The organism is Brevibacillus porteri, from assembly GCF_003013475.1.
In the GTDB taxonomy this organism is placed as follows: domain Bacteria; phylum Bacillota; class Bacilli; order Brevibacillales; family Brevibacillaceae; genus Brevibacillus; species Brevibacillus porteri.
In genome coordinates this window covers 403701-461371 of the sequence record NZ_PXZO01000001.1, presented here as the reverse complement: position 1 = coordinate 461371, position 57671 = coordinate 403701, and the positions used below count along the sequence as shown (strand labels likewise).

The window sequence follows — 57671 nt, the reverse complement described above, 5'->3', positions numbered from 1 at the left end:
GTATTCAAGCATCGGCCCCCACAACTCTCATTCTATTAAACCTCAACCATTTCACGCTCGGACGGATAATACATGCCTGCTGCACCGAGCACACCTGCTTCCGCTCCAATTGTAGTCAACTGGATGTTCGCTTGGTTTGCCATCCGGGAGATAGAGCGCTCGCGAATGACGTTCTTCGCTTCCGCAAGCAGTAGCTGTCCGTTCTTCATCACACCACCACCAATGACAATCACCTGCGGATTGAACAGATGGATCAGATTGGTCAGCCCGACTCCGAGATAATAACCAGCTTCCTTCATCAAGGTCATGCTGAGTAAATCTCCCCGAACCGCTGCCTCTCCAACCTCTCTAGCCGTTATCCTGCTCAGGTCATTCCCATTTTCAACGAGCAACGAGCTGGTAACACCCTGTAGAAGCTGATCCCTGGCTCTACTTGCCAAAGCCAGCCCAGACGTGTAATTTTCCAGGCATCCTCTATTCCCGCACACGCACAACGGTCCTTCGGGATCAAGCGAAATATGCCCGAACTCCCCGGCACTATCGCCAACACCTGTAATCAGCCGTCCTCCACTAATAATGCCAGCACCAACACCCGTACTGACCGTTACATAGATCAAGTCTTTCGTGCCTCTTGCACCTCCAAACGCCCATTCTGCTACCGCTGCTGCATTGGCATCATTGATCAATTGCACAGCTACGCCAAACCGCTCCTGAAGCATCGCGCCGATCGGCACATCGCTCCAGTTTAGATTGCTCGCAAAAATGACCATTTGGCGCTGTGTATCAATAATTCCCGCAGTTGCAATCCCGATCCCGCGAATGCGAGAGAGATGGATGCCGCTATCGTCTAAGACAGTCTGCACCAAATCACCGATACGACCGATGACTGTCTGCGCTGCCTCTTCTGTTTGAGTCGCTGCGTTCGCCTGACTGAGGATGTTGCCATGCTGGTCGACAATCGCTACTATGATCTTGGTACCACCCAGATCAATCCCTATGGCATATGGTTTGTCTTGATTCATCTTACGCTTCACATCCTTGCTGTCCATTCACGATTGAAAAATGGCGTCCAACGCTTGGGACGTATGCGCGATCAATTGCTCAGGCAACTGGCTGTAAGGCGAGATTTCCGGGATGATGTAGCCGTCGTACCCGATCTCACGCAATGCTTCCACCACACGGTTCCATGGAATATCGCCAGCAAGCAGCGGCACGAAACCTGTGATGTTGCCTGTCGACGTCTTGAAATCTTTGACGTGAATAGCTCGGATTCTCTTGCCCAAAATGCGAATCCATTGCTCAGGAAAACCGAATTGCAGCACGTTGCCTACATCAAAATACGCTCCTACCCAAGGGCTGTCTACTTCATCGATCAAGCGGGCCATCTCCAGTGGACTGAGCAAAAACTTGTTCCACACGTTTTCTACCCCGATGTATACCTGATGCTGCTCCGCCTTCTTTGCCAAGCGTTGCAATGCTTCACGCGCCCGCTCGTAGGCCGTTTCGTACGACACCTCAGCTGTCACGAGACCTGGGACGACGAGAACGGTCCGTGAGCCAAAAATGCTTGCCGCCTCTATCATTTTCTCGACAACACAAATGCCTTGCTCGCGGATCGCTTCCTCATTGTGTGTCAACGGATATTTCCATAAAAGGGCCGTAGAGACGCTTGGCAGCTCCAATCCTAGTTCACGAGCCTCGTCCGCCAAGCCCTTTAATTCCTGCTCTGTCATTTCTAGATGAAAGGGAGCATCTCCCTCGTCCAAATTTAGTTCTACCCCTTGATAACCATTCGCCTTCGCCTGGCGAAACATTTCTTGCACGCTTGTTTCCTTTGGGAAGCACCACGCATTAATTCCCTTTTGAAAAGCCATGTTGCTCACTCCCCTTTTCTCAAAATAGCGACAAGCTTTCCTTCTTGTGCCGATTGATTCGCTGCCAACGTTACTTCTAGCGTCTTTCTTGCTGATTCATACGGCGACAGAATCAAGCTGCGATCCCCTGTCAAAATCGCTGTGATAAATGCCCGATCTTGCTCCACGTACATATCCACCGTGCTCTCTTTCGTACGTGTTCCCTCATCATCCATGATCACTACTTTCTTTCCGTCAATCATGACGCGGAAATCTTTGCCCAAGATTTCTACATTCGTACGGTGATCCTGCTGGATGAAACACGTATCCAGATGTCCTAGCGCCCCTGACTGAAACACCATACTGATGGAAGTCACGTCTGGAATATCGATGTTTGGAATGTCACGCGAGACGAGTAAGGCCATCTGCGCATAGACCTTCTCGATATCTCCTGCCAAATACCGCATCATGTCCAGCGTATGTGTCGCCTGCTCGACAAGCTGTCCACCTGACTTGCCCATTTCCCTCCACCAAGGCGTCGTGACGAACTTGGTCAAATAATGGCCGCGGACGAGTGCAATCGACTTGCCCTCCAAGTACGCTTTCGCTTCCTGCACGGTATCGAGATAGCGCAGGCAATAGCCAGTTGCAGTCATAATCCCTGCCTTTTCAATCGCCGCTTGCTTTTCGTTCACTTTCTGTATGTCCAGCCCAATTGGCTTTTCCACAAACAGATGAATGCCTTTCGCCGCCGCCGTTTCCTCAATCTCTTCATGTGCAAAAGGAGGGACGCACACAAACAAAGCATCCAGCTTTTCTACCTCCAATAGCTCACGCCAAGAGGTGTAGCCATGCGCACCAATGCGCTCAGCAGTCTCTGCAGCCGCCTCATGGTTCACGTCGCACACTGCAACGACCTTTACCCTTTCGTCCGTCAACAAGCCTTTCAAATGATGCTGCCCGATTCCACCTACGCCGATCATGCCTACACGTACACTCATGCTTTATTCACCGTCCTAGCGTAATACGACTGGTTGCTTCTGTTCAGCAGATTGATAAGCTGCGAGTGCTACTTCCACCGCTCGCAAGCCGTCTTCACCAGTAATCGACGGTGCTTTCTTTTCACGCACGCTGGTGACGAAATCTTTGACCAATTGACTGTCCATGTCATCGCCCCAGTTGACCCACTTCAAGCCTTTTTCATTGGAATAGACATCCAGCTTTTGAGAAAAAGCGTCGAGCGAGATCGTGCCTTCTGTCCCGATAATTTCCATCGTCACGTCACCCCATGTCGGGAAGGCCTTGTTGCGAGACCAGCTGCAATCGAGTGTGGCAAAAACTCCGTTCTCAAATTCCATGGTCAAAATGCCGCAATCATCAATCGGTGTATCAGAAAACTTGCTGTCTACCTCCGCATAAACCTCACGCACTTCAGAGTCCATGAACCAGCGCATCAAATCAACAACATGAACCGTGTGATCGATCACTGCACCTCCGCCGGATTTTTCCGGATCGACGAACCAGCCACCAGGATTTTGTCCACGGTTCGTACCGCGGATCGCCATGATACGTCCGACTTTGCCTTGCTCCACCAATTGCTTTGCTCGCACGACAGCCGGATGGAATCGCACTGGGAATGCCGTCTGCAAAATGACGCCCTGTTCGCGGCAAAAGTCGATCATCTCTTGAGCAGCCTCTGCTGTTGTCGCCAGCGGTTTTTCGCACAAGATGTGCTTGCCAGCCTTCGCTGAAGCTAACGTATGCTCTTGGTGCTTGGCATTTTCCGAGGTGACGATGACCGCATCGATATCCGTTGCGAGCAGCTCATGATAATCGGAGAAGAACGGAACGCCAAACGTTTCAGCCGCCGCCTTTCCGCGCACTTCATCCTCGTCTGCTACCCCGACCAATTGAACCCCATCTAATTTCGCAACCGCATTTGCGTAGCTGTATGCATGCATATGTGCAACACTGATGATTCCGAGTTTCATGTCCAGTCCCCTCCTACACCAAAGTTACGGGTTTACCCGTTTCGATTGACACAAGCGCAGCACGAGCGATTTCTACCGCTTTCACGGCGTCTTCTGCCGTCACGAGTGGTTCCAGATCACGGTCGATGCATTCGATGAAATGCTTCAGTTCTCTGAAATACGGGTTTTCACGCAACGGACTCTCCGGAACTGCGACTCCGCTCATGCCCGCTTGCTTCGAGCGATTAACCGCCACTAACGGTTTTTCCTTCGAGCTGTCGTAGGCAATGATGCCTTCCTTTCCTGCCAGCTCCATTTTCATCGCGAAGCCTTCATGTGCCCACGAGCCTTCCACATGTGCAATCATGCCGTTCTTGAAGCGAAGTGTAACCAGTGCGTAATCCATCCGGGCAAAACCTCGGCCAAGCAAGCCTTTCGCGTACACACGCTCCACATCCCCGAAGCACCAACGCAAAAAGTCAAAATCGTGAATGATCATATCTAAAACAAGGCTGCCACTGTTTTTGTAGTCGGCGTACCAGTCGTTCCACGCTGTCGGGAAGATACCACCGCGGAACGTACGTGCCACACCAACGTTGCCAATCGCGCCGTCATTAACCAGCTGACGGGACTTCTCGTACTCTGGGAAAAAGCGCAGGACGTGTCCGACGAACAGCTTGACGTTCTGCTCCCGGCAATAATCAACGATAAAACGAGCTTCTTCCTTATCACGAGCTAACGGCTTTTCGCAAATGACATGCTTGCCTGCATCCGCTGCCCTTTTTACATAAGTTTTATGCAGGTACGTAGGCAAACACACATCTATGATGTCGACCTGCGCCAGTTTTTCCATAGCTTCTTCATAGCTCTCAAACCATTCCGTTTTTGTCTCGGCTGCCAGCTCTTTTCCTCTCTCGCTGCGGATATCGACGATCCCGACCAGCTTGACGTTTTCCATGGCAGCATACGATTTTGCGTGAACAGTCCCCATGGTGCCTGCTCCGATTACCAGAACATGATGCATAATGGTTTCACTCCTTTTTTCGAAAATGACTATTTGGACCCAGTTAGGGTAATTCCCTCGACAAAATGCTTCTGCAAGAAAATAAAGACGATAATCATCGGCCAAATGGCAAGAACGGAGCCCGCCATCAATATCGGGTAGTTCGTCAAATTGGTGTGCTCGCCTGTCAAGTACGCCAAGCCAGCAGAGAGCGGCATTTTATCAGGCGTGCTGTTGACGATCAGCGGCCACATCAGGTCGTTCCAAGACCACAGCGCTACGAAAATGGCGAGTGCGATCAAGCCAGGCTTCGCCAGCGGTAGCATAATTCTCCAGTAAATCTGAAAATGGTTGCAGCCATCGAGCTTCGCCGCTTCTTCCAGTTCTTTTGGCAGCGACATGAAAAACTGACGCAGTAGAAACGTGCCGAATGCACTGAACAAGCCCGGTACAATCAATGCTGTCAACGTATTCAGCCAGCCGAGCTCTTTCATAATCATAAATTGAGGGAGCAGAAACACCTGACCTGGCACCATCAAAACGGTCAAGAACAGGATGAACAAGGCGTTTCGCCCTGGAAATTCAATTCGCGCGAATGCGTACGCTGCAAGTGAGCAAAGGAATACTTGCCCGACTACCTTCGCCAAGGTTGTGATCACGGTATTCCAATAAAAATCCAAGAACGGCAGCATCTCAAAAATATGGGTGTAGTTCTCCCATTGATACTTGGTCGGCAAAATGACCGGAGGCACCTGTGTTGATTCGCCCAGTGACTTGAGCGAAGTGAGAACCATCCAGATGAATGGCGCAACCATCACGAGAGCACCTGCAATCAACAGCAGATGAATGAACAACTTCTTGCCCATTTTGTTCCGACTCGTATAAACACTCATTCCATATCCCTCCCGTCTGTTCAGCTTTGATTAATCATAGTGAACCCATTTTTTCTGCAATTTCATTTGAATAGCCGTGACTATCAGGATCATCACCAGAAGCACGACGGCAACCGCGGCCGCATAGCCACCGTTCCCTGATTCAAATCCATTGGTAAAGAACAAGTACGCCATCGTTTGCGTTTGCTCAGTCGCAGGATTGCCCATTTTGCTTCCAAGCATCAGATAAATCAGGTCAAATACCTGAAAAGCCCCAATCAAGGAAGTGATACTGACGAAAAAGATGGAAGGAGTCAACAGCGGCAACGTAATCTTGAAAAACATGTGAACCGGTCCTGCGCCGTCAATTTCTGCTGCTTCGTAATAACTTCTCGGGATGCCTTGCAGGCCGGCCAGAAAAATCACCATGTTGTATCCGATGGAGCTCCAAACGGCAACGATAATCACCGCATACAAAGCAATAGCGGGATCAGATATCCAGCGTGGGCCCTCAATGCCTACCAAGCCCAGCAAATAATTGATGAGACCGTAATCAGCGTTGTACAACCATCTCCACACCATCGCCACCGCTGCCGCCATCGTCACAACGGGCAGGAAGTACAGGGTGCGATAAATCGTAATCCCCTTAATTTTCTGATTAAGCAGCACAGCGATAAAAATGGAGATAGCGATACCGACAGGAACTGCGATCACTGTATAAATCAGCGTGTTTTTCAGCGCGATCCACAAGTAAGGGTCCTTGAACAACAACTCGTAATTATGTAAGCCAGCCCACTTGTACTTGCCGAATCCTCCCCATTTGGTAAAGCTCAAATAAATGGTTTGTACAATCGGCCATAAGTAGAAGACACTCAACCCGATCAATGTCGGAGCAATCATGAGATACGCCCAGAACCAATCACTTCTCTTCATGCGATTCAACGATCTTTTCGTTTTTTGCTGGACGGCGGCGTGCATTTCAGGCTGCAACTGGCTGCTCATCGCATTCATTCCCTCCTTACATAAGCTTTTCAAAAAAGGATGGCCTCGTCCATGATACGAAGCCATCCATCATGGACCTTTTATTCTTGGCTAAGCATTTCGTTCATTTTTTGCGCGAGCTCTTTGGATGCATCCTCTACGCTCATTTGTCCAGCCCAAGCCTTGGTCATGAGTTCTGTTTCCAGCTTGGCCCATTTTGCCGTGTCCTTCGAGATCGGATACGGTTTCGCTACAGCTGCCTGATCAATAAAAATTTTCAGATTAAAGTTCGGCATGGATTGTATCCATGTATCCTGTGTTCCGTTAAATGCCGGAATCGCAGCACCCGATTTTGCCAGGATTTCTGCCCCTTCTTTCGAACCCAAGAATTTCACGAATTCCCATGCTTCCTTCGGATGTTTGGTATTAGCCGAAATCACGTTGCCCAGGCCGTGAATGACGCTTGTGTTCTCTTTCCCTTTTGGAAGATACGTCACGTCCACTTTGTCTTTTGTATACTCATTCTTATTAAAAGCGGATGCCATCCATGATCCGTTGTACATCATCGCGATCTTGCCTGATTCAAACAGCTGTGTTGCCTCTGTTTCCGACAATTGCGCTGCTGTTGGCGATGCTTTTTCGTTGATCAGGTCTGTCCAAAACTTGAGGCCATCGATCGTTTCCGGTTTGTCATAGCCGGACGTTTTCTTGTCTTCCGAAATGATGTAGCCACCGTTTTGATAAATCGTGTTATAGAAGCCGTCCTGTCCATAAGGAGGTGCTGCAATTCCCCAAACGCCTTTTTTCTCATCAGTCAGTTGCTTTGCTACTTCCTTCAGCTTGTTCCAATCCCAAGTTTCGTCTGGATACGGTACTTTTGCGTCGTCAAACAGCTTCTTGTTGTACCAAAGGCCAATGGTGTCGAAATCTTTCGGTAGCGCGTAGTTTTGTCCATCGTAGGTGTAAAGATCAACGAGAGCTTTCGGATAATTGTTCAGATCGATGCCATCTGCCTTTATTTGATCTGTAAGCGGCAAGAGCATGTCATTCGCTGCGTATTTTATGATACGTGGACCATTAATCCAAAAAATGTCCGGCAAGGTGCCACCCGTTGCGGCTGCCTCCATCTTTGTCCAGTATTGCTTGTTAGGCGTTAGCTCTATTTTGATGTCCACGTTCGGGTTCTTTTCGTTAAACTTTTTCGCCATTTCCTCCATCGCAGGCAATTGGTTTTTGTCCCACAGCGCATATGTGAGCGTTACCTTTTCACCTGAAGCAGCACTGCCAGTCGTTCCAGCTGGTGCGGAGCTCTGTCCGCCGCCCGAACATCCTGCCACTGCTACCAAGAGAGCAGCCATTGCAATCGAAACCAACTTCTTCATCAGAAATCCCTCCTCGATTTACGTTCTCCTCTTTATACCCCCAAAATATTGCCAAGCACGACACGCTCCCTTTTCGACTCGCCCCCTTTCAACGATTTTTGATGGGTTGACTTTCTTTTTCCAATGACCAAATAAAGTTTGCAAAAAAGATGTTACAAGCTGAAGTGAAAAACATCTTGTAACAAAACAGCAGCAGCAGCCTTGACCTCGAAATCAGCTCCCAGTACCGTTGGACGGAATTCCAGCCCTTCGACCATCGTCCCCATTGCTTGAGCCATTACTTGTTTTTGGATGCGCTCAAACAACACTTGATTGTCCCGAATCATTTCTCCACCCAGTATGATCAGACTCGGGTTGAACAAATTCACCAGATTCACAATACCGATCGACATGTACGAAGCGATTTCGTCGACGATGTCTTGGCATACTTGATCCCCCTGATGCAGTGCTTGGCGAAAAACATCAAATGTGATTTTTGTCATATCTCCGTCTGCCAAATCCATGACGAGCGTTTCTTTTCCGCGTGTAACGGCGGACAGTATACCTGAGTAAATGGCTGGCCACGCCACGTAGTTTTCCAAACAGCCAACGTTGCCGCAGTCACAGCGCATCCCGCTTCGATCGACTGTCGTATGTCCGAATTCACCTGCTCCACCACGACTTCCACGGAAGATGGAACCGTTTACAACGAGACCCGAACCAACCCCTTCTCCTACGGTGACAAACAGGAGATTATTAGCATTCAGTCCACCACCGAAGTTTTTTTCTGCCAGGGCGATTGCATTGGCATCATTGTCGAGCCAAGTTTTTAGCCCAAAACGCTTTTCTGCCATGTCTATTAACGGAACATCATGCAAGCGCAGCTTGGAGTTGAATCGGATGACCCCACTCGCTGCATCGACAATCCCTGGTGCGATGATGGAAATGCCAAGACAACGGCTGACATCATCCACCGACTGGAGAAAGTCCTCGATCGAATCCAGCACATACTGGATGATCAGGTCACTCACTAGACCAGCTTTTACCGGATAGATTTTCTTTTGCTTTGTAGCCGCTTCCAAATTCATTTCGGCAATCGTAATCGCTGTATTCGTAATAGAGACGCCAATCAAAAACTTCCCGTCTGGACAGAAGCGAACCATAATCGGCTTACGGCCACCCTTTGACTCACCTGTTCCATCTTCTGCAACCATTCCGTCACGGATCAGCTCATTGACTGCCGAGGTGACTGTAGTTGGACTGATGCCCTGCTTTTTGGCGATATCACTTCGCGAGATGGGCCCAAACTGGCGAATGGTGTCGAGTATAATAAAGCGATTGAGCTCTTGGATTAGTTTCAGATCTCCAGTTCTGCGCATCGTATTCGTTCATCCTTTATTTTTCCAATGACTTTATAAAGTGATCATACTGAAATTTGTATTTTGTGTCAATTTCGTTTTTTCTTATATTTCGATCAATTTTTTCTGATTGAATGTTTCATATACCTTTCGCCAACACTCAAACTGATATACTTAATTTGCCAATACTTATAACGAAAAGAACCTCCCTTACCGTTAGAAAAGGAGGTTCTTCTTTCTTTGTTCTTATTCTGTGGACTCGTAGGTATAAAACTCACCCGTCAACGCATCTATTTTTGCATCGAATAAACTCGGCAGGGTATAAACGAGTGACGCTTTGCCTTCCTCTTGCAAGATATACTGTAACTGCAATGGATATTTCTTGAGTAAAGCGGCCGCTGCTTCTTCCTGGGAGATTGCCTTCTTCGGATCAGACATCATTCCATCGACCTTTTCATTGAGATCGATCCCCATGACTTTCCCATTGCTTCCGCTGATGAAGATACGCGTCCGCCAATCCTCTACAGGAATCCCTTGCTCTTGCTTCACAAAATGGAAGGAGTATTGATTTGTACTTTCATGATACTCTCCAGGCTCAAGTAATAGCAGCTCGCCTGTATCAGCAGGAACGTTCTCTGCTAATTCATTCATGGCTAATTGCAAAGCCTGCTCTTGCGTCAATTTTTTGGCAGATGCCTTTGACACACTTGTATCTACGACACGATCGTACACGATTGAACCTGTTTTCGGCTCGATTAACATGCTCCCAATCCATCCGTCTTCAGTCCTCCACGAATAATTCGTACGCCCCTCCCATTTGTCTGTTTTCCAGAAATCATCGATAATCACAGGTTTTTCACCAGTTACATCTTCAAAAAAGACATTTCCTTTCGAAAAATCATAACCGGTACGCTGAGTCAGATACGCTTGTGCTTCTTCACGGGATTTTGCTACGGGCTGGCTGGCACCCTTTGGTTTCACATTCACTTTACTATGATAAGGCATATTCACGCTGTCTTTGCCGGACACAGCATCCAACTTACCAGAAAAAGCTGGGACGTAGAGGAGCTTGTATATTTTTCCGTCTTGATCGAGGAAATACCGTAATTTCATATAGGTGGATAGCTGTTTCTCGGCTTTTTCTTTGGATAGGATCTGATCCAAGTTGGCGAAGGAGATTTTTTCGATTGGTTTGCCAAGGGATTTTCCTGTGATTTGCCCTTCGTGATCAACTTGTATCTGAACGATGTCGTCTGTGAAAGGAACCCCATTGACCATACGTACAAACTGAATTCTATTTGTTTGGCCATCGAAAACTTTCGCAACCCCGTCCCCATCCAGTTGGTATCCTGCCATGTCTTCTCCGTACCACTTTTTCATAAAGGAAACAGCTGCTTCTTTCGATTTGTCGATCGGGTAAAGCGTTCGGCTCTTTTGGCTATTTAGCTCGTGTTTGCCAAACTCAAGCAGGTCGCCCGTATTTTTGTCGAGCACCAAGGCAACGAATTCGGCATTATTTTCTTTAGACTTATAGTTATTCACTAGTAGATAAGGAGTGTCTTTCAATACCACTTCCGTAACAGGATAATCTTTCAAATAAGGGATGAAGCTAGCTGCTTTCTTCACCCCTTTTTCGACCAGCTTGTTTATTTCGGGTGTCATTTGCTCTCCTTTTATTTTTTCCGCAGTAGAAGCTAGCCTGTTCTCCCCTGCCAATGCACCACTAGTAGATGACATCACAATACTTGCAGCCATCAGGAGGAACACAGCGTGCGTAACTTTTTTCATCATTTCTCTTCCTCTCGTCAGTTCCTATTTGCTTTCGCGCATTCATTATTCGAACCTCAATCTGTTTTGTTTCAATTTTTCTAAAAAATTCACACAAAAAAACATTCCTTCGATGAATCGAAGAAACGATGGACGTATTCGCTGCTACTTCCGATTCTGGTAAGCTTGGCTTTTTTCTTGTGTATGTTAAAATTTACAAAAAAGGGAAATGGGGCGTTAGTATGAGTGAGCAGCCCTTTTGGTTTAAAGCGACTGCAACTGTTGTTATTGTCATTGGAATTTTAGCACTACTGACAAGTGTCGCTTTCTTTCAGCTATTAGCATTGGTAGGCCTTGTCGTTATCTGTGCCTCGAAAGGTGTATTGGAATGGAAAAAGAACAGAGACTGGGCTGTTATTATTTTTGGTCTAGTTGCACTACAAATCGCTATTTTTATCAAGGCATTCTATCGCTTTTTTACATAAGCCACTTAGTTAATTCAACATGAGTGGAAAATATTTCTTGATTACTATTATGAACATTAATATAATAATAGTGAATTTGGAATTTTAAGGAGGGGCTTCTATGAATACTGCAATTGCGATTCTTACTTTTATTGGAGATCTTATTCCATTAGTCCTCCAACTGTTAAAAGCCTTTGCTTAATTTCCAAACGAACAAATAGGGGCTGTTCTTCCGTCATTTTCATGACTGGAAGGACAGCCCCTTCCCTACTTATTGGGTATCTACATTTCCTTCTGTTTCTGGTGTTTGTTCTGTTTGTTCTGTTTCTTCAGTACCTTCTGTTCCTTCAGTACCGTCTGTTTCCTCCACAATTGGCTCATCTACATAACCCTCGACGCCTTCAACTGCCGCTTGTTGTTGAACTTGCCAGAGAGCTGCTACATTTGGTGGCTCCCATCCCACGAGTGAAGTGTGTGGTTGCAAACATTTGTATACCTTGCCTTGATAGCTGACCAGATCACCAGGCACGTAGCTTACATTTGGTGCCCAAGCTGGGGTTCCCGGATTTGCAGCATCTGTTACACCTACTACCTCGACGCTCTTCTGTGAAGAATTACCTGCTGCATCCTTCGCTACCACAGAGAAGGTATAAGAAGTGTTAGGTGTGAGTCCTGTGACAGTTGCAGTCGTACTTGTTACATCCGCTGCTAATGCTGTTCCGTTGTAAACCTCGTAATTCGTCACCGCGATATTGTCCGTAGAAGCAGCCCAGCTCAGACTGATACTCGTGCCTGTTTTCCCTGTAATAACCAGATTGCTTGGTGTGCTGGGAGGTTGATTATCTGGCTGAATTGTATCCGTCGTAACCGTTACCTCATTGCTTGCTACGGAGGAATTACCTGCTGCATCTTTCGCCTTCACAGTGAATTGGTAAGCGGTTCCAGCAGTAAGCCCGCTAATTGTCGTAGTTGTACCGGTTACCGTTTTTGCAAGCTGAATGCCATTGTATACCTCATAGCCAGTAACCCCTACATTGTCGGTAGCAGCTCCCCAACTCAGGCTAACACTTGTAGCTGTTTTTGCAGTCGATTGGAGAGTGGCTGGTGCTGTCGGCGGTACGTTGTCGACTGGAGCTGGCCCGCCCAGAAGATCGCCATACACTTTATCTAGCAGTGCTTTGTTACGGTCTCCGCTAAACTCCCAGAACATCGCGCCTGCCAAACCTTTGGATGTAATATAAGAAGTTTTGTGTCCGATTGAAGTCACATCGTCATAGCTAATATATGTTTTCGAAGCTGGGTTGAAGAGATAGGGCACTTTTGCCGCGTCATTCCAGTGGCGTGTGAAGCCATTTTTGTTCACATAATTATTTTGGATATCCGTGAAGTCAAGCATGCCAGGTTCCCATGTTCCGACTGACGGCCCCGTGCAATTTTGATATTCTCCATTGTTAGCCGTTGCGCAACCCGACCAGCCCCTTCCGTAAAACGGAAGTCCGAGAACGAGCTTGCTGGCAGGAACACCGTCACGGAGATGACCCTCTACAGCTGTTTGGATATTATAGGTTTGAGCATTTGGCAAACCAGCTGCTCCTGCTGCCGGATCATAGGCCAACGGCGCATTATGTCCGCTCTGCTTTTGGAAGGCTCCATAGAAGTCGTAGGTCATAATATTGATCCAATCCACAACCCGGGCAATGTTTCCAAGCTCTGTATTTGCGGCATAACTAGGGCTGGCACCAGAGGCAATCGTCAAATAGTACTGTTTGCCATCCGTTACCTCAGCCGCATCGAGTTTGTCTCTGACAGCCTGTAGCAATAGCGTGTAATTTTGTTTATCTTCAGGACGTGTGCTGTTTCCAGGCAACCCTCCACTAACCGGGTACTCCCAATCGAGATCGACCCCATCCATCTGATATTTCCGGATAAAATCTACCGAGGACTGTGCAAATACTTGGCGTGCAGCCGGATCTGCTGCTACATCAGAGAAGCGATTGGACCACGTCCAGCCCCCGATCGATATTAATGTCTTTAATTGAGGGTTTTTTTGCTTTAATTTTGCCAATTGATTCAAATTTCCGCGGATCGGCTGATCCCACGTATCTCCTGGAAAGGACTTTTGCACATCAATCCATGGATCTCCGAGAACAACTGTACCATTCGGGGCATTAATATTGCCTACTTCATCCTGGCAAGCCCATGTTTGTGGATTGGGCCCCGTTGGATCTGGGTTGCCGTGTCTGCCATTCCAGCAAATATCCGCAAATGCGTAGTTAATATGCGTTACTTTATTGGGATCGATATCCGTTACATTGTAGTTTCGTCCATAAGCTCCCCATGAGGGATAGTAGCCAATAATTTTGGAATTGGATACCGCTGTCGCCTCCGCTTGATTTTCCTCTGCTTGCGCCGCCTGTGCCGCCATGGGCAAAACGGAAGTGACAAGCAGGGCACCTACCATTAGTACATTCCTAACACATTTCTTGAATTTCATAGTATCCCTCTCGATCTTCATGGATTATGTTACAAATCCATCTTATTACGACTTATATCACGATATGCTAATACATTTACATAAATGGTAATAAAAGGGTTATCAGGCGCAATTGAACATAAAAAAACCCTCCCTTCCGGCCAAGGGAAGAAAAGGGCGGCTGGGTCACTAGAGATTACCGCCAGCCATGTATTGAAAAAGCTCCTCAAAATTTTAATATTCACATTTTTGTAACAAATACTTCCATACATCAAAAGGAAAACAATTGATAGTCAAGAAATTCATATTGAATTGGAAAAAAAATACAATTGAGGAGTTGTTTTTTATGAAGCGAACTTTGTCTTGCCTATCTGCTACATTACTTTTAGCTAGTATGTTGGCTACACCATCGTATGCTGAATCAAATAAGACGACTGCCACCTCTCATTCTTCAAAATCAAATCAGTCCATTCAAGCAAAAGCAATAGATCCACATCTATTGAATGGTTTTCGGGTGAAAGAAACTAACAGCGCAACTGTATATTTGGTCATGGATGGTAAAAAAAGAGGCATTGTTAGTGCCGAGGTTTATTTTAAATTATTTAATAATTGGGATGGTATTCGGGAATATTCGTCTCTAAGCAGTATTCCCGATGGGCCAGTCATTGGTGAAAATGCTCAACTGATAAAGTTCCAAAATAGTGCAACTGTCTACCTTTTGGATGAAGAAAATGGAAGAGTCGTTAAGCGCGGCATCACAAGCGCATCTGTTTTTAACAAGTACAATTTTGATTGGAATAAAATTATTGTACTTGCTGACTCTCTAAAGAATGCATTTCCCGATGGTTCCCTAGTAGACAACTAAATTTACATTTTAACAAAGTTTGATAATAGACACACCTCTTACATTTGGTTAAGAGGTGTGTTGACGTTTCTTGCGTCTTTGCCCTTCATGAAATACTTCTGTTTCTTCATAAGCACATATTTCGCCAACTTTCATTCCGTATTTCATGACATATCCCCCCTTACATTTATCAAATCGTGTGCTAAGTTCCCATATGCAAGAATTCCAATGGTTGATAGATCAATATTTTACAAAAATTTGAAATTAAGTTGCACCATTATATAGTTCGTTATATGACATACCTTAATTTTGGGATTGTCCTCAATCACAATTAAGGAGTGACATTAATGAGTGTAATTGTTGCTTGCAGTTTCGAGTAATTTTCAATGTTTATGGGCGGCTTTATTAGCTGCCCTTTTTACATAATTGCCCTTTAAACATTGTCGTTAATTTGGATAAGCCTTTATTAAATGAATTTGCGAATCAATTAGCACATTTGCGTTTACCATAGGTTCGTATCAGTTGCCAAGCTTCCCTCATTTGCATTCTCTATACCATGTGAGAGAAACGAGCTGATTAATATGTCGAGAACTGGCGTGGTGGTCATTCCATTCAAGCGTATCAGAGCGGCTGGCGTACGGAGGCCAATTATACGCAAATCTCTCTCACAAAAACATCAAATTTAGTATTAACGATCGTTTAAAAGGAGGTGCCAGAATTGGCGCCACAAAAAGGTGTTACAACTTCGTCGAGAAAAGTGTCCTTAGAAGTACAAAGAAAGAATCGTAGAAAAGCAGTCCGATTAATCAACAGAATTGTTGTAGTAAGAACAATATTTGATACATTTACAGGCTGTCTGCTCAGTGTCGGACCAAATGGTTTCCGCGTTCGGGTCTACACTGGTAGCAATGAGACGTTCACCATCATCACCATTCCATTAAATTTCGTTATAAACCTCTTTCCTTTCCCTTGCAATTGCTAGGTTCTAGGCCCCAGTCCAACGGGGCTTATACATATTCTCTTTCTTTTTTTCAATCCTTTATTATTCAAATTGAGCATGGTTTTAATTTGCGATTCTTTGGTTATGGATACCCGAACGTAAATTGCCGTACTTCTATTCATGTCATACAATCACCTGCCTTACCTACATTATTGTACAAAAGCCAAATAGCGTAGCCAATAAGCTACGCTATTTGATATCTTGCCAATATTTCCACAACTATTTGGTTGACCTGCTCTTCGATGACCCTGCTCTGTTTTGCCGTTTTCCGCTCGTCGGAAGGTAATACGCAAGATCTGCCGAGTTCTTCTGTTGCCATTCATAGTTGTCACCTCGATACATCATACGAGGTGATCAGACTGTCATTTGCTTACATATCCGATAGACTTCATTGTTCAAGAAACATCATCCAGCAATCTTTTTGAAGGAAAATGATCGATTCATGTCGAAATCTTGATGATTAAAAAATAAGTAAGGCAGGTTTACACCTTATGTCTAACGCTCCAACTTTATTTACCTTTTTTTCGGGTGCTGGATTTCTCGACCTCGGATTTGAAGATAGCGGCTACAAGGTTTCTTTTGTAAATGAATATCACAAGCCGTTTATGGATACGTATATTCACTCCAGGCGGGCGCTTCAACATCCCGAACCCGAATTTGGATACCATCTAGAGGACATATCCGTCTTCACAGAAGAACCCAATAAAGACGAGCTTAGCAAAATGGTTCGTGCGTGCAGGGCTAGAAATGAGCTGATCGGTTTTATTGGTGGACCTCCATGTCCTGATTTTTCAGTAGGCGGGAAGAACCGAGGTAGCGAAGGGGAAAACGGAAAGCTGACGGCAACATACGTCACATTGATTTGTCAACAACAACCCGATTTCTTTGTTTTTGAGAACGTCAAAGGCTTATGGCGAACCAAAAAACATCGCGAGTTTTTCGAAGAGATGAAAGCGATGCTTCGCGAACATGGATACTCTACTACCGAAAGACTCATTGACGCCATGGAATACGGGGTGCCTCAGCAAAGAGAGCGTATTATCTTGATCGGCTTTAAAAACGAGACGTTAAAAAACATGAACATTCCAGTCGAAAACGGGACATCGCTCGATGATGTATTTCCTTGGTTGAACAGAATCAAATACACCAAAGAGCAGTTACAAAGCATTCCCTTCCCGACCCAAGACCCGTTTCAGGAAGATGGCACATTAGGAAAACCTGTTGGTGTTCCAGATGAACTGACGGTGGAATATTGGTTCGAAAAAAATGATGTGTACCAACATCCGAATGCGAATCTTTATTTCCAGCCTCGTGCGGGGCTGGCAAAATTTTTGGTTATTCCTGAAGGGGACGACTCCAAAAAATCGTACAAACGGCTTCATCGCTGGCGGTATTCGCCAACAGCGGCATACGGCAATAACGAAGTTCATTTGCATCCATACAAGGCAAGAAGATTATCTGTATCTGAAGCGTTGGCTATCCAATCCCTGCCAAAAGCCTATACACTGCCGCCAGACATTACCCTCTCCAACGCCTTTAAGACTGTTGGAAACGGTGTACCATACCTTGCATCTAGAGGCATTGCAGAAACGATTTTAGACTTTCTACAATAGATAGAGAAAAGGTGAAAGCATGAGATTGACTGCTGCTGATATTGTCAAAGCAATTGGCTTGCTTCCGCGGGATCGAGCCTACCATTACATCAATCCAAGAACCAAAGGTCAAATCAAAATCATGGATGTCGTATATCCCGAAGGCCCCATTTTTATTCGTAGATGCGACCCCTCACAGGGTGAAAGTTTCAGCAATGTAAAGGATGAACCAATGTCATCCCAGATGATATGGCGCATCGCAAATGCCTTTCTGCCTAATAGTGCCATCAACTTTGACCGTGTCTTGGGAGCAAGCTACAATACTCGTTCGGTCTTAGAGGCATTGATGGCGCATACACCTCAGTTTTATTTTTGTTACCCAGGAAGAATTCAGGTCATTAATTCTTCGTCAAAAATACGACAGGGTCATAAACATTTGATGTGGTGCCCTGACAATCCGCACGAAATGAGTGTCATGAAACAAATTGAAACAGACATGGTAATATCCGAAATCCCAAACGAAGTAGTGTATGATGCCCTTGGATTTCCTGCTGACGTTTTGGTGGGAAATGCAAATGACATTCAAGTTAAGAGAAGACATACCCAGATGCAAATTGCGCTGATTGAAATTGGACAACAGCTCAATTTCCGTACGTGGATCGCCCAGAATGATAAGGGGATTACTTACAAGAATCAAAAGATCGGTGAAATGCAGAGTGTTGTCGCTTCCCTCCGAGACGAGAAACTGATGGCTGCATTCGAGGATGCCTATCGCGCTGCACTGCTCATTGACTGTATCTGGTTCAAGAATGGCAAACTGATGCCTGCTGTCATCGAGGTAGAACACAGTACAGGGGTAACGAGTGGTCTTACACGCATGAAAGGGTTGCAAGATGCCCTCCCTTTTTACAACGATACTCGTTATGTCATCGTAGCACCTGACGAAGATCGAGACAAAGTGATTCGAGAAGCAAATCGCCCTCAATTCCAGTCTTTAAAAACGAGGTACTTCCCTTACTCGGCAGTCGAAGAACTATACTCCTTGTGCAAAAAGAGGAAAATTCGGGGAATCACGGACGAGTTTTTGGATTGTTACATGGAACCCATCACAGAACTTCTTGCTTAAAAACCAAGAGCCTACCAGTACGGTAAGGCTCTTGGTTTTTTATATGCCATAGGCTCTATCATCCCCGCCAAATAGCTTACGAATCTGTCCATACGCCCGAACTTGAACGTTAGGAAAAACAACGTGATTCTGATTCCGTTCATGATGTTCGATCGCACACGGTATATCAAGTTCGTTTAACACCGTTGTTTTGTGTGCTCTATCACCCCATGTAACCAAGTAATAAACAGGAAAAAATAATATTCCTTAGTGAAGACAAATCAACAAGATGGAATTTGGAAAAGTGAATTAGGCGTCAACGGTAACTTTGATTCCCCAGACAGTCCAATCAATGTGATAATAATAAGATGGCCGAAAGCGTCTCGCTTGTGATCACGGTCGATAATGGCTCAAGTGCGCACTCAGCTATGGTAACGGCCAAGCGAAGAGGAATTAATGTGATCGTCACTGATCATGAGATATTGGCGGATCATCCTGAGACCTATTGGATAGATCATCCCTATCGATGGTCTTTCATTATCATTGCTATCCTAATCATTCACCATTCTTAATCGGCGGGTTAGTTGGATATATAGCAAGGAAAGGCATATTTAGAAGAATACAAGTTAAACTAAAGAAGGAAAGAATATTTCGAGTTTTAAAATATTGTATTTTTTGTCATATAAAGGTAACCTCTAAATAAACCGAAATATTAGGAGATGATAGAAAATGAAAAGATTAGCATCTGTAGCTTTATCAATTTTTTCACTCTTTGCCATTGTTTCATCAGCGAGTGCCGTATCACCTCATCCCGTACAATCAAATGTTACAGCTCCAGTCACTGTCACGAAGCTTGTTATTGAAGAAGATATCCCTCGTTACTTCTATCCTGGTGACTATGCTCCGATTTGGGTAACTGCATTTTTTTCAGACGGCACATCTAAGGTTGTGTCAAATGAAGTTAACATACTTGAGGAAGCAGCATGCGAGTACATTAAACAGCCTAGAACTGTATATGCTATGGTTAAAGCGACACATTCTACAGGATCGGATGTTGGATGGTTTACTGTTGAGTACGGTGGCGTAGAAAAGACAATCTATTTTAGTGTTCGATAAGAAATGAAACCAGAGTCCTTCAGTAATATAGAAGGACTTTTTTGTTCCCCTCCCCCTGCCGCCTCTGCCTCATACCGATTTATACAAATGGGATTTCAAAACACATAAGATCATTCCAATCAGTAATAAGTGAAACCGTATATCTTTATTCGCCAAACAGCATCCGGTGTGTCTTAGTTTTCAAAGGGCACACCGTTTTCATTGTTTCTGGACAAACTCGCGAAAGGTCTCTTTGGAAGTTCAAGAGCATTCAGAACCTCCCCATTTAACAAATCGTGTGGTTTTTAAAAAATTGAAATAAGTTGTAACAAATTACCATTAGCTTCGTCCTTAAAATGTAAGCAAGATCAGTATTAGAATCGGAGGTAATTCATTTTGAACAAAAAACTTTTTAAATCTGGAAACTTACTAGTTGTTCTGCCTCTCTTATTTGCACTTTTAATTCCTGCAAGTTTCTTTCTTGACCCATTACCAGCCCAAAGAAATGAATTTGACTGGAAATTACAAGCCGGTTCTGCCAATGGAATTGTATCCAAAACTCCAATTGATGTAGCGAGCGGTTTGTTTTACAATGGTAGGCCGTTACGGAATGCATTAGTAAAAGTAACTTACTTTGACAATAACCAAAATGTGAGCATTGTAATGCAACCTTATGAGGATGGATATGAAGGGATAATTTTCTTCCAAGAATCAGGAAAATATACCCTTCGATTTACTGTAGAAAAAGGAAATATTATAGGCTCAGAAGATTGGGAAATTGATGTAAAAGAGTAAGAATCAATGTCTCTTCTTACACTTCTCGGTGAGAAGTGTTTTTTAAATTTTCATAATTACCGTTTTGTTAATAACCATTGAACTCAGGCATTTGATCGAGCTACCACTGCTGCATGGTCTCTACTACGATCTGGTAGTCCTCGAAAATCGTGTTCGTTCCGTCGATCCCATACCAGCAGGAATATGATGTAAACGTCTTAATCTTTGTGCAATCCAACATACCCTCCCCTCCCTAACTAATCAGTTAACGTCCGCTTTTTTATGGTAATATACTTGGACTGACCAAATTCGAGGTGAAACAATTGATTTATGCTAAAGTAAAAAACATTATTGATAGATGGGACCCGATTGGGTTAGTTAGTATAGATCCCGAACACGATCATTACCGATTTGAAATAAATAAGATTATTAAACTGCTTCAATCTAGCTACAGCACCCCTGAAGAGTTGGCCAAACATGTAGAAACCATTTTCATCGAATATTTCGATGACGAAATTTATGATCGTCCGTTCGCAGAATGCCTGGATGTCGCTCTCATTCTAATAACAATCGATAGCGATTAACAATGCCCCTTCTAAGTGCTACATCTACCTTTTCCCCCATTCTCTTCATACACTTTTTGATAAATTGCTCTTTAAGAAAGTCCATATACTTGAGGCAGCCCGTCATTACCGATTACATCCCAACAGCCGAAGAGATTCAAGCTCCGTTCAGATCCTATCCCCTTCGACCATCGCCTTCTCTACTTCTTTCTTGTTTGCTATTTATACAAAAGTAAATAAAAGGGCATTTAAACGCAAATGAACATAAAAAAACCCTCCCTTCCGACCAAGGGAAGAAAAGGGAGGCTGGGTGGACTGGGTTCAAATCTCTAGTTCACCAAGTCGAACGAGTTCGACTACTGCCTGAGATCGACCTTTGACACCTAATTTTTGCATGACATTACTAATGTGATTGCGCACAGTCTTTTCGCTGATGAAGAGTTGTCCGGCAATCTCTTTGGTTGTCTTATCTTGGACCAAGAGTTCAAACACTTCTCTTTCGCGATTCGTTAACAACGGCTTGGTTTGGTCGCTACCCTTCAATCGTGCCACCCCTCCTTGTGGGCTCTACAGGAACAAGGTTGAGGGATTACAGAGTCACCTTATCCTATGATGGGGGGTGGGTGATGGTGCCGGAATTTCAAGGATTTTAGGCTTTTGCCTTACATCCTATTCAGAAAATGGGCAATGGGTTCCGAACACCGCTGAGAAACCTCTTCGACATCCGCCGTGAATTTTTCCGTTCGAGACGACGATGGCCGCCAGTTGTCCCCCGTTCAGATCGCGACGAGTTCGCCTCGCCTGATGAGATTGCCATCGGAACCCAAGGCCAACACCGCCCCCGACACTCCAGTCTATTCACCCGACACATATACTGCTCCCTACAAATCGACTTCCATTCCATTATTTTTAATCGGATCAACCAAAAATGCCCTTGATTCGTAAAAATCAAGGGCACCACAACTTAAATAAATGGTGTACGATTATACGTTTGCTCGAACTTGTCACGCAAACCTTTGGCCAACAAGCTAAACGATCCAATGGCGATCATGAATGCCCCCAATGGTACGAGAAAAATCCACGTATAGTTACTGTAAATAAAGCCTCGATAAGACCCAAGCAGTCCTGCCCATTCGTGTGTAATAGAATGATACAGAAGCGGGTCAAAGGTCATTTTCGTACCACCGACAAACAGGTCAAATATACCAAGAAGCCCCATCAAGGTCATGACGGCGATCATTTCTGTCACCAAGATGATAATGAGCTGTTCCTTCAAATGTGGCAAGATGTGGCGAAAGACGATTTGATTCCGGCCTGCTCCCAGTGCAATGGCAGCCAAAACGTATTGTGATTCTTTAATTTGTTCGGTCATTTGACGCACAGAAGAGGCTACAGAAGGGGTTCCAAGAACAGAGACAAGCCCAATGAAAATCAGCACGAGCGTGAACGTCGGCAGCTCGGAATTCACATTGATTCCTCGCAAAAGAAAATACACGGGAATAAACACAGGCATATAGCTCCATGCATTTTCAATCGCCATCCACCAACGCTGTTCTTTATCTTGGATGCCGATATAAAGTCCAATCCATGTACCAAGTAACACGCGAATAAATGCGATCGCAAGGGTAATAAAAACGGTGTATGGCGCTCCATGGAGCAAGAGGGTCAGTAAATCATACCCCCATTTGTCCGTGCCGAGTAAATGTTCCTCTGACGGCGGAAAGGGCGGTGAGACCATGACTTTTTTACCGTTCACAACCTCGTGACGCATCTTCGCTTGATATTCCAGATCATAGGGAGCCAAGTAAGGCCCCGCCACAGCGATCACGATCAGAAGGAACACGAAAATACTGCCTAGCCATAAAGAAAAATGGAATCGTTTTTTCATCAAAAAACCTCACTTATCCCTCATGCTGAAAAGTGACCAGCTGCTTAAATAAATGGGGTACGACTATACGTCTGTTCGAATTTATCACGCAATCCTTTGGCCAATAGACTAAAGGAACCGATTGCAAGCATATAAGCAGCAAGTGGAATCAGGAAAATCCACGTGTAATTCGTGTAGACAAAGCTTCGGTAAGTCCCGAGCAGTCCTGCCCATTCATGTGTGGTCGAGTGATACTCAACAGGGTCATAGTACATAGTCGTGCCGCCTACAAATAGACCAAAAATCCCGAGAAGCCCCATCAACGTCATGGTGGCGATCATCTCTGTCACCAGGACAATGACCAGATGCTCCTTCAAATGCGGCAGGATGTGGCGAAAGATGATCTGATCCCGCCCAGCCCCCAGCGAAGTCGCAGCCAAAACGTACTGGGATTCCTTGATTTGCTCCGTTTTTTGACGGATGGACGCAGCTACCGAAGGCGTCCCAAGCACTGCCACTACCACTACGAAAAACAACACGAGCGTAAACGTTGGCAATTCGGGATTGATATTGATTCCTTTCAATAAAAAATAGACAGGAATAAATATGGGCATGTACCCCCAGGCGTTCTCTATCGCAATCCACCAACGCTGCTGCTTGTCCAATATCCCAATATACAGACCGATCCATGCTCCAATCAATAATCGCAATAACGCAATCAAGAGCGTAATAAAAATGGTGTAAGGTGCCCCGTGGAGCAGTTTTGTAAGCAAATCATAGCCCCATTTATCCGTACCCAACAAATGCTCGCCTGAAGGTGCCAAAGGAGGCGAAATGATCACTTGCTTCCCGTTTACCATCTCATTGCGAACTTTCACCTGGTAATCGATGTCATAGGGGGCCAAATAAGGTCCGGCTACACCGATAATCATTAGAAAAAATACCAAGATACAACCTAGCCATAAAGCCCAATTGAACCGTTTCCTCATACCATACCCTCACTCATTCCAAAAGAAGTCTGGGCTATTTATACACAACCGCGCGTTCAATCACATACAGAATGAGACGAATCAATACATAGACCAAAATGGATAGCAAAATAATACCTAAAAGTCCCATGACAGCAGCATTGAATTCGTAACCGCCATCTTTACTAAAAATAAAGCGAGTCAATCCTACGACGTTTAATAAGTACTCAACAATAAACAAGTTGGCTACCGTAATGGCAATCGTCTTCTTTAAATCAGCAATGAGAAACGGCTTGATATTTTTATAGACGTGGTGAATGAGAACATGCCAAATCCCCATCCCCTTGGCAAGTGCTGTTTTAATGTAGTCTTCGCCGCCGATTTGTACATACTTCAGGCTGACAACCTTCATGAGGAAAATCGTTGGTCCAATTGACAGTAACGTGATCGGAAACCATGTACTCTCAGAGTCACTTATAGGTGACAGGGTGATAATTCGAATGTTCGTCAGCTTGTAAAATCCGACAGCACCCACAATCGAAACAACAATTAGGATAAAGTCAGGAATCGTGGCAAGCAGATTCAAAACCTTTTGAAATTGACGTACAATCCGAAAGCGCTGCAATAGCAATCCAAAAATAATACTAGCAAGGACTGCGACACCAACACTTGCAAACAGTAGTTCAAAGGAGCTAATTGCAAATGGGAGGATATCCTCAGCGATGCTCCTTTCCGTTTGCCCCGAATAATAGGTTCCGAGGGAGCCCTCTGCAATCTGCTGAATCAGATATACCGTATGAACTACGATATTTCCCGGTTCGAACACGATTTCTTCCTCTTGCGTATATAGCATGAACGGCCCACCGCAAACGACGATAACTAGGAAAAACATCCCAATTAATTGTTTTACATAGGTCAAGCTCTCATACCCCCTTACTATTTCCAACAATACACTATCTATTAAAAATCATCCAGACAATAGAAAATATTTTATTTTTTTATTCTATTCAAAAAGAAATAAAAAAGTGGCTGAGCAGGATAGCCTGTCAACCACTTCTCCATTCTTGGGACAGTTGATTCGAAAAAGATGATAGCTGATCGACTACTTCGTAGAAGAAGTAGCTACACGCAGCTGCTCATTTTTCGTGAGAAGATTTTGAATCGAAGCAGTGAAAGGTTTTCTTACTCCGTCTTTCAACCGTGGCACCATTGGAATCATCTGATACACCTCCTTTCTGACAATATCTTCTTAAGAATAGCATTTTTCCTTATTTATCGTCAATTACGGCTCCCAGATAGGAAGCGAGTTGATTGATTTCGGCCATGTAGATGTTTTCTTGTCCGTAATAGCCCTCCTGCTCCCCTGCAACCTGTGCAAATTTCGAATAGAGCCGGTTCAGATAGGCATGACTAGCATCTGCACGAAAGGTCACTTGTTTCACGTGTTCATTTTCTTCTTGGACCTGTCTGATCAGATGGCGAAAGCCTTTCAGAAATACCCTGCTCCTTCGATATTTTTCTGCAACGATGACTGAATGGATATAGCAAATTTCGCCCTCTGGGTCTGGTTGCCTTTCTGCTGTCATGTATTGATAGTGGCCCCATCCGACCACTTTACCGCGCTCGTCCTCTATCAGGATCAAATGAGAATCCGGGAGGAACGTCAAAATATGAATGAGCGTGTCACTAAGGGAAAACATACGACTAAATTCCAATCGATTGCGCATAAAGAATAGCGTGAACTGGGCAAAATCATTGTCACTGGTACAACTTCTAAATTGGACATGCATCCTTTGCACACTGCCTTTCTTTTTCTGTTCGTTAGCGTATTAGCTGTTGGGCGTTTTTGCCAATCGTCGAGTATTGGGACGTGATGTACTGGTATACCTTCAAAGGTAAGGTCAAAACAACACAAGAAGTGAGAGCCGTCACCGTTGTTGTCTGTAAAGCACCCGCTAGGTCTGTTTCTCCAAAGTGATCGCCGTCCTCCAGAATCGCAAGTCGAATCTGCTCCTCAAATTCAGCAGATGTTTGGGAAACTTCTACCTTTCCGCGTGCAAGGATATGAAACTTTTCTGCTGCTTCTCCTTCCCGAATGATCGTCTGTCCAGCAGTAAACGTCTCGGTATGGAAAAGATGCAAAATATCAGACACGTCGACACCTAGAACATCCATAACACCTTCTGGGCTGGCCACCACACTTTGTTTCTCCCATAGCCTTTTGTAATAACCCCGCTTTTGCAACAGTTGAGAGTGTGTCCCTTGCTCCACTAGTTCCCCGTGCTCCAACACAAATATTTGATCCATGTCCGTTATCATTGACAAACGATGTGTCACCGTAATGACAGTCCGATCGCTGGAAAGCTTCGCAAAGGTCTTGTTAATAGAAGCCTCTGAAATGGGATCGAGAGCAGAAGTTGCTTCATCTAGAATGAGTAGAGAAGGATTACGCAGAATCGCTCGAGCAATGGCAAGTCGCTGCCTTTGTCCCCCAGACAGGTTGCTTCCCCCATCCAAAACAAGTGTTTCGTACTTGTCTGGTAGACTCATGATATAGTCATGGATCTCCGCTTGCTGTGCAGCCATCCTCAGCTCATCGTTGGTCGCATCGAGTTTGCCGAGCCGGATGTTTTCGGCTAATGTTCCGTGAAAAAGAAAGTTATCTTGAAAAACGACCCCTACATGGTTGCGGAAGGCTCCCCGATTATATTCATCGAGTTTTGTGCCGTTTATCTCGATATGACCAGAAATAGGTTCATAAAAGCCTACTATCAGCTGAACGATCGTGCTTTTTCCAGACCCGCTGGAGCCAACAATGGCAACTTTTGTCCGAGCCGGAATCTGCATGCTGACCTGATTGATAGACAACTGATTTTCCTGATAGCCAAACGTAACATTTTTTACGGACACTTCAGTCATACGCAAATCGAGCGGATCTGCTGTAGAATGGTCGACTTTTTCACTAGGTTCATCCAGTACCTTGTGGATTCGTTCCATACTGACTTGTGCATCTGTAATCAGAGGGAGCATAAAGGTCAGATTAAACACTGCATTCCCCATCGACGTATACATGGTGAAAAAGGCGACAAGCGAACCGACAGAGATTCGCCCGGTGAGTGCCAGATAGGAACCAAAGCCAATGATCGTAAAGTTGATGAGTAGTAAGCATAGCGCAGGAATTCGCTCCAGCTTCGCTGCCATCAGATTTTTGCGATAGTTGCTGACCATCAGCAATTTGAGTCTTCCATTAAATTTATCGATCATGACATCTTGCAGGTTGAATCCCTTGATGACCATTTGCGCTTTCGTATTTTCCTGAACATCATTCGTCATAGCTGCGAGCTGTTCTTTGTATGCGGCATTGACGGCATGGGCACGTCGGCCAAGCAAATAAGGACCTGTAAAGATCAAGATTGCTCCCACCAAAATACACAGCGCCATCACCCATTCTAAGTAAAACAAAACTATCGTACTAATCGTCACGACCACCAATGACTGAATACCCGTCGTGAAGAGAATGGCCAATGATCTGTCAATGACAGGCAAATCCACTGAAAAGGAAGAGACCAGTTCACCCGAACGCGTTTTGTGGAAATAGCTGACCGGCAAATGCTGCATATGCGCAAACAGTTTTTGCCGCAAATCATTTTGAACACGTGCATTTAGCTTTGCCAGCACATAATCACTGATCATTCCAGCACTGACACAGATAAACCCGCTAATCGCCAATACGATCATGATGACTGTGAAAATGTGCATATTTTTGGGAACAATCGCTTTGTCAATGATCATCTGGAAACTAAGAGGTGCCAAGGATAAAAAAAGCAGATCAAGTGCAAGCGTGAGGAAAAAAAGGAAACTCAGGAGCTTATAGGGGCGTATGTAGCCAAACAGTTTTTTGATGACGAACAGCATCGTAACGTCTCCTTCTTGGATTAGAAAAATGGTTCATGTTGAAACCTGGCTGCATAGGATTGCCAAGCAAAAAACGATGCGCGATATTCATCCAATGGACCGTTTGCCGTTTCCACAGAAGCTACTCGTTCTGCAATCTTGGTAAACAATTTCCGTAAAGAGTCTTCCGAGGAAGTCCAGAATCGAAACTCCTTCACGTCCTCCTCCATATAGGCAATATATTCGGTTACATACTGAAGAGCGTGCAAAAAAAGGCGACTGCTGCGATACTGTTCTAAAAAATAGACCACCTGAATTTGAACGATATGCTTGTCTTCGTACTGATTTTCACCTGTCCCGTAAATGTACGAAAAAGCACCGATCACTTCATCGTCATCGTTGAAGCAAAGAAATGCTTTCCCCTCCATTAAAACGGGACTCGCCAGAAAACTGAGCGCCACAGGAAAGGAATATGGCATGCGGAGCTGGTCGTAGTTTTCCAATAAAAAGGCCATGTATTTCTCATAATACATCTCAGCTGAACAAATCGAGAAGTAATGATCCATCTCTTTCCATCCCTCCTTTGAATGATGATGTGTAGCTACGTATCCTTCACAAAAAAGACGGCCATTAGCCGCCTCTATCTTATCACAATAATTTGAATATCCAGTCTGCCCATATCATGGAGATCGAGCGGTGCAGTCAATGCTGTCCCTGCCATGCCTTTCAAGTCATGCTGGTGTAAAAATAAGGGCGGGGTAATGTCTACAAGAACACCTCGATTGGACAAAAGCGTACTCGCATTCCCGGAAATCATGTTCCCCAACTCGGAAATGGCGCTTTTTCCGAGCTCATCCATCTCTTGCACGGGATAGCCGCCCATCATGGCCGAGACAATGCGCAAAGCCAATTCCTCTTGCAGACCGAAAAAGACCTCACCTTGTAATTGACCTGTCATTCCGATTCGAATCCATGTATGGCCTTCTACATGGCTCCATTCTCTTTCAGCTAACTCTCCACGCGAAATGTCGACATTGCATACTTGTTGAATCACGGACGAAGCTGATTCAAGAAATGGATCAAGGTACTGGACTATCATCTGCATTCTCTTCCTTTCCCGGGCAATTCACTCTTAGAGGTTGTTCAAAAAGTACGTAGTAGTACTGGAAGCCTATTGGACATCGAAAAAGGTGCTGAAAAGACGACTTTTTGACGTACTCGTATAGGACTATCATAATGTCGACTTTTGGCAGATGCAATAGGATTACGAAAACTTCATAGGCATAAGGTCACGAAAACAGGGTGTGCTGGGAAAATAATCCTCTACTTTTGTCTCGTGACGAATGGTATAGATGGCCGTGCACGTTCGCAAGTCTAATATTTCTACACCGATCTCATGCTTACTCAATTGCCACATCGGAAGCTGGAGGCGATCAAAGGCAAAAACAGTATCTCCAAATGCCAAGCACTCTTGTATACAGCGGACAGCATCGTAATGTTCGTCGGCCTCAAGCAAATGAACGGGCTCCAAACCGAATTGTTCGATCAGATGAATGCGATCCCACAATTGCTCTGCCACACGCTTCCTTCTGGCGGTCCTTCTCGGTGATAGCACAGGGTACTCTCTCGTAACATATTCCCACATGATCCCGTGGTAAAACATCGAATAGAATCCTCCCACAAAAATTTGGCCCGGCAATAGCCTTCTATCTGCTACTGACGGGCCCGCTATCCTATTTTTTCTTTCCGACGACGTTCATCTCCGCTCGGGCTTCCCTACCCAGTGCATCAGTCGCAACAACCGTCAGTTTTTGCTTGCCTTCCTCTACCTCATGAAGCACCAGGCGAAATAGCCCACGATCATTCGCGTTGGTCTGAAAGCTTTTTGATCCATAGTTGATTTGGAGGTTAACAGCACCAGCACCTGTCACCTTCCCTTCGATGGGCAGCGCTTCACCTTCCTGCCCTTCTAGCTGTTTGTTCGGCAGCTGGATCGTCGGAGCTGGCACTGTTCGCGCCTTGTAGGATATACGCTGCTCCCCATTACTTATGACGACCGACCCTGCATTGGCATCGACATACGCATACACCAGCAACATGCTTTGATTGCCTGCACCGTCTTTGCCTTCAAGCAAAATGCGATTCTCTCCCTGCTTCATACTCAAAATTTGCGTCACGTATTTTTGCGCAGGGATTTCCAATTGCTCTTCTTCAAAGTAGGACACGATTTGCCCATTGATGCTTACCTGACCTTTATAGGTTTGATCTCTGTACATGAAGCGGACTGGAACCAGCATGTTCTTGGTTGCTGCATCGAATTGTACGTCTTCACTGCCATCGTTGATCAATTGCAGTGTCGGAGGACTCGTATCGACGATGACCCGTTGCGTGAATTGGCGCTTGTTTCCATACATATCCATTGCACTGTACATCACATAATTGAGTCCTTCCGTTAATCGCAGGATGGTTTCAAATGATCCATCCGTCGCCAGCTTTACAGGCGTTTTGTTAATCGACAAGCGGACTCTGTCCATCATATCCTCGCCTGTTACTTTGCCCCTGAAGGCTACATCCGGCTGCTTGGATATTTTCAGATAAGGAAACAAATCATCCGGAAACTCCACAAATGGCGGAGTACTGTCACTTTTCCCGTTAATATGCGCCACGCTGATATTCCCTGCATAATCATACGCGACTACACTCATTTTTTTATCTGGCTGATTAATGAGTGTGCTGGACACTTTTGGAGAATAGGGGCCTCCTACCCTCTTGCCGTTTACATAAAGGAAATAGGCTTGGATATCTTTATCGCGGCTGCTCCACTGAACCCGGTTTCCTGACACAGAAGCTGTAATCACAGGAGCTTTTGTATCCACGCGGATGGGGAGTGTCATCGTTTGCCAATTGGCATTGCGGTCGTCTATTTTGGCCTTAATGGAGAATTGGTACTGTCCATCAGGTGCCTGTATATAGGCGCCTTTTTGTGGTGAAAAGATCTTTCCGTCCCAGCTCCACGCTTCCTTTTCTGTATAATAGTATGGCGTCCCCAGCTTGGATTGGTCGTACTTGCTCACCTTTTCATCACGCACAAGAGTGCGAATCGGCTTGCCTGACTGATCTGTTACTTCGACGATAATATGACGGGCATTGCGCAAAAAAGTAATCGAAGGAGCAGCGACATCGTAATGCCCATCCCCGTTTGGCGAAAAGGCAATATGATTGGGATCGATTTTCGCACCGCCATCGGCTTTGACACCTGTAACACCTAGATAATCCCGATAGCGCCATTTGTCATTGCGTTTATCGTGATACCAGCTCGTCTTGACACCTGTTCGTTTTTCCTGACTTTCTGCCTCCCATACGGGCTGATCCATTATCTTTGGTTCATCCCAGTCCCCGTAGAAGCCATAAAACGGCGTGCGCAAAGTAGGCAGCTCTTTATCATCTGGTTGAAAGGAAATAAATCCTTCTGCAAATTGATTGCGTGCGGAGCCTGTCGGAATCGTGAGCGTTACCTTCACTTCCTCTAACTTCCCCGGCGCAACGGTAATCTTAGGAGCGGAAAATTGCAGGTCTGCCCCCTCCAAAAGGGTATCTGTCAGCATATTGATCCCGTTTTTGCGTAAGTCAGTCATGACACCAAACTCATTTTGTAGCTGATACGTAATTGGCTTTTTACCAAACTTGTTATTAATAAATAGAGAAAAGGTCGTTGAATTCCCAATCTCTCCTAACGAGACACCTGCTTTTCCTTTTGCATTCACAACAATGGCTGGCGTCTTGATCGCTTTTGCGATTTGCATCAGGCCTGCCCCTTGAACCCGTGGGCTGTAAGGAACTTTTTTTGCTTTCTCTTTATCCGCTGCGGGTATGCTGATTTGCGGATCGATAATCGGTTCTGCTGTATTCATCGCCGCGGCCTTCAACGTATCGACAAGCGATTTGCCTTGCAGGTTCCGCCCTTGCTTGAGATAACCTTGTTTCAGCAAAGCCATCCCGCCCGCCACATGGGGCGTTGCCATTGACGTACCACTTTTCACGGCATATTCTGACTCTCGCGTGAGTGACAAGATGCCTCCACCTGGAGCAGCAATCTCCGGTTTGAACTGCAAATCGGGTGTTGGTCCCCATGATGAAAAAGCCGAGATCGTTCCTCCATCTGGATAAGGCATTGGATTTTGGCCATATTCACCGTTAAATGAGATCGTCACTTTCTTGCCTTTTTTAATCGCTTGCGCCATTTGCTCGCCCATGTGCTTCAAGACAGAAACAGCCGGGATTTGCTTGGCATGCTCCGCACTGATAATGAGTGGTCCCATTTCATTGTTGTAGATAACAGCACCAACTGCTCCTGCTTCTTTGGCGAGGCGTAGCTTATCGTCGAATGAAATGTCGCCTCGCTCGAGCAATACCACCTTATCTTTTACGGAAACATTGTAGTCTTCCTTCTTCCCTTTCCCCATATAGACAAGCGGATACGGCTTCATCAGTGTCATGACCGGGTTTATCGCACCCCCGCCTTCCACATAGCCCGATAAATACACGACTTTCTCCATACCGGGTACCCCTTGCACCGTAAAGCTATAGCCAGCCAGTGCTGTAGCGTTAACAGAAGCAACCGAAAACGCATCAGGACTCAAGCCTGGAGAACCGATCATGGCGATATCTGGATTCTGTGCTCGTACCTTATCACTGCCGAAATACGCATCATTGCCGGCGGCTGCCACAACTACGATCCCATTATCGACTGCTCGCTTCACAGCCATTTGCTCCACATTTGTTTCATCCACATAGCCCGCTGAGGAACCGAGACTCAGGTTGATGACATCTGCTTTTTTCGTAATGGAATCATTGATCGCAAATAAAATCGATTCACCTAGCCCAGGAACCTCGCTTTGATAATTGGAAAATACTTTTTGGCTGATGAGCTGGGCTTCAGGAGCAACTCCTTTTACTTTTCCGTTCGCCCCAATAATTCCCGCCACATGGATACCATGCTGAGATTCCGATACGTCTTCCGTTGTTTGCGTACGGTCAGCCCAGTTAAAGCCAGGGATCACCTTCTGGGAAGAGCCTGACTTTTGCATGGCTGAACGCTTATCATGTGGGACAGGGAAATCGGGATGGCGCGGATTGACTCCCGTATCGATCACGGAAACGAGCATCCCTTCCCCTTTTACCCCCGCTTCCTCCCAAGCCTTCGTTGCCTCAATCATTTCCAGCGAATCGACAGGCGCAGATTTTAATTGCTCACCTCGCAGTAGCAGTTCTTGTCGTTGCCATTCATCTGCCTTCGTTTTATATTCCTTGTCCTCGTTGCCTGTATGTAATGGCTTGTGCATTTCCGCGAGATCCTGCAAAATCTGTGTACGAATGGTCGCTGTTCCTTCAAACGCTGTTGTGCTGACAGTCGTTGCGGGAAGCAAAGCCAATATCAATCCAATGCTGCATACCTTTTTCTTCATCGTTTGCCCCCTTGCTGGAAGTCATTCCATTATGTTTTCAGTTTTCACTAGGAATCGCTTGGGTATTCCCTTCTTTTCGCGAAGGTTGACAAACGAAGTATTTTCAGCCTATATTTAAGTGCGTTAAATATTACATATCAAATATTCCCGATAACGAAGAAATAGATCAAATAAGGAGACGATACGAGCATGCCCTCCCCCTTAACAGATACGCTTGAGCGCCTGCAGGAGGCGTTTCGTACCATTATGCGCACCATGGGAACGCAATTAGCCGAACCTGTCTCTGGTTTAACTGGCCCGCAATTCTACATTCTTCATCAGTTGGAACAGAAGGAAAAATGCACCGTTGGAGAATTGGCTGAATCAATGGGGGTCAAACCAAGCGCCATCACAGCAATGATCGACCGTTTGGATAAACACGGTTTCGTCGCCCGTGATCGTGATGAGGAAGATCGCCGAGTGGTATACATCAGCTTGCGCGATTCTGGCAAAAAAATTCTGCAAGTAGCCAAGCAGAATCGAAGAGAAAAACTAAATAAAATGTTCTCTCACCTCAGCGAGGATGAACTTCAGCAGTTCGTCAGCATCTTTGAAAAGCTGGCGATGGCAGCGGTTATCGAGACGGATTGAATAAACTCATTGTACGTTGCTATTGTGGTGGGGAGAAAACAGGAGAAAACGCTCAGCTTCTTGTCCCACCCGCTGGGGGATTCACTGCCCGACTCCATGCAAAAAGCGAAACCGCGTCCAAAGTAGTCCTTTCAGGATGCTTCTCAGAGGTGGACGCTTAAGAACGTGTTTCGCTTTTTGTATGGAGTCTCGGTCGGTGTACCAAAGATCTTCGCTTTTTCTCCTGTTTCCTCTACGATCTTTCCGTGTTAAACGGGTTTTAAAATCCTTTAAAGAATGAAGAACGTAATCAGTCACGATAGAGAAGAATATTTCCAGACGTAGCGACTTGTGGAGTCCTACCCAGCGGAGAAGGGATTTGCGGGCAACAGAAACGCAACGTGCCCACGCGACGAAGCGGCTACCACTTTTGCGTTTCCCCGCAAATCCCTTCGGAGCGGACAGTCTCAACCCCCAGCAGGACGGAGCCTGGAGCCTAGACTGGAAATATTCTTCTCTCCACTACAGCGACATTGAAAAAAGGCGTGCATTCCGGATCACCGGTGCACGCCTTTTCTATTGCAAACAATTAGGAGAAGAAGAACTTCTTCACTGCATGTTTGGTTGTTTCTTTGTTCATATGAGCGATCGAAGTTGTGAGCGGAATACCTTTTGGACATGCTTGTACGCAGTTTTGCGAGTTACCGCAATCACCGATACCGCCATCTTCCATCAGGGCTTCCAGACGCTCATGCTTGTTCATCATACCCGTTGGATGCTGGTTGAACAGACGAACCTGCGAAATCGCGAACGGACCGATGAACTCAGCCTTCGCATTCACGTTCGGGCAAGCTTCCAAGCAAACACCGCACGTCATGCACTTCGAAAGCTCGTACGCCCATTGACGCTCAACTTCCGGCATGCGAGGACCTGGTCCCAGATCATGCGTACCATCGATTGGAACCCACGCTTTTACGCGTTTCAGCGCATCGAACATGCGGCTGCGGTCAATCGACAAGTCACGTTGTACAGGGAAGGTGCTCATTGGCTCAAGACGAATCGGCTGTTCCAGCTTATCTACCAGTGCCGAGCAAGCTTGGCGCGGTCTTCCGTTAATAACCATCGAGCACGCACCGCATACTTCTTCCAAGCAGTTCGATTCCCAGTTTACTGGAGACGTTTTTTGACCTTGTGCGTTGAGTGGATTACGTTGAATCTCCATCAAAGCACTGATCACGTTCATACCAGGACGGTAAGGAATCTTGAACTCTTCCTTGTACGGAGTGCTGTCAGGGCTATCTTGACGAGTGATAATCAAATGAATCAATTTTTCTGCCATGATCAGTTTCCTCCTCTCTTATTTCTTGTCAGACGTATAGTCACGCTTACGTGGTGCGATCAGGGATACGTCGATGTCTTCATAGTAGATTTCAGGCGCAGTCGTTTCAGCATTGTACTTCGCCATTGTCGTCTTCATGAAGTTCTCGTCATCACGCTCTGGGAAATCAGGCTTGTAGTGAGCACCACGGCTCTCGTCGCGCTTGAGCGCACCGATCGTGATCGCACGGGACAGTGCGAGCATGTTCCACAGATGACGGGTAAACGCCGCACCGGAGTTGCTCCATTTATTCGTATCGTTGATGTTGATTTTCTTGTAGCGTTCCATCAGTTCAACGATCTTATCATCCGTTTTTTGCAGACGGTCGTTGTAACGTACTACCGTTACGTTGTCAGTCATCCACTCACCCAGTTCCTTGTGGATCAGGTAAGCATTTTCTGTTCCGTCCATTTTCAGGATGCTGTCGTATTTCGCTTGCTCTTGGCTAGCAAAACCGTCGAAGAGCGTGGAAGACAGATCATCAGAGGATTTGTTCAAGCCTTTGATGTACTCGATTGCTTTTGGACCTGCTACCATACCGCCATAGATAGCGGACAGGAGGGAGTTCGCACCCAAACGGTTTGCACCGTGCTGAGAGTAATCGCACTCACCTGCTGCAAACAGACCAGGGATATTGGTCATTTGATTGTAGTCTACCCACATACCGCCCATGGAGTAGTGAACCGCAGGGAAAATCTTCATTGGAACTTTACGTGGGTCATCCCCAACGAATTTTTCGTAAATCTCGATAATACCGCCCAATTTTACATCCAGTTCTTTTGGATCTTTGTGGGACAGGTCTAGGTATACCATGTTTTCGCCGTTGATACCCAGCTTCATATCTACGCAAACGGAGAAGATTTCGCGAGTCGCGATGTCACGCGGAACCAGGTTTCCGTATGCAGGGTATTTATCTTCCAGGAAGTACCAAGGCTTACCGTCTCTGTACGTCCATACACGGCCACCCTCACCACGAGCAGACTCGGACATCAGACGCAGCTTGTCGTCGCCAGGGATTGCAGTTGGGTGAATTTGGATCATCTCACCATTGGAGTAGATAACCCCTTGTTGATACGCCGCAGAAGCTGCAGTACCTGTATTGATAATCGAGTTCGTCGATTTACCGAAGATGATACCAGGTCCGCCTGTTGCCAAAATAACGGCATCCGCACGGAAGGATTGAATTTCACCGGAACGCATGTTTTGCGCAGTAATCCCGCGACAGGTTCCTGTATCGTCCAAAACGGCTCCGAGGAAATCCCAATATTCGTACTTGGTTACCAGACCTTCAGCTTCATAACGGCGTACTTGTTCGTCCAATGCGTACAAGAGCTGTTGTCCAGTTGTCGCACCCGCAAAAGCGGTACGGTGATGTTTGGTTCCCCCGAAACGACGGAAGTCCAACAAACCTTCTGGCGTACGGTTAAACATAACGCCCATACGGTCCAACATATAGATAATGCCAGGTGCTGCATCGCACATTGCTTTAACTGGCGGTTGGTTTGCCAAGAAGTCTCCGCCATATACTGTATCGTCGAAGTGCTCCCATGTGGAGTCGCCTTCCCCTTTGGTATTTACCGCACCGTTAATACCGCCCTGCGCACAGACAGAGTGGGAACGTTTTACCGGAACCAGGGAGAACAGCTGAACAGGAACGCCTTTTTCTGCTGCTTTGATGGTAGCCATCAAGCCGGCCAAACCTCCACCGACAATGATCAGTTTACCTTTTGCCATGAGTTTAGTCCCCCTATCCCTACAAAATGAAAGCCGACATCGCACGCAAGCCGATGAAGGTTACAATTACGAATACGCCCAAAGTCAGGAATGTTGCAATGCGTTGGGAACGCGGCCCAACTGTAATTCCCCAGTGAACCAGGAACGACCACAGTCCGTTGGAGAAGTGGAAAGTCGTGCTAATAATCCCGATTGTGTAGAATACGATCATTGCAGGACTGCTCAAAATGTTTGCCATCATGTCATAATCCACGTGTGCACCCAGTGCTTTTTGGATACGAGTTTCCCAAACGTGCCAAACAATAAAAATGAGGGTAATGACTCCTGTAACGCGTTGCCACAAGAACATTTGGTTTCGGAAGTAACCGAAGTTCCCTACGTTATGCTTCGCTTGGAACGCGATGTAGAGACCGTAAACAGCGTGAAACAGGATCGGGAGGTAGATCAAGGCAAATTCAAGTACTAACAGAAATGGAAGGCTTTCAATGAAGCCTACGGCCTGGTTGAAAGCTTCAGGCCCACGAGTCGCTTGATAGTTGGCTGTCAAGTGGAACACGAGGAAGAGCCCGATCGGAAACAAACCAAGAAGTGAGTGTAGCTTGTGACTGAGAAAGCTATGGCCTTTCGCCATACAATGGTCCCCCTTTCAATGTATGTAACTCTCAATTCTGTGAAAAACGTCAAGCGTCACCGCAAGCAGTCCAAAACGGTTTTCGGCCGTTTTGATAGACCTTTCCCCAATATCCTAACCCATTGCCTCACCCATTAGACATAGCAAAACCGCCACGATCATTTTATGAAGAGCGTCTTGACGCTGTTCACAAAATGACTGCGTTCGCTAGATCACATGAATTTGTCGGAATGTGTCAAAATTCGAGAAAAAGTTGGGCAAAACTTTGACCAAATCCAATTGTACTCTTGTCGACACATAGCGTCAAGACAATCAATGTACTAAATACATTGATAGAATAACTTTGTTTAGTCCAGCTATTTTTTCTATTAAGATGTCATGAATGCGAGTCCCTCCTCATAATCTAGTACAGACAGGAGGGAAGCACATATGAAAGAGAAGGATCAGCTTGCAGCACTGTTGCCGCCAGAGACCATTCCCTATGCGGAAAGAATGAATATGCCCTATCTTGGCTATCATCTTCTACGCGAAACGCTGACTAGCACCCTGCTAGGCGATAGTGAAAACCATATTCTCTATTGGATTGGAAAAAATATGGGCCGCCAAATCCCCATTCAATCTGCAACAGGCCCGATTATGCCTTTTATTCGACTCGGATTAGGCCAGCTCGACGTCGTGGAGGAGTCCGGGCAAACTATCGTCTATTCGCTTACTCATTCCATTTTTAGCTACCAGTCTATCGAAAGACTAGGATGCAGTCTTTCTTTTGAGGCTGGGATCATTGCTGGTATGATTGAGCAATGGAAAGAAAGAGAAGCGTTCAGCAAAATCGAAATGGAAAGCTCCTCTGACATACGTATATCTGTACAAGTGGCGTCATGAAGAAAATGCCCCCTCTACCTTTAACAAAGGGAGAGGGAGCATCCATGTTTTATACTCCGTGCACGACCGCGGTTTCCTCGACATCCAGACCATATGCCGAATGAAGACTGCGAACAGCCAGCTCCGTCAAGGCTGCTGGAATGACGCAAGAAACCTTGATATCAGACGTAGATACCATTTTAATAGAAATTTCTTTTTCTGCCAGAACACGGAACATTTCGGCAGCTACCCCTGGATTATTGATCATGCCTGAGCCAACAATCGATACCTTGGTCAAGCCTTCCTCGAAATCGACTTTTTCAAAGCCAAGCTCGTTTTTGTTTCTGTCCAGCGTATCCAGTGCTTTTTTCAGGTCATCCGCTGCAACTGTAAAAGAAATATTCGTAACAGACGCATCATAAGAGCTTTGGATAATGATATCGACGTTCACCTGATTGTCCGCCAGCGTATTGAACAGACGGGAGAGCGTCCCGACCTTGGCAGGCATGCCGACAACCGTGATTTTGGCTACATCTTCATCGTGTGCAACTCCACTTACTACTCTTCCTGTTTCCATGTTGGCAACCTCCTCAACGTACGTACCATCTTCGGCAGTAAAGCTGGAGCGGACGACCAGCCTTACCTTGTATTTTTTCGCAGCCTCTACTGACCTTGGATGAAGAACCCCTGCACCGAGGTTCGCCAACTCCAGCATCTCATCATACGAGATCGTATCCAGCTTGCTCGCAGCTGGAACCACTCGCGGATCAGCTGTATACACCCCGGACACGTCTGTAAAGATTTCGCATTTCTCAGCGTTCAAGCTCGCTGCGAGTGTAACCGCAGATGTATCCGATCCACCGCGGCCGAGCGTCGTAATTTCACCTTCGTCACTGATCCCTTGGAATCCTGCCACGATCACCACACGACCACGGCCGAGCTCGGATTGAATCCGCTCTGGATCAATCTGCTTGATCCGTGCTCTTCCGTGAATCGCCTCCGTGGTGATTCCAGCCTGCCAGCCCGTAAGAGAAATGGCGTCGTAGCCTTTTGTATGCAAGGCCATCGACAAAAGCGCGATCGATACCTGCTCCCCCGTGGTCAGAAGCATATCCATTTCACGCTCGGATGGGTATGCGCTAATCTGCTTGGCCATATCTACCAACACGTCAGTAGATTTGCCCATTGCAGAAACAACGACTACCACATCATGCCCTTCCTCTTTGTAGCTGACAATTCGATCCGCAACTCGTAAAATTCGCTCAATGGTACCTACAGAGGTGCCTCCGTATTTCTGCACGATCAACCCCATGCGGCTTCTCTCCCTTTTTCTCATATCCAATGTTGGTATTTATCTCGTATCGTATGGTTTTTCACTATTCTCTCTATAAGGAAAAGTCTTGCATTTTATTTTACAAAAAAGGCACCGACAAGGAATAAGACCTGCCGCTGCCTACTGTTTCGACATACCGGTTCCTCCCTCCCAATACACGCGGACAACGAAGATTGACAGTCATCACCATCAAAACTCACATTGACACACCGTGAGATAGCTCTCCATCTGACAATTGGTCATTGTGCAGATGACAGTCCTGCATTTGTTCAACGCAGACCCAGCATGGAGAAAAGCGGGTTTCCCTCCACACTTCGGCGAATTCCCCTTTCCCGTCCCCTTCACAGATTCCCGATCTCAGGGTGGTACTCTTGGTTTTCGCGCCTCTACCTCACTCCATAATGGAAGTGAGGCTAACTATTCTGTTTGAATCGGATTATATCATGAGTCTAAAAATGGATCAATTCCTTTTTAGAGGTTGTTCAAAAAGTTACATGTGCTATGTGTCCAGCTTGCGCAGATGCCCGATGATTTCTTTTGCCAGCTTGTCACCGATCCCTAATTGGCGGAAGTCTTCAACGGTCGCCTCTCGCATTTTTTTCAACGAGCCAAAATGAGAGAACAACAGCTTGCGTCGCTTCTCACCGATACCCGGGATCTCATCTAACTGCGAGGAGAGCATCGTTTTTGTCCGGGATTGTCTGTGGAATGTAATAACAAAACGGTGGACTTCATCTTGGATGCGCTGCAACAAATAAAACTCATAGCTATCACGTCTAAGATTCACAGGCTCTGGCGGATCTCCGTACATGAGCTGAGCGGTGCGGTGCTTCTCGTCCTTCGCAAGTCCACAGACGGGAATATAGAGACCCAGCTCGTTTTCCAGCACGTCCATAGCCGCACTGATTTGGCCTTTTCCACCATCGATCACAATCAGGTCGGGCATCGGCTGGTTTTCTTTCAGCAGGCGTGAGTAACGACGGCGAACCACTTCGCGCATGGAGCCGTAATCATCTGGCCCCTCGACGGTTTTGATCTTGAATTTGCGGTATTCCTTTTTGTCAGGGCGACCGTCTGTAAACACAATCATCGCAGACACAGGCTCTGTTCCCTGAATGTTGGAGTTGTCAAACGCTTCAATTCGATGAGGAACCGGAATCCCTAAAATGTGACCAAGATTGTGTACCGCTTGGACTGTACGAGCATCGTCCTTGGACATCAGCGCGAACTTCTCCTGCAAAGCAATACGGGCGTTCTCGGAAGCCATCTTCACGAGCTCATGCTTTTTGCCTCTTTTCGGAGCATGGACTTTGATACCCAGCCACTCACCCAAAAGCTCCGGTTCACTCTCTTGCGGGAGCAAAATTTCTTTTGGTAGCGCATTTTGTTTATCGTAGTAGAACTGGCTCACATAAGACATAAAGTCCTCGGTTTCGCTTCCATAGTATGGAAAAGAAGTCGTCTGACGCTCGATCATCTTCCCTTTTCGCATGTAGAACACCTGAATGCACATCCAGCCTTTTTCCACAGCAAATCCGATAATGTCGCGGTCTACCGTATCCGTGAACGTGATCTTCTGCTTCTCCATCACCGCTTCGATGCTCTTGATCTGATCGCGATATTCCTTGGCTCGTTCAAACTCCATGTTTTCTGCGGCTTGTAGCATTTTTTCCGTGAGAGTTTGCTTCATTTCCTCGTGGCCACCATCGAGGAACCGGCTGATTTCGTCCACCAAACGCTGATTTTCCTCTGCCGATACCTCGTACACACAGGGCGCTAAACATTGTCCCAAATGGTAGTAAAGACAAACCTGCTTGGGCATATTGCGGCATTTGCGCAACGGATAGAGGCGATCCAGCAGCTTCTTCACCTCGGAGGCATCTCCGGCATTCGGATAAGGACCGAAATACTTGGCTTTATCTTTTAATACCTTACGGGTAATCTCCAGGCGTGGCTGCGCCTCATTCGTAATTTTGATGTACGGATAGGTCTTGTCGTCGCGGAGCATGACATTGTAACGCGGGTCGTGCTCCTTGATCAGGTTGCACTCGAGGATGAGCGCCTCAATCGCGGAGGATACCACAATGTACTCAAAGTCCACGATTTCACTGACCAACAGCTGCGTCTTCCCGTTATGACTGCCTGTAAAATAAGAGCGGACGCGGTTTTTCAGTACCTTGGCTTTTCCTACGTAAATGATTTCCCCGCTCGCATTTTTCATCAGGTAGCAGCCTGGCTTATCTGGCAGGACAGCCAGCTTATCTTTTAAGGAGCTGTTCATGGCTGCTCCCTCCTCTTTGCTCTATATCTGCCATGCATCTATTTGTTCTTGTGAATTGGTTTTTCCAATACATACAGTTCATCTTCTAAGGAACTCATCCGTTCCATCAGCAGCTTACGGCTGTCTTGCACCCCTTGATTGTAATAGAAGGGGCCGAGCTCTTTTGAGAAAAAGGCAATCAACTCTTCCGTCTCCAAATTGCCGAGTGTCTCCGACCGTTCTTCTTTAAAATAGCGTTGTACTTGATGAACAAGATATTCCATTTGCTCTCTCGTCAATTTGGCTGGCATCGTATCCGGCTTCCTTCCCTTTTTCGCATCATAAGAGAATATACGTTCTATCCTTTATAGTACCATGGAATGATGACGAAAAAAACTGCCGCCTCATTCCATGGCGACAGTTTTTTACAGGCAGACTAGTGCTTGCGACCACCCAAATATGCTTCTTTTACACGCTCGTCGTTTAACAACGCTTCTCCTGTGCCGTCCAACACGATTTGCCCTGCCTCCAGTACATACCCGTAATCAGCGATTTTGAGGGCTTGTTTGACATTTTGCTCCACGATGAGGACGGTTGTACCTTCCGCATTGATTTCTTTGATCACCTTGAAAATGTCCGATACCACGATGGGAGCCAAGCCCATCGACGGCTCGTCCAAAAGCAGCAGCTTCGGTCGCGACATCAATGCGCGAGCAATGGCTAGCATTTGCTGTTGACCGCCAGACATCGTCCCTCCCAATTGGGAAAGCCGTTCCTTCAGGATGGGGAACCAGGTCATCATCTTCTCCATGTCGTCCTTGATGCCTTGTGCATCGTTGCGCTGGAATGCGCCCATTTCCAGGTTTTCCAGCACGGTCATCTTCCCGAGGATCGCACGCCCTTCTGGTACCAACGCCAATCCGGCTTTTACGATCTGATGGGGTCTCGAACCCTCTATGCGTTGACCACAAAACGTAATCGTCCCTGCTTCAGGCTTCAGTTGACCTGCAATCGTACGCATGGTTGTGGTTTTTCCCGCTCCGTTCGCCCCGATCAGCGAGACGATTTTTCCCTCAGGCACTTCCAGCGTTATCCCACGAATTGCCTTGATTTGACCGTAGGAGGTCGTCAAGTTTTGTATATTCAGCATCTTATTCGTCCTCCTTGCCGAGGTAGGCTTCAATCACATCTGGATTGTTTTGTACCTCTGCCGGGGTGCCGTCAGCAATTTTGACCCCAAAGTTGATACATACGACCTTTTCACACAGGTTCATGACCAATCCCATATCGTGTTCGACCAACAGGACAGTCGTCCCGTCATCGCGAATTTTTTTGACCAGCTCCATGAGCGCTTTTGTCTCGGTCTCGATCATTCCCGCAGCAGGCTCGTCCAAAAGCAAAAGCTTTGGCTCAGTAGCCAGTGCCCGCGCAATCTCCAGACGCCGTTGTTGACCGTAAGCCAATGTATCCGAGCGAACATCAGCAATGTCAGACAAGCCTACGAATTCGAGGAGCTCCTCTGCTTTTTTGGTAACAGCCTTTTCTTCCGCACGTTGTCCGGGGGTTTTCAAAAGGGAAGCCCAGAAGCCCGCCTTCATGCGCGAATGACATCCTACCTTCACATTGTCCAGCGCACTCATGTGACCGAAGAGGCGAATATTTTGGAACGTCCTCGCAATTCCCATTTCGGTAATTTTGTTAGGCGCCACCCCATTTAGTTTTTGTCCAGCAAAAGAAAAGGTGCCCGTGGTTGGTTCGAATATGCCCGTTGCCATATTGAAAATGGTCGTTTTGCCCGCACCATTCGGACCAATCAAGCCGACAATTTCGCCCTCTCCGACCGTAAAAGAAACGTCACGAAGAGCGGTGATGCCGCCAAAGCTTTTTCCTACGTTCGCAAGTTCCAGCAACATCTTATACTCCCCCCTTCGCTTCCTTGTCCGATGACTTGCCCCGACGACGCTTGAACAGCTTTTGGAACGTATCGGCGCCAATCAAGCCATGCGGACGGAACGCCATTACACCAACCATGATCAAACCGTACATGAGCATTTTGTACTCGGCCAAACCACGTAGTACCTCCGGCAGTGCTGTCAAAACCAGGGCACCAAACAGCGGTCCCCATACCACTTCGCTGCCGCCGATCACGGCATAAGACAGAATCTCTACGACTTTATGATAGTTAAAATCGTCTGGCGTAATGGTCGTCGTAATGTGGGCGAACAATCCTCCACATACACCAGCCAAAATGGAACCGATCACAAAAGCAAGCATCTTATAATAGTTGACTTGCAATCCCATCGCACGTGCTGCCGTTTCGTCTGCTTTGATCGCTTCAAAAGCTCGCCCGAGACGAGAACGGTTCAGACGCAGCGTCAGGAAAAGAACGAAGGCAAACAGGAGCAGCATAAACACAAAGGTCGATAATGACTTCATTTGCATGACCGAAATACCAAAGCTTTGCGCTTTTAACCCCATTGCTTTTTCAAAATCGTATAAGTAATTGCCAATCGATTGAAGTCCGGTCAGTCCGAGGGCGCCATTTGTAATTTCCATATTGAGAAAAATAACGCGGATCACTTCACCAAAGCCAAGCGTAGCAATGGCCAGGTACAAGCCGTGGAGCTTCAATGTCGGAGCACCGATCAACAGTGCAATTAACCCTGCCGCCAGTCCCCCGATTATGATGGCGATAAACAGAGGCATGTCCGCTTGCTTTGTCAAAATACTCGCCGTAAAAGCACCAATGCTCATAAAGCCCGCATGTCCCAAAGAAAGCTGGCCCGTCGAGAGTGTAATGTAAATACTGATCGCCAAAATACTGTTTAACAAGATAAAAGTCAGTACCTGTAAGTTATATGGATTGAGAATGTCCAATGTCTGCACCTCCCTTACGCTTTGCGTCCAAATAGTCCTTCCGGCTTCAAGAGCAAAATGAGAATGATCAAGCCAAAAGCAACCGCATCTCGATACGACGAGTCTCCGTACGCGACGGTAAACACCTCGATAATCCCGAGCAATACGCCGCACACCATGGCTCCAGGAATGCTGCCTACCCCGCCTAAAATCAAAACAGCCAAACCTTTGAAGCCAAGCGTCATCCCCATCGTCGGAATGAGAGCAGAGTACGCCATCCCGATCAATAAGCCGGCGACACCTCCCAGTGCCGACGCAAGCATGACGGTCACGACAATGACCATATTCGTGTTAATCCCCAAAATATTTGCTGTATCCGTATTTTCAGCCGTCGCGCGAATGGCTTTTCCCATTTTCGTTTTTTGAATCCAAAAATGCAGGACGAACATCAGCAACACAGAAATCCCCAAAATAACGAGATCGACGCTGCGAATTTGAATGAGCCCCAAGTCAAAAGTGGTATCCCCAAAGGATTGTGGGAACGCACGGGAGTCAGCACCGAAAAACTTATGCATGGCTTCCTCCATCAAAATGGCAAATCCGATCGTACTGATCAAGGATGCCAGGTGGGGTACATTTTTTTTACGAAGTGGGCGAAGTGCTGTATACTCCAGCACAAGACCCAAAATGGCCGATATCACGATCGCCACAATCAGCGCTACCCCTAAAGGCATATTCAGGCTGGTCATCAATACCAAGCCAACCAGTGATCCAAAAATAAAAATTTGGCCGTGTGCCATATTAATGATTCCCAAGACACCAAAAATGAGCGTATAGCCCAATGCAATCAATGAATAAGTGCTACCAACTGTCAATCCGTTGACTAATTGCTGCCAAAACAAATGCCTCACCTCACTGTTAAGTGGTTACTATCCAACGATGATTGAGTTATTCTCGCTGGATCAGCAAGCGAAGAACATGATCTGGTACTTACTGATCCAGCGAGATAACGGATAGAAAAAGAAGCCCGGAGCGACCCCGGGCACAATCCTATTCAAACGGGACGAATTTGCCTTCTTTTGCGACAACGACAACTGCATCGCCAATCGGATTACGTTTCTCGTCAAAAGACAGTTTGCCGGATACACCTGTGAAATCTTTCAGCTGAGCCAATTGTCCGCGCAACTCTTCGCGATCTGCTTTTCCTGCGGCAAGCAGTGACTGCGACATGATGTACAGCGAGTCGTATGCTTGGGCTGCGAACTGGTCAGGCTTTTTGTTGTATTTGGCTTCGAATGCTTTTACGAAGGCTTGTACTTTATCATCTTTCTTTTCAGGGCTGAATGGAGTCGCAACGATCAAGCCCTCAGCAGCTGGACCTGCAATTTCAAAAACTTTCGGATTATTGAAACCATTCCCACCAAGAATTGTCCCTGTAAAGCCCAACTCACGTGCCTTTTTCACAACCATAGAGCCTTCTTTGTACAAAGCGGACACAAGCAAAGCGTCTGGGTTTGTTTGTTTCAGCTTGGTCAATTGTGCCGAGAAGTCCACATCACCATTTGCGAAAGTCGCTTCACTGGTAATCTCCAAGCCCAGCTTTTCAGCGGTTGCTTTCATGACTTTGTAACCATTCACGGAGAAGTCATCGTTAGAAGCGTGGATAAGTGCTACTTTTTTCAAGCCATTTTTCTCCACAGCTGCTTTCATAGCTGTCGGGATCGCAATGGATTCAGGCAAAGAATTTCGGAACACATACTCCCCGATATCATTGATTCCTTCTGATGTGTTGGAGATACCAAAAATCGGAGTTTCGGCCTCGTTTGCAACTGGTCCTGCAGCAAACATTTCACCGGAAAGTGTCGGTCCGATGATCGCCACGACATTATCCTGATTAATCAGTTTATTTACCGCATTAATCGCGCCTTCTTTTTCTCCGGCGGAGTCTTCAAACTTCAGTTCGATCTTGAGCTTGCCTTTGTTCGCTTCATTCAGCTCGCCCAACGCCAGCTCCAATCCTGCTTTTTGCGCTTCTCCATAAGCTGCCCCAGAACCAGAGAGGAAACCTACCACACCGATTTTTGCCTGAATCTCTTGTCCGTCAGTGCTAGCGGCTTGCCCGGAGCCACCTTCTCCTGCTGCAGGAGCACTTGTATTTCCTCCGCTCGAACATCCGACCATCAATACCGCCCCTAGCGAGATCGCCGCCAGCGAGCGCATCAAATGAAATCCCTTCATTAGAAAAGCCCCCTCTATTATCGAAATAAATTGAATATATGAAGTTTAATCAAAGTATTCTAAAAACGCAATTATTTTCGCTCAAGTAAACTTAATTTTTTTGACAAACGATCGTTCAGAATTCCGTATCCAAACATAAAAAAGCGGCATATTGCTATGCCGCTTCACTCGTTGCTTTGCGATTACAGATGTTTGCCTACAGTTGCCATGAGCGCTTCTTTTGGTTGGAAGCCGATCACTTTGTCAACTGGTTGACCGTCTTTGAATACGATCAAGGTTGGGATGGACATTACGCCAAAACGACCAGCAGAATCTGGGTTGTCATCCACGTTTACTTTGACGATTTTGAGCTGGGAGCCCACTTCACCGTCGATTTGCTCCAGTACAGGAGCGATCATTTTGCAAGGGCCGCACCATGGAGCCCAGAAGTCAACCAGGACTGTACCGCCTTGCTCTACTTCCTGGGAAAAGTTTTGGTCAGTAGCATTTACAATTGCCATGAGAAGTTACCTCCTTGAATTTCAATTGCTAAATAAAGGTTCCTAACGGTTATCAGTATATCATTCAAACACCAAATTGACTACGCCGCTCCACACTTTGCCCTGCACTTCTCGTTTTAGTTTGTCCAGTCTGTCTGCACCTTATTGCCCGACTTGTTTTAGCCGATTAATCTCCCGTTCGTGATCACTGACTTTCCGATGCAACAGATTGAGGTCTGCATCGGTGTGTTTGTTTTGGCGTTCCAGTCTGTCTAATCGGCGCGTAGCATCATCACGGAATTCGTACATTTCATCGCGAAACGCATACATCTCATTCCGAAAATCATACATTTCTTTCTTAAACTCGCGTAGCTCCTCCTGCGTTTCTTTAACCAATCGGTTATTCTCCGCCACCATGTGTATCAGTTGTTGCAAAAGCTGTTCGCTCATCCCGATCACCTCTCCTTACTGCCTATTATACCAAGCAAGGAAAGCATAAAGTAAGCCTTGCGGACAAAAAAAGCGCCCCAAAAGGAGCGCCTTGTTACTGTCTTTCTGTTACACCAACACTTTTTTAAACTCAGCCGTCAGCAATGGCAGCACTTCAAACAAGTCACCTATGATACCGTAATCAGCCACTTGGAAAATTGGCGCTTCCGGATCTTTGTTGATGGCAACAATGATTTTCGAGCTGGACATACCAGCCAAGTGCTGAATCGCTCCCGAAATCCCGCAGGCGATATACAGATCAGGTGTAACAACCTTACCTGTCTGTCCGATCTGCATGGAGTAATCGCAATAGTCTGCGTCGCAAGCGCCACGAGATGCACCAACAGCCGCACCGAGTACTTCTGCCAGATCGTTCAATGGCTGGAAGCCTTCTGCACTCTTCACTCCGCGTCCACCGGAAATCACGACTTTTGCTTCGGAAAGGTCTACTTTGCCGCTTGTTTTTCTTACAACTTCTTTTACAATCGTGCGCAAATCTTTAATTTCCAATTCAACTGGTACCACCACTGCCGTTTTCGAAGGGTCAGCAGCGCCGATAGCAATGTTGTTTGGACGAATCGTAATAAATGTTGTTCCATCAACGAATTTGCGCGTTTGTGTCGCTTTTCCTGCATAGATCGGGCGAACGAAGACAGGGCCCGCTTCTACACTTGTTACGTCCGAAACCAGACCGTAACCGAGTCGCGCTGCTACGCGAGGTGCGATGTCACGACCGATCGCGGTGTGACCCAAAACAACTGCATCTGGAGAAGCTAGCTCAATCAACTGCGTGAGTGCCTGCACATACGCATCTGGCGTGTACTGTGCCAACGCTGTATGATCAGCCGTATACACCGTGCTCGCACCATGCTGACCCAATGTCACAGCATGCGTTGCTGCATTTGCTCCGAATACACCTGCTACAATTTCGCCGCCCTCAGCCAATGCTTGTGCTGCAGTCAATGCTTCCAGCGACACGTTGCGAAGTTGTCCGTCACGTACTTCTGCCAATACAAGTACTTTTTTCATGGATATCCTCTCCCTCTCGCTTAGATCACTTTCGCTTCATTGCGCAACAGTTGCACCAATTCCGACGTTTGAGCTGCCAATTCGCCAGAGAGAATGCGACCAGCCTGTTTTTTCGGAGGCAATGTCTGATCGACGATTTCTGTCTTTGCTTTTACCTCATCCGCAGTAATGCCCAAATCGTCTGCGCCGAGTCTATCCAATGGTTTTTTCTTCGCTTTCATGATACCTGGGAGAGAAGGATAGCGCGGCTCATTGAGTCCTTGCTGAGCCGTAATCAAAACAGGAAGGCTCGTCTCCACGACTTCCAAGTCACCTTCTACATCGCGCTCTACGCGTACGTTCGTCCCGTCCACCTCTAGCTTCACAGCAGTCGATACATGGTTAATCCCCAGTTCTTCTGCCAGACGAGGACCGCCTTGGCCAGCCCCGGAGTCTACAGCCATTTGTCCACCAATGATGATATCGTAGCCAACCTTTTTCGCTACGGCAGCCAGTACTTTGGCGATCGTGAATTCGTCTCCGAACAGAGACTCGTCATCCACCAAAACAGCCTTATCTGCGCCCATTGCCAAAGCCGTGCGCAGTGCACTTTCAGCACGGTCTGGGCCGACGCTGATTACGGTTACTTCCCCGCCATGATCTTCCTTGAGCTTGATTGCCTCTTCTACAGCGTACTCATCGTAGGGATTAATGATGAATTCAACGCCATCTTCGGAAATTTGTCCGTTTTGGATGACGATTTTTTCTTCTGTGTCAAACGTCTGTTTCAACACAACCACGATATTCATCAGGATGCCTCCTCCTTAGTGGTACCTCATACTTGTGAAGCTATATGCTTAACTACCGATCTGCGAATTGCGGCTTGCGCTTTTCCAGAAAAGCAGTCACGCCTTCTTTTACGTCCTCCGTCGCGAATGCATCGCCAAATAGCTTTGCTTCCTGCTCCAAGCCTTGTGATAACGAAAGCTCCGTTGTGTTATGGATGGACGCTAGCGCAAACTTCAGGGTAATCGCACTCTTACTTGCGAAAACAGCTGCCAGCTTTTGTGCTTCTGCAAGCAACTGCTCTACGGGATAAACCGCTTCCACAAGACCGATGCGCAAAGCTTCCTCGCCACCGATCATCTCTGATGTAAGAATCATTTGTGTCGCTTTGCCACGGCCAACCAGACGCGGTAGACGTTGCGTACCACCGTAGCCAGGAATGAGTCCGAGATTCAACTCAGGCAGCCCAAGCTTGGCTTCAGGTGCTGCGAAGCGGATATGGCATGCCAAAGCAAGCTCCAATCCTCCGCCAAGGCAAGCACCGTTAATTGCTGCAATGATTGGCTTCGGGAACGTTTCCAAGCGATTGAACAATGCTTGACCCTTCTTCGCCAGTTCTTCCGCATTATCCCGATTCAGTTGGGTAAATTCTTTGATGTCCGCTCCTGCAATGAAAAACCGACCTTCGCCAGTCAAAACGATTGCTTTGATCTCATCGTTATTTTCCCACTGGTCCAAAAGTTCACTCAATTGACCGAGCACTGCTTGACTGAGTGCGTTAGCAGGCGGGTTGCTAATCGTTACCGTAGCAACGCGATCAACGATTTCTACATTCCAATGCGACGCCATTCCTCTCCCCCCAAACTCTCCCCATATATAAAAACAGCTACTATTTCATTCCGAGCGATCGCTCAGTCTTACTGTTTCCATTGTAACAAACGTTTTCATGCAAAAAAAGCTTTTCTTTTCATTCTTTTCCCTTCATACCAAGCAGGAAGAGGTTATGAATGGAATCAACATAAGAGACAAGGTCGTACTTGCACTGTTTCATCACCCAAGATGTCGTCACTTCGTCCAGCGTTCCAAAAATCATTTTGCGCGTAATCCGCACCTCGAGATCGGATCGGAATACACCCTGTTCCATACCCGCTACGATCACTTCGTCAATGAGATTAAAATACTGCTTCATCACGTTGCCGATTCCTTCACTAATGATCGGACTGGATTGGCGCAGCTCGATTTGAGTCACTTTTGCCAGATCATGGTCCTTGGATAGCTGGCTCAAGTGTGCATGAATGAGTACATACAGCTTTTGCTCAATGGTCGTCGCTTCCGAAATGCGTTTGCGGTTTGTCTCCACAAACAGGCCCATCTTTTCGTTAAACAGTGAAATCAAAATATCATCCTTGTTTTCAAAATAGAGGTATATGGTGCCGTCTGCTACCTTCGCCTCTTTCGCAATTTTCGATACCTGGGCACTGTAATAGCCCTGTCTGGCGATTACTCGAACAGCAGCATCAATAATGGCTTGATACTTTTCCCCCGTTTTCTTTGCCATAACTACCTCCATGTTTACTAACATTGATGACGAAATGAATGATCACTCATTCATAATTAGTGTAATACAGGGCCACTCCTCTGTCAATCGCAAGAGGTCAGCAAAAAAGGCCGCTTTCCGCCTGGGATCGCAAGCCTCAAAACATCAGCTACTAGCTCGTTTTGATTTCTTCCTGGGCTTCTCTTTTCTTCTTGTCTTCTTCTTGTAATTGGCGTCGCAATACTTTTCCGACCATGGTTTTGGGCAAATCTGTACGAATCTCGTATTGTCTCGGAATCTTATAGGCGGCGAGTCTCTGTCTGCAATGCGCTTCCAGATCCGCTTCATTCGCGAGCTGTCCATCCTTGAAAACGACGAATGCTTTGACTGTTTCGCCCCGGTACGGATCTGGGACACCTATGACTGCTGCTTCCTGGATGGCGGGATGCTCAAACAGCACTTCTTCTACTTCGCGCGGATAAATATTGAAGCCACCAGCTATAATCATGTCTTTTTTACGATCGACGATATAAAAATAGCCGTTTTCGTCCATATAGCCCATATCTCCCGTCAAAAACCAGCCATCCTTCAATACGGCAGCGGTATCCTCTGGGCGATTCCAATAGCCGAGCATGACTTGAGGCCCTTTAACAGCCAACTCCCCGACCTCGCCTTGGGGCATCTCATCTCCCGTTGCCGTATCCACAATTCGGCAATCCGTATCTGGCCACGGCATTCCGATGCTTCCGGTAATGCCTTTTTCCCAAATGGGATTGGAATGTGTGACGGGAGAAGCCTCCGTCATCCCATAACCTTCGACCAGCTTGCCGCCCGTCAACTCTTCAAATTTGAGCTTGACTTCGATCGGCAACGGAGCTGATCCACTGACACATGCGTCGATGGAAGAAAGATCATGCTTCTTCAAGTCCGGGTGGTTGATTAAACCGATATACATGGTTGGTGCCCCTGGGAAAAGAGTAGGCTTTCGCTTGTCGATCATTTCAAATATTTGTTTCACGTCGAATTTGGGAACGAGAATAATTTCTGCTGCGATACAAATGCCTTTGTTCATCACGGTAGTCATCCCATACACGTGGAACAGTGGGAGCACACACAGAATCCGTTCCTTTCCCATTTTCAGCTTGTAAAGGACCGCTTGGCACTGGACTGCATTCGCAATGAGATTGGCGTGCGTCAGCATGACGCCTTTGGCAACACCTGTTGTCCCCCCTGTATATTGGAGGAGTGCGATATCCTGGGTCGGATCGACTGATACTTCCACAGGCTTGGTAGCGCTTTCTTTTAAGACGGAAAGAAAAGGTTCAATATCTGCGCTGTATGTAACCTGCGGATTTTGTCCTTGTTTCTTCTGCACGAACGGATATAGCCATTTTTTCAATAAGGGAAGGAAATCGCCAATGCTTGTGATGATGATTCGTTGAAGTGAGGTAGATGCACGGACTTGGGTAACACGTTTGTACAACAAATCCAGTGTGATGATGGTCTCGGCGCCTGAATCGTTCATTTGGTGAATCAATTCTCGCTCGGTATACAGCGGGTTGGTCATGACCACGATCGCGCCTGCAAAAAGCGCCCCGTAGTAGCTGATGACGGCTTGAGGAGTATTTGGCAGCATAATCGCCACGCGGTCACCTTTCTTTACACCGCGCTTGATCAATGCATTGGCAAATTGGTATGACAACTGCAAAAGCTCTCGATACGTAATGCTTTTTCCCATGAAATAGATCGCGTTACTGTCTGGATACATAGTTGCAGACTGCTCCAGAAAATGCGTCAAAGGAACACGGGGGTAATCCAATGACGGCGCAGTTTCGGGCGGGTAATTGGCAATCCAAGGCTTGGCATTTGACATGGTCATTCCCTCCATCCCTTAAATGGCCTTGCCTCTCCCTATGATCTACATTCATAATCTCTTCCTAATGACTATTGTATTCGAAACATATTCAATTTTCCAACTAAAATCATATATTTTCCTTTTTTTGGGACAAGACTATTCGACGAAAAAAGGACAAAGCCCATGATGAAAGCCGTGTCCTTTGCCCTTATGCTCTTCGTGTTTTACGGTGTAACTTCCTTGACAATTTGCTGTCGTGCCCTTTCCCGTTCAGATGTAGGGACGAGATGATACCAGCCAACGATTCCATTATGCCAAATGCGCTCATCCTGCCCAACCAATGTATCAGCTTGAATGGAATTCGGAGTGCCATCGCCATAGGACAATAACAGAGAGGCGATTTCCTGCTCAGTGAGGTCCGTTTTCACATGCTGACCCAGTATTTCCATGAGTGAAAATGCCTTCGTATACACTTGAAGCGAGGTGCCTTTTGAAGCTAATGCTTTGAGAATCTCCTGCTGTCGGTCAATCCGCATGTAATCACTGTCTTCCTTGCCTAAATCACTTTTTCGATAACGGGCGTAATCCAATGCCTGCTCACCTGATAAAGTCTGTAGCCCTGGTTGAATGTCGATGTACGTGTCGTCGCTCGGATCGCTGTACTTCATTCGTTTCTTCACATCGACAGTGACGCCTCCCAGCTCGTCTACAATTTGACGGAAGCCATCGAAATCTACGGAGATATACCGATCAATTTTTATTTGTAAATATTTTTCCAGCGACTCTTTCACCATTTTTGGACCACCAAATGCCATTGCATGGTTCACTTTGTCGTATCCTTTTCCCGGGAGCTCCATGTAGCTGTCACGCGGAATCGCCAAAAGGTAGACGGATTGCTTCCCGGGATGAATCGCCGCAAGCATCATTGTATCTGAACGTGCACTTTCTCCGTCTCGACTATCCACACCAAGAAGCAGGGCGACGAAAGGCTTCAACGGTTCTGTTCCTGTCAAAAGATCACGTGGTGGAAGGGAAACAGCTGCCTGTTTTGCGCTCCCTTTGGCTCCATCAATCGGAGCATACCACTGATTTGTCATTTGCTTATATTGATAGGCACTGTAGGCAACCAGCAGCAACGCCCCGATCGCCAAACAGGATAAGGTATGAAACGCAATCTGTTTTCCATGTCGCTTGAAAAATGACCATATAAACATGACAAAGCCTCCCCCTTTGCTTCCATTTTTAACAGGGGAGACTTCGTTTAAACCTATGGGCGTTCGACAACCATCGCCATACCCATACCTCCGCCAACACAAAGGGCAGCCATGCCTCGTTTCAGCTGTCGTCGCTTCATTTCGTGCAGCAAGGATACGACAATTCGGCAGCCAGTAGAACCGACAGGGTGACCCAACGCGATGCCGCTTCCGTTCACATTCGTTATTTCCCGTGGCAGCTCCAGAAGTTTTTCCACGGCGAGGTATTGCGCGGCAAAGGCTTCATTTACTTCGATCAGTTCGATATCCGCGAGCGTCAAACCGGCTTTTGCCAATGCACGCTTTACTGCTGGAACGGGTCCATATCCCATCAAATCAGGCTCTACCCCCGCTACTGCCCACGAGACAATTCTGCCGAGTGGTTCGATCCCGAGCTCTCTCGCTTTGCCTTCTTTCATCAAAACAGCTGCGGACGCTCCATCGTTGAGACCGGAGGAATTGCCTGGCGTCACTGTACCATTGTCACGAAAACTGGGTCTTAGCTTCGCGAGACTTTCCAAGGTCACTCCCCTGCGAGGGAATTCGTCTTCCGTTACGACGATTTCTTCGGTGCGCTTTTTAATGGGGACCCCGATGATTTCCTCGGCAAACAAGCCGCTGTCTATGGCTCGGATCGCATTTTGCTGACTGCGCAAGGCAATCTCATCCGACTCCTCGCGCGTGATCCCATAACGATCGACCAGACGTTCTGCCGTCTCGCCCATCAGGATTTGATGGTGAGGGTCTGTTAACAAATCCCACATCGCGTCGGTCATTTCCCCATGTGTCAATCGTTTGCCCCAGCGCGCATTTTTCAGGACATACGGGGCGTTGCTCATGCTCTCTACGCCGCCTGCCAAGACGATTTCACTGTCGCCTAAAAGAATTTGGGAAGCGCCGCTCACAATCGCTTGCATGCCGGATGCACATTGACGTTGAATCGTGTAGCCCGTCACTTCTTTTCCCAAGCCCGCATCCAATGCTGCCACCCGCGCTATGTTTGGTTCGTCTGTACGCTGAATGCAATTCCCTAAAATAACTTCATCGATCAGAGAAGCTTCCAGACCAGATCTAGCCATGACACCACGAATGACGGTTTCTCCCAGCTTGCGAGCGCTTACATCTTTCAGGACGCCACCAAACGTACCGATTGGCGTACGTCCGGCAGCAGCAATGACAACCTGCTCCATTGATTTTCCCCTCCATTGAGTACCCTATTTTCTTTATTGTCTCACACGGAAGTTACAGGGCGGTTCCCAGCAATGTTTTTCAATACAACGGTGACCCATTCGTCTTGTTGACTTTCTTTCTCTACTTGGAAGCCTGCCTGTTCAAATGTGGCAATAACAGCTTCCCGATTCCATTCAACAATTCCCGAGAGAATCAAAATTCCTTCAGGAGCCATTCGCTCCGTAATCATCGGAAGCATCGCGACATTTTCATCGCCTCCGATGTTGACCAGAATGACATCAGCTTGGTCAGGCAATTGGGACTTAACTGCGTCCTCACACGCATCCCCAATCACGACTTGTACAGCGTGGTCAGGAAGGTGGTTATTCGTCGCATTGACGAGAACCTGATACTCGCTTTGCGGATTAATATCCACAGCCCATACAGGATGCTTCGCTCCATTCAAAGCACAGTACAAAGAGAGAATTCCTGAGCCAGCTCCTACATCAATGACTTGCTTACCCTCCAGATCCATTTCTTGCAAAAACAAAAGAATGTCCTGCGTCGTTCCATGATAGCCGGTTCCGAAAGCTGCACCTGGATCAATCCATAGGATATGCTGAGCCGACTCCAACACTGCGGGGTCCGTCCACGTTGGTGCTACCCACCAGTCGCCTATCTTGACTTCCCGGAACTCCTCTTTCCACGATTCATTTTCTTCAGCTACGAGTTCTATTTCTTTTATCGTGACTTGTCCATTCCAGCGTTGAATGTAGGTCTTTAGGCGGTCTACATGCTCCTCTTCACGATCATGCTGGGGTTCAAACAAATAGCCAACAAGTGGACCTTCCGTATTTTCTGCGTAATCATATCCATTTTCGGTTGTCAGCACTTCGATTTGCGGTTCGATCCAGCCAAGCGTGTAGGAGCTGGTCAAAACCTCTGCCACAAACAAATCCTCAATCTCTGGTTCCACTAGTAATGTGTATTTGAGCCACATGCTTTCCATGATGAAAAATGCTCCTTCCCTTCTGCTGTCATTCGCCCCTATTCTTGCGGACATCTATTCACTCATATGTGGATGGCAAGGATGATAGAGAACATGGTATGATAGTAGAATGGACTATCACAACCGCAGGGAGGCTTACCATGTTTGACGAATTTTTTTACCGTCGCCGCAAAAATAAGGGGCTGTTCATCGTCATGATTGCCCTCATCGTTCTTGGCATCGGCATGTTCGGTATGGGTTTCCTCTATATGTTCTCGTAAGTCGGAACAACATCATTATACCCTACGAACGGCGCTGCACCCACTGTATCTGTCCAAACAATTGGGGGCGTGAAGTTTTCTACTGTGGTTGCTTTACTTCCGCTTGTTTACTCGATTATACTTGAGAATGTATTTTTCCTGTACGTTTGATATAGAAAGAAGGTTCACTCCATGTCGCGAATTCTCATCTCCGGGTACTACGGCTTTAATAATGCCGGAGACGATGTGGTCCTGTACGGCATCATCAGCTCTCTTAAGCGGGAACAACCAAATATCTCTCTCGCCGTTCTGTCCAATCAGCCTGATCGGACTGCGGAACTGTTCGGGATTGAAGCCTATAACCGCTGGAGCTTTGGAACCATCGTCCGCGAGCTTTCGCGAAGTGACATGCTGGTGATGGGCGGCGGTACACTGATGCAGGATGTAACCAGTCCGCGCAGTGTCCTCTACTATTTGGGCATCGTCACCATTGCCAAGCTTTTAGGTAAACCCGTGGTCTTTTACGCACAAGGATTTGGCCCCATCCTCAAATCGCTCAGTCGCACGATGATCAAACGCGTGGTCAATCACGTCAACATTATCACGGTTCGCGACTACGAATCAGGAGAGGACTTTAAAGCCTGCGGCGTAAAAAAAGCCCCTATCTATATAACAGC

At 46.6% G+C, this 57671-nt stretch carries 53 protein-coding genes and 1 riboswitch (1 of these 54 only partly in view); of the genes, 11 read left to right on the top strand and 42 right to left on the bottom strand.

The window, feature by feature from the left end; genetic code table 11:
- Positions 1 to 35 precede the first annotated feature (35 nt).
- From C7R92_RS02170 to C7R92_RS02125, 10 genes are all read right to left on the bottom strand, one after another.
- Entirely contained in the window at positions 36 to 1022 is a 987-nt protein-coding gene (locus C7R92_RS02170) for an ROK family protein (RefSeq protein ID WP_106833061.1), read from the bottom strand.
- Positions 1023 to 1049: 27 nt separating this feature from the next.
- Positions 1050 to 1874 carry a sugar phosphate isomerase/epimerase family protein gene (locus C7R92_RS02165; protein WP_106833060.1) on the bottom strand — a complete coding sequence of 275 codons (825 nt, stop codon included), beginning with the start codon at positions 1872 to 1874 and terminating at the stop codon, positions 1050 to 1052.
- 5 nt (positions 1875 to 1879) lie between these two features.
- The gene (locus tag C7R92_RS02160) at positions 1880 to 2854 is read right to left on the bottom strand and encodes a Gfo/Idh/MocA family protein (protein WP_106833059.1); all 975 of its coding nucleotides are present in this window, start codon (positions 2852 to 2854) and stop codon (positions 1880 to 1882) included.
- A gap of 15 nt (positions 2855 to 2869) precedes the next feature.
- Positions 2870 to 3844, bottom strand: a complete 975-nt coding sequence (locus C7R92_RS02155; RefSeq protein ID WP_106833058.1) for a Gfo/Idh/MocA family protein — start codon at positions 3842 to 3844, stop codon at positions 2870 to 2872.
- A 13-nt stretch (positions 3845 to 3857) separates the two neighbouring features.
- Positions 3858 to 4847 (bottom strand): Gfo/Idh/MocA family protein, encoded by a 990-nt coding sequence (locus tag C7R92_RS02150; RefSeq protein WP_106833057.1) that lies wholly within the window; start codon positions 4845 to 4847, stop codon positions 3858 to 3860.
- A 29-nt stretch (positions 4848 to 4876) separates the two neighbouring features.
- On the bottom strand, positions 4877 to 5719 hold the full coding sequence (locus C7R92_RS02145) for a carbohydrate ABC transporter permease (protein WP_069845520.1): 843 nt from the start codon (positions 5717 to 5719) through the stop codon (positions 4877 to 4879).
- Between the two features lie 30 nt (positions 5720 to 5749).
- The gene (locus C7R92_RS02140) at positions 5750 to 6709 is read right to left on the bottom strand and encodes a carbohydrate ABC transporter permease (RefSeq protein WP_106833056.1); all 960 of its coding nucleotides are present in this window, start codon (positions 6707 to 6709) and stop codon (positions 5750 to 5752) included.
- A 71-nt stretch (positions 6710 to 6780) separates the two neighbouring features.
- Complete coding sequence (locus tag C7R92_RS02135) at positions 6781 to 8061, bottom strand: ABC transporter substrate-binding protein (RefSeq protein WP_106833055.1); 1281 nt, start codon at positions 8059 to 8061, stop codon at positions 6781 to 6783.
- 152 nt (positions 8062 to 8213) lie between these two features.
- Positions 8214 to 9419 (bottom strand): ROK family transcriptional regulator, encoded by a 1206-nt coding sequence (locus tag C7R92_RS02130; RefSeq protein ID WP_106833054.1) that lies wholly within the window; start codon positions 9417 to 9419, stop codon positions 8214 to 8216.
- A 225-nt stretch (positions 9420 to 9644) separates the two neighbouring features.
- Positions 9645 to 11189 (bottom strand): YcdB/YcdC domain-containing protein, encoded by a 1545-nt coding sequence (locus C7R92_RS02125; protein WP_146147596.1) that lies wholly within the window; start codon positions 11187 to 11189, stop codon positions 9645 to 9647.
- Between the two features lie 125 nt (positions 11190 to 11314).
- On the opposite strand from C7R92_RS02125, the gene C7R92_RS02120 reads away from it, so the two are divergent.
- Positions 11315 to 11650, top strand: a complete 336-nt coding sequence (locus C7R92_RS02120) for a hypothetical protein (RefSeq protein ID WP_244195614.1) — start codon at positions 11315 to 11317, stop codon at positions 11648 to 11650.
- A gap of 250 nt (positions 11651 to 11900) precedes the next feature.
- Here C7R92_RS02120 and C7R92_RS02115 read toward each other — a convergent pair whose 3' ends face one another.
- Complete coding sequence (locus C7R92_RS02115) at positions 11901 to 14144, bottom strand: glycosyl hydrolase family 18 protein (RefSeq protein WP_106833052.1); 2244 nt, start codon at positions 14142 to 14144, stop codon at positions 11901 to 11903.
- Between the two features lie 304 nt (positions 14145 to 14448).
- Between C7R92_RS02115 and C7R92_RS02110 the strand changes: the two genes are divergently transcribed.
- The 7 genes from C7R92_RS02110 (at position 14449) to C7R92_RS33355 (ending at position 21096) form a co-directional block, all read left to right on the top strand.
- Complete coding sequence (locus C7R92_RS02110) at positions 14449 to 14967, top strand: hypothetical protein (protein WP_106833051.1); 519 nt, start codon at positions 14449 to 14451, stop codon at positions 14965 to 14967.
- A gap of 1470 nt (positions 14968 to 16437) precedes the next feature.
- Positions 16438 to 17559 carry a DNA cytosine methyltransferase gene (locus C7R92_RS02105; protein WP_106833050.1) on the top strand — a complete coding sequence of 374 codons (1122 nt, stop codon included), beginning with the start codon at positions 16438 to 16440 and terminating at the stop codon, positions 17557 to 17559.
- 19 nt (positions 17560 to 17578) lie between these two features.
- The gene (locus C7R92_RS02100) at positions 17579 to 18664 is read left to right on the top strand and encodes a restriction endonuclease (protein WP_208636176.1); all 1086 of its coding nucleotides are present in this window, start codon (positions 17579 to 17581) and stop codon (positions 18662 to 18664) included.
- Positions 18665 to 19011: 347 nt separating this feature from the next.
- Complete coding sequence (locus tag C7R92_RS33490; protein ID WP_106833049.1) at positions 19012 to 19215, top strand: DHH family phosphoesterase; 204 nt, start codon at positions 19012 to 19014, stop codon at positions 19213 to 19215.
- A 157-nt stretch (positions 19216 to 19372) separates the two neighbouring features.
- Complete coding sequence (locus tag C7R92_RS02090; RefSeq protein ID WP_106833048.1) at positions 19373 to 19759, top strand: hypothetical protein; 387 nt, start codon at positions 19373 to 19375, stop codon at positions 19757 to 19759.
- Between the two features lie 375 nt (positions 19760 to 20134).
- Positions 20135 to 20533, top strand: coding sequence for a hypothetical protein (locus C7R92_RS02085; RefSeq protein ID WP_069845525.1), 399 nt, complete (start codon positions 20135 to 20137; stop codon positions 20531 to 20533).
- 293 nt (positions 20534 to 20826) lie between these two features.
- The gene (locus C7R92_RS33355; RefSeq protein ID WP_328137519.1) at positions 20827 to 21096 is read left to right on the top strand and encodes a DUF1871 family protein; all 270 of its coding nucleotides are present in this window, start codon (positions 20827 to 20829) and stop codon (positions 21094 to 21096) included.
- A gap of 300 nt (positions 21097 to 21396) precedes the next feature.
- Here the strand turns inward: C7R92_RS33355 and C7R92_RS02075 are convergent, their stop codons facing one another.
- The 10 genes from C7R92_RS02075 to C7R92_RS33080 form a co-directional block, all read right to left on the bottom strand.
- Positions 21397 to 21618, bottom strand: a complete 222-nt coding sequence (locus C7R92_RS02075) for a helix-turn-helix domain-containing protein (RefSeq protein ID WP_003387736.1) — start codon at positions 21616 to 21618, stop codon at positions 21397 to 21399.
- A gap of 421 nt (positions 21619 to 22039) precedes the next feature.
- On the bottom strand, positions 22040 to 22963 hold the full coding sequence (locus tag C7R92_RS02070; RefSeq protein ID WP_106833046.1) for an ABC transporter permease: 924 nt from the start codon (positions 22961 to 22963) through the stop codon (positions 22040 to 22042).
- Between the two features lie 44 nt (positions 22964 to 23007).
- On the bottom strand, positions 23008 to 23931 hold the full coding sequence (locus C7R92_RS02065; RefSeq protein ID WP_106833045.1) for an ABC transporter permease subunit: 924 nt from the start codon (positions 23929 to 23931) through the stop codon (positions 23008 to 23010).
- A gap of 34 nt (positions 23932 to 23965) precedes the next feature.
- Entirely contained in the window at positions 23966 to 24829 is an 864-nt protein-coding gene (locus C7R92_RS02060; RefSeq protein ID WP_106833044.1) for an ABC transporter permease subunit, read from the bottom strand.
- A gap of 349 nt (positions 24830 to 25178) precedes the next feature.
- Positions 25179 to 25700 carry a GNAT family N-acetyltransferase gene (locus tag C7R92_RS02055; RefSeq protein ID WP_106833043.1) on the bottom strand — a complete coding sequence of 174 codons (522 nt, stop codon included), beginning with the start codon at positions 25698 to 25700 and terminating at the stop codon, positions 25179 to 25181.
- Positions 25701 to 25731: 31 nt separating this feature from the next.
- Complete coding sequence (locus tag C7R92_RS02050) at positions 25732 to 27825, bottom strand: ABC transporter transmembrane domain-containing protein (protein WP_106833042.1); 2094 nt, start codon at positions 27823 to 27825, stop codon at positions 25732 to 25734.
- 20 nt (positions 27826 to 27845) lie between these two features.
- A complete protein-coding gene (locus C7R92_RS02045) occupies positions 27846 to 28370 on the bottom strand; it encodes a hypothetical protein (protein WP_106833041.1) in 525 nt (174 codons plus the stop codon).
- 74 nt (positions 28371 to 28444) lie between these two features.
- On the bottom strand, positions 28445 to 28903 hold the full coding sequence (locus C7R92_RS02040; RefSeq protein WP_017251098.1) for a chemotaxis protein CheX: 459 nt from the start codon (positions 28901 to 28903) through the stop codon (positions 28445 to 28447).
- A gap of 165 nt (positions 28904 to 29068) precedes the next feature.
- Positions 29069 to 29467 (bottom strand): hypothetical protein, encoded by a 399-nt coding sequence (locus C7R92_RS02035; RefSeq protein WP_106833040.1) that lies wholly within the window; start codon positions 29465 to 29467, stop codon positions 29069 to 29071.
- A 70-nt stretch (positions 29468 to 29537) separates the two neighbouring features.
- On the bottom strand, positions 29538 to 33269 hold the full coding sequence (locus C7R92_RS33080) for a S8 family serine peptidase (protein ID WP_106833039.1): 3732 nt from the start codon (positions 33267 to 33269) through the stop codon (positions 29538 to 29540).
- Positions 33270 to 33458: 189 nt separating this feature from the next.
- Here C7R92_RS33080 and C7R92_RS02025 point away from each other — a divergent pair, with 189 nt between their 5' ends.
- Positions 33459 to 33899, top strand: coding sequence for a MarR family winged helix-turn-helix transcriptional regulator (locus tag C7R92_RS02025; protein WP_106833038.1), 441 nt, complete (start codon positions 33459 to 33461; stop codon positions 33897 to 33899).
- Positions 33900 to 34467: 568 nt separating this feature from the next.
- Here the strand turns inward: C7R92_RS02025 and sdhB are convergent.
- Genes sdhB through C7R92_RS02010 form a run of 3 tightly spaced genes read right to left on the bottom strand, consistent with a single transcriptional unit; the run spans position 34468 to position 37621 of the window.
- Positions 34468 to 35217 carry a succinate dehydrogenase iron-sulfur subunit gene (gene sdhB, locus C7R92_RS02020; RefSeq protein ID WP_007722466.1) on the bottom strand — a complete coding sequence of 250 codons (750 nt, stop codon included), beginning with the start codon at positions 35215 to 35217 and terminating at the stop codon, positions 34468 to 34470.
- Between the two features lie 18 nt (positions 35218 to 35235).
- Positions 35236 to 36990 carry a succinate dehydrogenase flavoprotein subunit gene (gene sdhA, locus C7R92_RS02015; RefSeq protein ID WP_007722462.1) on the bottom strand — a complete coding sequence of 585 codons (1755 nt, stop codon included), beginning with the start codon at positions 36988 to 36990 and terminating at the stop codon, positions 35236 to 35238.
- A 19-nt stretch (positions 36991 to 37009) separates the two neighbouring features.
- Positions 37010 to 37621 (bottom strand): succinate dehydrogenase cytochrome b558 subunit, encoded by a 612-nt coding sequence (locus C7R92_RS02010; protein WP_007722458.1) that lies wholly within the window; start codon positions 37619 to 37621, stop codon positions 37010 to 37012.
- Positions 37622 to 38050: 429 nt separating this feature from the next.
- Between C7R92_RS02010 and C7R92_RS02005 the strand changes: the two genes are divergently transcribed.
- On the top strand, positions 38051 to 38503 hold the full coding sequence (locus tag C7R92_RS02005) for a YslB family protein (RefSeq protein WP_017251094.1): 453 nt from the start codon (positions 38051 to 38053) through the stop codon (positions 38501 to 38503).
- 49 nt (positions 38504 to 38552) lie between these two features.
- Here the strand turns inward: C7R92_RS02005 and C7R92_RS02000 are convergent, their stop codons facing one another.
- From C7R92_RS02000 to C7R92_RS01915, 18 genes are all read right to left on the bottom strand, one after another.
- Positions 38553 to 39794 (bottom strand): aspartate kinase, encoded by a 1242-nt coding sequence (locus C7R92_RS02000; protein WP_069845535.1) that lies wholly within the window; start codon positions 39792 to 39794, stop codon positions 38553 to 38555.
- 230 nt (positions 39795 to 40024) lie between these two features.
- A riboswitch (Lysine riboswitch) is annotated at positions 40025 to 40212 on the bottom strand.
- A 102-nt stretch (positions 40213 to 40314) separates the two neighbouring features.
- Positions 40315 to 42096 (bottom strand): excinuclease ABC subunit UvrC, encoded by a 1782-nt coding sequence (uvrC, locus tag C7R92_RS01995; protein WP_069845536.1) that lies wholly within the window; start codon positions 42094 to 42096, stop codon positions 40315 to 40317.
- A gap of 38 nt (positions 42097 to 42134) precedes the next feature.
- A complete protein-coding gene (locus tag C7R92_RS01990) occupies positions 42135 to 42386 on the bottom strand; it encodes a DUF2164 domain-containing protein (protein ID WP_106833037.1) in 252 nt (83 codons plus the stop codon).
- A 125-nt stretch (positions 42387 to 42511) separates the two neighbouring features.
- Positions 42512 to 43225 carry an ABC transporter ATP-binding protein gene (locus tag C7R92_RS01985; RefSeq protein WP_017251090.1) on the bottom strand — a complete coding sequence of 238 codons (714 nt, stop codon included), beginning with the start codon at positions 43223 to 43225 and terminating at the stop codon, positions 42512 to 42514.
- Position 43226: 1 nt separating this feature from the next.
- Entirely contained in the window at positions 43227 to 43988 is a 762-nt protein-coding gene (locus tag C7R92_RS01980) for an ABC transporter ATP-binding protein (RefSeq protein WP_017251089.1), read from the bottom strand.
- A 1-nt stretch (position 43989) separates the two neighbouring features.
- Complete coding sequence (locus C7R92_RS01975) at positions 43990 to 44961, bottom strand: branched-chain amino acid ABC transporter permease (RefSeq protein WP_106833036.1); 972 nt, start codon at positions 44959 to 44961, stop codon at positions 43990 to 43992.
- A 5-nt stretch (positions 44962 to 44966) separates the two neighbouring features.
- A complete protein-coding gene (locus C7R92_RS01970; RefSeq protein WP_106833035.1) occupies positions 44967 to 45833 on the bottom strand; it encodes a branched-chain amino acid ABC transporter permease in 867 nt (288 codons plus the stop codon).
- 148 nt (positions 45834 to 45981) lie between these two features.
- Positions 45982 to 47169: an ABC transporter substrate-binding protein gene (locus C7R92_RS01965; protein WP_069845540.1), complete on the bottom strand. Its 1188-nt coding sequence runs from the start codon at positions 47167 to 47169 to the stop codon at positions 45982 to 45984.
- A 182-nt stretch (positions 47170 to 47351) separates the two neighbouring features.
- Positions 47352 to 47669, bottom strand: a complete 318-nt coding sequence (trxA, locus tag C7R92_RS01960; RefSeq protein WP_007722428.1) for a thioredoxin — start codon at positions 47667 to 47669, stop codon at positions 47352 to 47354.
- A gap of 141 nt (positions 47670 to 47810) precedes the next feature.
- On the bottom strand, positions 47811 to 48098 hold the full coding sequence (locus C7R92_RS01955) for a hypothetical protein (protein WP_106833034.1): 288 nt from the start codon (positions 48096 to 48098) through the stop codon (positions 47811 to 47813).
- Between the two features lie 108 nt (positions 48099 to 48206).
- Positions 48207 to 49166 carry an electron transfer flavoprotein subunit alpha/FixB family protein gene (locus tag C7R92_RS01950; protein WP_106833033.1) on the bottom strand — a complete coding sequence of 320 codons (960 nt, stop codon included), beginning with the start codon at positions 49164 to 49166 and terminating at the stop codon, positions 48207 to 48209.
- A gap of 20 nt (positions 49167 to 49186) precedes the next feature.
- Complete coding sequence (locus C7R92_RS01945; RefSeq protein ID WP_017251083.1) at positions 49187 to 49954, bottom strand: electron transfer flavoprotein subunit beta/FixA family protein; 768 nt, start codon at positions 49952 to 49954, stop codon at positions 49187 to 49189.
- 52 nt (positions 49955 to 50006) lie between these two features.
- Positions 50007 to 50780, bottom strand: coding sequence for an enoyl-CoA hydratase (locus C7R92_RS01940; protein ID WP_017251082.1), 774 nt, complete (start codon positions 50778 to 50780; stop codon positions 50007 to 50009).
- A gap of 118 nt (positions 50781 to 50898) precedes the next feature.
- Entirely contained in the window at positions 50899 to 51489 is a 591-nt protein-coding gene (locus tag C7R92_RS01935; RefSeq protein ID WP_017251081.1) for a TetR/AcrR family transcriptional regulator, read from the bottom strand.
- A 151-nt stretch (positions 51490 to 51640) separates the two neighbouring features.
- Entirely contained in the window at positions 51641 to 53341 is a 1701-nt protein-coding gene (locus C7R92_RS01930) for an AMP-binding protein (RefSeq protein WP_167403178.1), read from the bottom strand.
- A 206-nt stretch (positions 53342 to 53547) separates the two neighbouring features.
- On the bottom strand, positions 53548 to 54537 hold the full coding sequence (locus C7R92_RS01925) for an LCP family protein (RefSeq protein WP_069845544.1): 990 nt from the start codon (positions 54535 to 54537) through the stop codon (positions 53548 to 53550).
- A gap of 53 nt (positions 54538 to 54590) precedes the next feature.
- Positions 54591 to 55766, bottom strand: a complete 1176-nt coding sequence (locus tag C7R92_RS01920; protein ID WP_069845545.1) for an acetyl-CoA C-acetyltransferase — start codon at positions 55764 to 55766, stop codon at positions 54591 to 54593.
- A 41-nt stretch (positions 55767 to 55807) separates the two neighbouring features.
- Positions 55808 to 56755: a 50S ribosomal protein L11 methyltransferase gene (locus C7R92_RS01915; RefSeq protein WP_106833031.1), complete on the bottom strand. Its 948-nt coding sequence runs from the start codon at positions 56753 to 56755 to the stop codon at positions 55808 to 55810.
- Positions 56756 to 57186: 431 nt separating this feature from the next.
- Between C7R92_RS01915 and csaB the strand changes: the two genes are divergently transcribed.
- On the top strand, positions 57187 to 57671 hold the 5' end (the start) of the coding sequence (gene csaB, locus C7R92_RS01910) for a polysaccharide pyruvyl transferase CsaB (protein ID WP_017251076.1). The gene runs 613 nt beyond the window's last position; only the first 485 of its 1098 coding nucleotides appear in the window; it begins with the start codon at positions 57187 to 57189; its stop codon lies beyond the right edge, outside the window.

Coding starts and splice junctions, on each gene's coding strand:
- C7R92_RS01990 (WP_106833037.1), bottom strand. CDS start 42,386: ATGCCAGCCAAATTGACGAGAGAGCAAATGGAATATCTTGTTCATCAA.
- C7R92_RS01925 (WP_069845544.1), bottom strand. CDS start 54,537: ATGTTTATATGGTCATTTTTCAAGCGACATGGAAAACAGATTGCGTTT.
- sdhA (WP_007722462.1), bottom strand. CDS start 36,990: ATGGCAAAAGGTAAACTGATCATTGTCGGTGGAGGTTTGGCCGGCTTG.
- C7R92_RS02155 (WP_106833058.1), bottom strand. CDS start 3,844: ATGAAACTCGGAATCATCAGTGTTGCACATATGCATGCATACAGCTAC.
- C7R92_RS02055 (WP_106833043.1), bottom strand. CDS start 25,700: ATGCATGTCCAATTTAGAAGTTGTACCAGTGACAATGATTTTGCCCAG.
- C7R92_RS02070 (WP_106833046.1), bottom strand. CDS start 22,963: ATGAAAAAACGATTCCATTTTTCTTTATGGCTAGGCAGTATTTTCGTG.
- C7R92_RS01955 (WP_106833034.1), bottom strand. CDS start 48,098: ATGAGCGAACAGCTTTTGCAACAACTGATACACATGGTGGCGGAGAAT.
- C7R92_RS02130 (WP_106833054.1), bottom strand. CDS start 9,419: ATGCGCAGAACTGGAGATCTGAAACTAATCCAAGAGCTCAATCGCTTT.
- C7R92_RS02145 (WP_069845520.1), bottom strand. CDS start 5,719: ATGAGTGTTTATACGAGTCGGAACAAAATGGGCAAGAAGTTGTTCATT.
- C7R92_RS01915 (WP_106833031.1), bottom strand. CDS start 56,755: ATGGAAAGCATGTGGCTCAAATACACATTACTAGTGGAACCAGAGATT.
- C7R92_RS02150 (WP_106833057.1), bottom strand. CDS start 4,847: ATGCATCATGTTCTGGTAATCGGAGCAGGCACCATGGGGACTGTTCAC.
- C7R92_RS02140 (WP_106833056.1), bottom strand. CDS start 6,709: ATGAATGCGATGAGCAGCCAGTTGCAGCCTGAAATGCACGCCGCCGTC.
- trxA (WP_007722428.1), bottom strand. CDS start 47,669: ATGGCAATTGTAAATGCTACTGACCAAAACTTTTCCCAGGAAGTAGAG.
- uvrC (WP_069845536.1), bottom strand. CDS start 42,096: ATGAACAGCTCCTTAAAAGATAAGCTGGCTGTCCTGCCAGATAAGCCA.
- C7R92_RS02160 (WP_106833059.1), bottom strand. CDS start 2,854: ATGAGTGTACGTGTAGGCATGATCGGCGTAGGTGGAATCGGGCAGCAT.
- C7R92_RS02035 (WP_106833040.1), bottom strand. CDS start 29,467: ATGTTTTACCACGGGATCATGTGGGAATATGTTACGAGAGAGTACCCT.
- C7R92_RS02115 (WP_106833052.1), bottom strand. CDS start 14,144: ATGAAGATCGAGAGGGATACTATGAAATTCAAGAAATGTGTTAGGAAT.
- C7R92_RS01945 (WP_017251083.1), bottom strand. CDS start 49,954: ATGAATATCGTGGTTGTGTTGAAACAGACGTTTGACACAGAAGAAAAA.
- C7R92_RS01965 (WP_069845540.1), bottom strand. CDS start 47,169: ATGAAGGGATTTCATTTGATGCGCTCGCTGGCGGCGATCTCGCTAGGG.
- C7R92_RS02105 (WP_106833050.1), top strand. CDS start 16,438: ATGTCTAACGCTCCAACTTTATTTACCTTTTTTTCGGGTGCTGGATTT.
- C7R92_RS01940 (WP_017251082.1), bottom strand. CDS start 50,780: ATGGCGTCGCATTGGAATGTAGAAATCGTTGATCGCGTTGCTACGGTA.
- C7R92_RS02050 (WP_106833042.1), bottom strand. CDS start 27,825: ATGCTGTTCGTCATCAAAAAACTGTTTGGCTACATACGCCCCTATAAG.
- C7R92_RS02110 (WP_106833051.1), top strand. CDS start 14,449: ATGAAGCGAACTTTGTCTTGCCTATCTGCTACATTACTTTTAGCTAGT.
- C7R92_RS01920 (WP_069845545.1), bottom strand. CDS start 55,766: ATGGAGCAGGTTGTCATTGCTGCTGCCGGACGTACGCCAATCGGTACG.
- sdhB (WP_007722466.1), bottom strand. CDS start 35,217: ATGGCAGAAAAATTGATTCATTTGATTATCACTCGTCAAGATAGCCCT.
- C7R92_RS02165 (WP_106833060.1), bottom strand. CDS start 1,874: ATGGCTTTTCAAAAGGGAATTAATGCGTGGTGCTTCCCAAAGGAAACA.
- C7R92_RS33080 (WP_106833039.1), bottom strand. CDS start 33,269: ATGAAGAAAAAGGTATGCAGCATTGGATTGATATTGGCTTTGCTTCCC.
- C7R92_RS02045 (WP_106833041.1), bottom strand. CDS start 28,370: ATGGATCATTACTTCTCGATTTGTTCAGCTGAGATGTATTATGAGAAA.
- C7R92_RS02100 (WP_208636176.1), top strand. CDS start 17,579: ATGAGATTGACTGCTGCTGATATTGTCAAAGCAATTGGCTTGCTTCCG.
- C7R92_RS02025 (WP_106833038.1), top strand. CDS start 33,459: ATGCCCTCCCCCTTAACAGATACGCTTGAGCGCCTGCAGGAGGCGTTT.
- C7R92_RS02065 (WP_106833045.1), bottom strand. CDS start 23,931: ATGAGGAAACGGTTCAATTGGGCTTTATGGCTAGGTTGTATCTTGGTA.
- C7R92_RS02005 (WP_017251094.1), top strand. CDS start 38,051: ATGAAAGAGAAGGATCAGCTTGCAGCACTGTTGCCGCCAGAGACCATT.
- C7R92_RS02040 (WP_017251098.1), bottom strand. CDS start 28,903: ATGATAGTCCAGTACCTTGATCCATTTCTTGAATCAGCTTCGTCCGTG.
- C7R92_RS01950 (WP_106833033.1), bottom strand. CDS start 49,166: ATGAAAAAAGTACTTGTATTGGCAGAAGTACGTGACGGACAACTTCGC.
- C7R92_RS02090 (WP_106833048.1), top strand. CDS start 19,373: ATGAAAAGATTAGCATCTGTAGCTTTATCAATTTTTTCACTCTTTGCC.
- C7R92_RS01935 (WP_017251081.1), bottom strand. CDS start 51,489: ATGGCAAAGAAAACGGGGGAAAAGTATCAAGCCATTATTGATGCTGCT.
- C7R92_RS02000 (WP_069845535.1), bottom strand. CDS start 39,794: ATGGGGTTGATCGTGCAGAAATACGGAGGCACCTCTGTAGGTACCATT.
- C7R92_RS02120 (WP_244195614.1), top strand. CDS start 11,315: ATGGACGTATTCGCTGCTACTTCCGATTCTGGTAAGCTTGGCTTTTTT.
- C7R92_RS01980 (WP_017251089.1), bottom strand. CDS start 43,988: ATGTTGCTGGAACTTGCGAACGTAGGAAAAAGCTTTGGCGGCATCACC.
- C7R92_RS01985 (WP_017251090.1), bottom strand. CDS start 43,225: ATGCTGAATATACAAAACTTGACGACCTCCTACGGTCAAATCAAGGCA.
- C7R92_RS02170 (WP_106833061.1), bottom strand. CDS start 1,022: ATGAATCAAGACAAACCATATGCCATAGGGATTGATCTGGGTGGTACC.
- C7R92_RS01930 (WP_167403178.1), bottom strand. CDS start 53,341: ATGTCAAATGCCAAGCCTTGGATTGCCAATTACCCGCCCGAAACTGCG.
- C7R92_RS02135 (WP_106833055.1), bottom strand. CDS start 8,061: ATGAAGAAGTTGGTTTCGATTGCAATGGCTGCTCTCTTGGTAGCAGTG.
- C7R92_RS02010 (WP_007722458.1), bottom strand. CDS start 37,621: ATGGCGAAAGGCCATAGCTTTCTCAGTCACAAGCTACACTCACTTCTT.
- C7R92_RS02125 (WP_146147596.1), bottom strand. CDS start 11,189: ATGATGAAAAAAGTTACGCACGCTGTGTTCCTCCTGATGGCTGCAAGT.
- C7R92_RS33490 (WP_106833049.1), top strand. CDS start 19,012: ATGGCCGAAAGCGTCTCGCTTGTGATCACGGTCGATAATGGCTCAAGT.